Origin of the sequence: Methylobacterium sp. Leaf102 (assembly GCF_001422425.1) — a bacterium.
Lineage (GTDB): Bacteria > Pseudomonadota > Alphaproteobacteria > Rhizobiales > Beijerinckiaceae > Methylobacterium.
In genome coordinates this window covers 1-54,879 of sequence record NZ_LMMX01000037.1, presented here as the reverse complement: position 1 = coordinate 54,879, position 54,879 = coordinate 1, and the positions used below count along the sequence as shown (strand labels likewise).

General features: G+C 69.6%; 57 protein-coding genes (1 of these 57 only partly in view). 18 read left to right on the top strand and 39 right to left on the bottom strand.

The window, feature by feature from the left end; all coding sequences use genetic code 11:
- Positions 1-454, top strand: partial view of a flagellar motor protein MotB gene (locus ASF27_RS16375; protein WP_056173318.1) — the 3' portion only. Its footprint begins 377 nt before the window's first position; only the last 454 of its 831 coding nucleotides appear in the window; its start codon lies off the left edge, out of view; the stop codon is at positions 452-454.
- 8 nt (positions 455-462) lie between these two features.
- Here the strand turns inward: ASF27_RS16375 and ASF27_RS16370 are convergent, their stop codons facing one another.
- Together ASF27_RS16370 and ASF27_RS16365 are read right to left on the bottom strand one after the other, a co-directional pair.
- The gene (locus ASF27_RS16370) at positions 463-981 is read right to left on the bottom strand and encodes a CAP domain-containing protein (protein WP_244476647.1); all 519 of its coding nucleotides are present in this window, start codon (positions 979-981) and stop codon (positions 463-465) included.
- A 4-nt stretch (positions 982-985) separates the two neighbouring features.
- Positions 986-3,589 (bottom strand): DUF3772 domain-containing protein, encoded by a 2,604-nt coding sequence (locus tag ASF27_RS16365; protein ID WP_056260995.1) that lies wholly within the window; start codon positions 3,587-3,589, stop codon positions 986-988.
- Positions 3,590-4,245: 656 nt separating this feature from the next.
- Between ASF27_RS16365 and ASF27_RS16360 the strand changes: the two genes are divergently transcribed.
- Positions 4,246-4,794: an HNH endonuclease gene (locus tag ASF27_RS16360; protein ID WP_056173314.1), complete on the top strand. Its 549-nt coding sequence runs from the start codon at positions 4,246-4,248 to the stop codon at positions 4,792-4,794.
- On the opposite strand, the gene ASF27_RS16355 is transcribed toward ASF27_RS16360, so the two are convergent.
- From ASF27_RS16355 to ASF27_RS16340, 4 genes are all read right to left on the bottom strand, one after another.
- A complete protein-coding gene (locus ASF27_RS16355; RefSeq protein ID WP_156398881.1) occupies positions 4,795-5,019 on the bottom strand; it encodes a hypothetical protein in 225 nt (74 codons plus the stop codon).
- Positions 5,020-5,170: 151 nt separating this feature from the next.
- Positions 5,171-6,136, bottom strand: coding sequence for a porin family protein (locus ASF27_RS16350; protein WP_056361750.1), 966 nt, complete (start codon positions 6,134-6,136; stop codon positions 5,171-5,173).
- A 109-nt stretch (positions 6,137-6,245) separates the two neighbouring features.
- Positions 6,246-7,130 carry an outer membrane beta-barrel protein gene (locus ASF27_RS16345; RefSeq protein WP_056361747.1) on the bottom strand — a complete coding sequence of 295 codons (885 nt, stop codon included), beginning with the start codon at positions 7,128-7,130 and terminating at the stop codon, positions 6,246-6,248.
- Positions 7,131-7,345: 215 nt separating this feature from the next.
- A complete protein-coding gene (locus tag ASF27_RS16340) occupies positions 7,346-8,224 on the bottom strand; it encodes an outer membrane beta-barrel protein (RefSeq protein WP_056173301.1) in 879 nt (292 codons plus the stop codon).
- A gap of 222 nt (positions 8,225-8,446) precedes the next feature.
- On the opposite strand from ASF27_RS16340, the gene ASF27_RS16335 reads away from it, so the two are divergent.
- On the top strand, positions 8,447-8,773 hold the full coding sequence (locus tag ASF27_RS16335) for an MmcQ/YjbR family DNA-binding protein (protein ID WP_056173299.1): 327 nt from the start codon (positions 8,447-8,449) through the stop codon (positions 8,771-8,773).
- A gap of 6 nt (positions 8,774-8,779) precedes the next feature.
- On the opposite strand, the gene glmM is transcribed toward ASF27_RS16335, so the two are convergent.
- The 6 genes from glmM to ASF27_RS16305 all read right to left on the bottom strand — a co-directional run bounded on the left by glmM (position 8,780) and on the right by ASF27_RS16305 (position 15,740).
- Positions 8,780-10,123 carry a phosphoglucosamine mutase gene (gene glmM, locus ASF27_RS16330; RefSeq protein ID WP_056173296.1) on the bottom strand — a complete coding sequence of 448 codons (1,344 nt, stop codon included), beginning with the start codon at positions 10,121-10,123 and terminating at the stop codon, positions 8,780-8,782.
- A 142-nt stretch (positions 10,124-10,265) separates the two neighbouring features.
- Positions 10,266-12,188 carry an ATP-dependent zinc metalloprotease FtsH gene (ftsH, locus tag ASF27_RS16325; RefSeq protein ID WP_056173293.1) on the bottom strand — a complete coding sequence of 641 codons (1,923 nt, stop codon included), beginning with the start codon at positions 12,186-12,188 and terminating at the stop codon, positions 10,266-10,268.
- A 50-nt stretch (positions 12,189-12,238) separates the two neighbouring features.
- Positions 12,239-13,354 (bottom strand): tRNA lysidine(34) synthetase TilS, encoded by a 1,116-nt coding sequence (gene tilS, locus ASF27_RS16320; protein ID WP_244481025.1) that lies wholly within the window; start codon positions 13,352-13,354, stop codon positions 12,239-12,241.
- Entirely contained in the window at positions 13,351-14,328 is a 978-nt protein-coding gene (gene ybgF / locus ASF27_RS16315; protein WP_056174108.1) for a tol-pal system protein YbgF, read from the bottom strand. The genes tilS and ybgF overlap by 4 nt, the downstream gene beginning before the upstream one ends.
- A 125-nt stretch (positions 14,329-14,453) precedes the next feature.
- Complete coding sequence (pal, locus tag ASF27_RS16310; RefSeq protein WP_056306015.1) at positions 14,454-14,978, bottom strand: peptidoglycan-associated lipoprotein Pal; 525 nt, start codon at positions 14,976-14,978, stop codon at positions 14,454-14,456.
- Positions 14,979-15,296: 318 nt separating this feature from the next.
- The gene (locus ASF27_RS16305) at positions 15,297-15,740 is read right to left on the bottom strand and encodes an Hpt domain-containing protein (RefSeq protein ID WP_244473823.1); all 444 of its coding nucleotides are present in this window, start codon (positions 15,738-15,740) and stop codon (positions 15,297-15,299) included.
- Positions 15,741-15,832: 92 nt separating this feature from the next.
- Between ASF27_RS16305 and ASF27_RS16300 the strand changes: the two genes are divergently transcribed.
- Positions 15,833-16,219: a response regulator gene (locus ASF27_RS16300; protein WP_056173286.1), complete on the top strand. Its 387-nt coding sequence runs from the start codon at positions 15,833-15,835 to the stop codon at positions 16,217-16,219.
- Positions 16,220-16,234: 15 nt separating this feature from the next.
- Here ASF27_RS16300 and ASF27_RS16295 read toward each other — a convergent pair whose 3' ends face one another.
- Positions 16,235-17,131 carry a WcbI family polysaccharide biosynthesis putative acetyltransferase gene (locus ASF27_RS16295; RefSeq protein WP_056361744.1) on the bottom strand — a complete coding sequence of 299 codons (897 nt, stop codon included), beginning with the start codon at positions 17,129-17,131 and terminating at the stop codon, positions 16,235-16,237.
- A gap of 190 nt (positions 17,132-17,321) precedes the next feature.
- Here ASF27_RS16295 and ASF27_RS16290 point away from each other — a divergent pair, with 190 nt between their 5' ends.
- Positions 17,322-18,371, top strand: a complete 1,050-nt coding sequence (locus ASF27_RS16290; protein WP_056361741.1) for a GSCFA domain-containing protein — start codon at positions 17,322-17,324, stop codon at positions 18,369-18,371.
- 13 nt (positions 18,372-18,384) lie between these two features.
- Here the strand turns inward: ASF27_RS16290 and hemC are convergent, their stop codons facing one another.
- Positions 18,385-19,320: a hydroxymethylbilane synthase gene (hemC, locus tag ASF27_RS16285; RefSeq protein WP_082479229.1), complete on the bottom strand. Its 936-nt coding sequence runs from the start codon at positions 19,318-19,320 to the stop codon at positions 18,385-18,387.
- A gap of 249 nt (positions 19,321-19,569) precedes the next feature.
- Here hemC and ASF27_RS16280 point away from each other — a divergent pair, with 249 nt between their 5' ends.
- Positions 19,570-19,896 (top strand): hypothetical protein, encoded by a 327-nt coding sequence (locus ASF27_RS16280; protein WP_156467560.1) that lies wholly within the window; start codon positions 19,570-19,572, stop codon positions 19,894-19,896.
- 147 nt (positions 19,897-20,043) lie between these two features.
- Positions 20,044-20,412: a hypothetical protein gene (locus tag ASF27_RS16275; protein WP_156467559.1), complete on the top strand. Its 369-nt coding sequence runs from the start codon at positions 20,044-20,046 to the stop codon at positions 20,410-20,412.
- Between the two features lie 23 nt (positions 20,413-20,435).
- Here ASF27_RS16275 and ASF27_RS16270 read toward each other — a convergent pair whose 3' ends face one another.
- Positions 20,436-20,735: an antibiotic biosynthesis monooxygenase family protein gene (locus ASF27_RS16270; protein ID WP_056361734.1), complete on the bottom strand. Its 300-nt coding sequence runs from the start codon at positions 20,733-20,735 to the stop codon at positions 20,436-20,438.
- A 25-nt stretch (positions 20,736-20,760) separates the two neighbouring features.
- Entirely contained in the window at positions 20,761-21,627 is an 867-nt protein-coding gene (locus tag ASF27_RS16265) for a Kdo hydroxylase family protein (protein WP_056361730.1), read from the bottom strand.
- Positions 21,628-21,866: 239 nt separating this feature from the next.
- Between ASF27_RS16265 and ASF27_RS16260 the strand changes: the two genes are divergently transcribed.
- Positions 21,867-22,313 carry a hypothetical protein gene (locus ASF27_RS16260; RefSeq protein WP_056361728.1) on the top strand — a complete coding sequence of 149 codons (447 nt, stop codon included), beginning with the start codon at positions 21,867-21,869 and terminating at the stop codon, positions 22,311-22,313.
- A gap of 90 nt (positions 22,314-22,403) precedes the next feature.
- Positions 22,404-22,703 carry a hypothetical protein gene (locus ASF27_RS16255; protein ID WP_056173260.1) on the top strand — a complete coding sequence of 100 codons (300 nt, stop codon included), beginning with the start codon at positions 22,404-22,406 and terminating at the stop codon, positions 22,701-22,703.
- A 69-nt stretch (positions 22,704-22,772) separates the two neighbouring features.
- Here ASF27_RS16255 and ASF27_RS16250 read toward each other — a convergent pair whose 3' ends face one another.
- Positions 22,773-23,246: an Hsp20 family protein gene (locus ASF27_RS16250; protein ID WP_056261015.1), complete on the bottom strand. Its 474-nt coding sequence runs from the start codon at positions 23,244-23,246 to the stop codon at positions 22,773-22,775.
- Positions 23,247-23,488: 242 nt separating this feature from the next.
- Between ASF27_RS16250 and ASF27_RS16245 the strand changes: the two genes are divergently transcribed.
- Positions 23,489-24,472 carry an alpha/beta hydrolase gene (locus ASF27_RS16245; protein WP_056361726.1) on the top strand — a complete coding sequence of 328 codons (984 nt, stop codon included), beginning with the start codon at positions 23,489-23,491 and terminating at the stop codon, positions 24,470-24,472.
- A 3-nt stretch (positions 24,473-24,475) separates the two neighbouring features.
- Here the strand turns inward: ASF27_RS16245 and hisN are convergent, their stop codons facing one another.
- From hisN to ASF27_RS16230, 3 genes are all read right to left on the bottom strand, one after another.
- Positions 24,476-25,261, bottom strand: coding sequence for a histidinol-phosphatase (gene hisN, locus ASF27_RS16240; RefSeq protein WP_056361723.1), 786 nt, complete (start codon positions 25,259-25,261; stop codon positions 24,476-24,478).
- Between the two features lie 103 nt (positions 25,262-25,364).
- On the bottom strand, positions 25,365-27,308 hold the full coding sequence (locus ASF27_RS16235) for an AI-2E family transporter (RefSeq protein ID WP_056173247.1): 1,944 nt from the start codon (positions 27,306-27,308) through the stop codon (positions 25,365-25,367).
- Positions 27,309-27,424: 116 nt separating this feature from the next.
- Entirely contained in the window at positions 27,425-28,183 is a 759-nt protein-coding gene (locus ASF27_RS16230) for a 5-oxoprolinase subunit PxpA (RefSeq protein ID WP_056173239.1), read from the bottom strand.
- A 249-nt stretch (positions 28,184-28,432) separates the two neighbouring features.
- Here ASF27_RS16230 and ASF27_RS23440 point away from each other — a divergent pair, with 249 nt between their 5' ends.
- On the top strand, positions 28,433-29,512 hold the full coding sequence (locus ASF27_RS23440; RefSeq protein ID WP_082479227.1) for a methyl-accepting chemotaxis protein: 1,080 nt from the start codon (positions 28,433-28,435) through the stop codon (positions 29,510-29,512).
- Positions 29,513-29,519: 7 nt separating this feature from the next.
- Here ASF27_RS23440 and ASF27_RS16220 read toward each other — a convergent pair whose 3' ends face one another.
- Together ASF27_RS16220 and ASF27_RS16215 are read right to left on the bottom strand one after the other, a co-directional pair.
- A complete protein-coding gene (locus tag ASF27_RS16220; RefSeq protein WP_056173236.1) occupies positions 29,520-30,812 on the bottom strand; it encodes a nicotinate phosphoribosyltransferase in 1,293 nt (430 codons plus the stop codon).
- 158 nt (positions 30,813-30,970) lie between these two features.
- Positions 30,971-31,474: a pyridoxamine 5'-phosphate oxidase family protein gene (locus tag ASF27_RS16215; protein ID WP_056173233.1), complete on the bottom strand. Its 504-nt coding sequence runs from the start codon at positions 31,472-31,474 to the stop codon at positions 30,971-30,973.
- 339 nt (positions 31,475-31,813) lie between these two features.
- On the opposite strand from ASF27_RS16215, the gene ASF27_RS16210 reads away from it, so the two are divergent.
- A complete protein-coding gene (locus ASF27_RS16210) occupies positions 31,814-32,989 on the top strand; it encodes an Mrp/NBP35 family ATP-binding protein (protein WP_056361721.1) in 1,176 nt (391 codons plus the stop codon).
- The gene (gene mobA / locus ASF27_RS16205) at positions 32,986-33,645 is read left to right on the top strand and encodes a molybdenum cofactor guanylyltransferase MobA (RefSeq protein ID WP_056361717.1); all 660 of its coding nucleotides are present in this window, start codon (positions 32,986-32,988) and stop codon (positions 33,643-33,645) included. The genes ASF27_RS16210 and mobA overlap by 4 nt, the downstream gene beginning before the upstream one ends.
- Here mobA and ASF27_RS16200 read toward each other — a convergent pair.
- The 5 genes from ASF27_RS16200 to coaD form a co-directional block, all read right to left on the bottom strand.
- Positions 33,642-34,520 (bottom strand): EamA family transporter, encoded by an 879-nt coding sequence (locus ASF27_RS16200; protein WP_056361714.1) that lies wholly within the window; start codon positions 34,518-34,520, stop codon positions 33,642-33,644. The genes mobA and ASF27_RS16200 overlap by 4 nt on opposite strands.
- A gap of 113 nt (positions 34,521-34,633) precedes the next feature.
- Positions 34,634-35,092, bottom strand: a complete 459-nt coding sequence (locus ASF27_RS16195; RefSeq protein WP_056173222.1) for a peptidylprolyl isomerase — start codon at positions 35,090-35,092, stop codon at positions 34,634-34,636.
- Between the two features lie 4 nt (positions 35,093-35,096).
- On the bottom strand, positions 35,097-35,621 hold the full coding sequence (locus tag ASF27_RS23220; protein ID WP_244473071.1) for a hypothetical protein: 525 nt from the start codon (positions 35,619-35,621) through the stop codon (positions 35,097-35,099).
- Between the two features lie 17 nt (positions 35,622-35,638).
- The gene (locus ASF27_RS16185; RefSeq protein ID WP_056174096.1) at positions 35,639-36,184 is read right to left on the bottom strand and encodes a peptidylprolyl isomerase; all 546 of its coding nucleotides are present in this window, start codon (positions 36,182-36,184) and stop codon (positions 35,639-35,641) included.
- A gap of 44 nt (positions 36,185-36,228) precedes the next feature.
- A complete protein-coding gene (coaD, locus tag ASF27_RS16180; protein ID WP_056261033.1) occupies positions 36,229-36,729 on the bottom strand; it encodes a pantetheine-phosphate adenylyltransferase in 501 nt (166 codons plus the stop codon).
- A gap of 445 nt (positions 36,730-37,174) precedes the next feature.
- Between coaD and ASF27_RS16175 the strand changes: the two genes are divergently transcribed.
- A complete protein-coding gene (locus ASF27_RS16175) occupies positions 37,175-38,314 on the top strand; it encodes a GGDEF domain-containing protein (RefSeq protein WP_056261035.1) in 1,140 nt (379 codons plus the stop codon).
- Between the two features lie 109 nt (positions 38,315-38,423).
- Here the strand turns inward: ASF27_RS16175 and gyrA are convergent, their stop codons facing one another.
- The 3 genes from gyrA to ASF27_RS16160 all read right to left on the bottom strand — a co-directional run bounded on the left by gyrA (position 38,424) and on the right by ASF27_RS16160 (position 43,343).
- Entirely contained in the window at positions 38,424-41,174 is a 2,751-nt protein-coding gene (gene gyrA / locus ASF27_RS16170; RefSeq protein WP_056361712.1) for a DNA gyrase subunit A, read from the bottom strand.
- 335 nt (positions 41,175-41,509) lie between these two features.
- On the bottom strand, positions 41,510-42,088 hold the full coding sequence (gene ssb / locus ASF27_RS16165; protein ID WP_056361709.1) for a single-stranded DNA-binding protein: 579 nt from the start codon (positions 42,086-42,088) through the stop codon (positions 41,510-41,512).
- Between the two features lie 214 nt (positions 42,089-42,302).
- A complete protein-coding gene (locus ASF27_RS16160) occupies positions 42,303-43,343 on the bottom strand; it encodes an NADP-dependent oxidoreductase (RefSeq protein WP_056361706.1) in 1,041 nt (346 codons plus the stop codon).
- Positions 43,344-43,468: 125 nt separating this feature from the next.
- Here ASF27_RS16160 and ASF27_RS16155 point away from each other — a divergent pair, with 125 nt between their 5' ends.
- Entirely contained in the window at positions 43,469-43,861 is a 393-nt protein-coding gene (locus ASF27_RS16155) for a DUF4174 domain-containing protein (protein ID WP_056361703.1), read from the top strand.
- Between the two features lie 58 nt (positions 43,862-43,919).
- On the opposite strand, the gene ASF27_RS16150 is transcribed toward ASF27_RS16155, so the two are convergent.
- The gene (locus ASF27_RS16150) at positions 43,920-44,426 is read right to left on the bottom strand and encodes a hypothetical protein (RefSeq protein WP_056361700.1); all 507 of its coding nucleotides are present in this window, start codon (positions 44,424-44,426) and stop codon (positions 43,920-43,922) included.
- 209 nt (positions 44,427-44,635) lie between these two features.
- Between ASF27_RS16150 and ASF27_RS16145 the strand changes: the two genes are divergently transcribed.
- The gene (locus ASF27_RS16145; RefSeq protein WP_082479280.1) at positions 44,636-45,430 is read left to right on the top strand and encodes a phosphodiester glycosidase family protein; all 795 of its coding nucleotides are present in this window, start codon (positions 44,636-44,638) and stop codon (positions 45,428-45,430) included.
- A 22-nt stretch (positions 45,431-45,452) separates the two neighbouring features.
- Positions 45,453-46,349 carry an alpha/beta hydrolase fold domain-containing protein gene (locus ASF27_RS16140; protein WP_056361697.1) on the top strand — a complete coding sequence of 299 codons (897 nt, stop codon included), beginning with the start codon at positions 45,453-45,455 and terminating at the stop codon, positions 46,347-46,349.
- A gap of 23 nt (positions 46,350-46,372) precedes the next feature.
- Here the strand turns inward: ASF27_RS16140 and ASF27_RS16135 are convergent, their stop codons facing one another.
- The 7 genes from ASF27_RS16135 to ASF27_RS16105 form a co-directional block, all read right to left on the bottom strand.
- A complete protein-coding gene (locus tag ASF27_RS16135; protein WP_056361694.1) occupies positions 46,373-46,900 on the bottom strand; it encodes a hypothetical protein in 528 nt (175 codons plus the stop codon).
- A gap of 8 nt (positions 46,901-46,908) precedes the next feature.
- The gene (locus tag ASF27_RS16130) at positions 46,909-47,388 is read right to left on the bottom strand and encodes a hypothetical protein (protein ID WP_056361691.1); all 480 of its coding nucleotides are present in this window, start codon (positions 47,386-47,388) and stop codon (positions 46,909-46,911) included.
- Between the two features lie 76 nt (positions 47,389-47,464).
- Positions 47,465-48,850, bottom strand: coding sequence for a chromosome partitioning protein ParA (locus tag ASF27_RS16125; RefSeq protein WP_277996079.1), 1,386 nt, complete (start codon positions 48,848-48,850; stop codon positions 47,465-47,467).
- Positions 48,851-49,701: 851 nt separating this feature from the next.
- Positions 49,702-50,058 (bottom strand): hypothetical protein, encoded by a 357-nt coding sequence (locus ASF27_RS16120; protein ID WP_056173181.1) that lies wholly within the window; start codon positions 50,056-50,058, stop codon positions 49,702-49,704.
- A 2-nt stretch (positions 50,059-50,060) separates the two neighbouring features.
- The gene (locus tag ASF27_RS16115; protein ID WP_056361686.1) at positions 50,061-51,179 is read right to left on the bottom strand and encodes an NADH:flavin oxidoreductase/NADH oxidase; all 1,119 of its coding nucleotides are present in this window, start codon (positions 51,177-51,179) and stop codon (positions 50,061-50,063) included.
- Between the two features lie 102 nt (positions 51,180-51,281).
- A complete protein-coding gene (locus ASF27_RS16110; RefSeq protein WP_056361683.1) occupies positions 51,282-53,231 on the bottom strand; it encodes a propionyl-CoA synthetase in 1,950 nt (649 codons plus the stop codon).
- A gap of 147 nt (positions 53,232-53,378) precedes the next feature.
- On the bottom strand, positions 53,379-53,561 hold the full coding sequence (locus tag ASF27_RS16105; protein WP_056261054.1) for a DUF465 domain-containing protein: 183 nt from the start codon (positions 53,559-53,561) through the stop codon (positions 53,379-53,381).
- A gap of 226 nt (positions 53,562-53,787) precedes the next feature.
- Here ASF27_RS16105 and ASF27_RS16100 point away from each other — a divergent pair, with 226 nt between their 5' ends.
- Positions 53,788-54,006, top strand: coding sequence for a DUF465 domain-containing protein (locus ASF27_RS16100; RefSeq protein WP_056173172.1), 219 nt, complete (start codon positions 53,788-53,790; stop codon positions 54,004-54,006).
- A gap of 469 nt (positions 54,007-54,475) precedes the next feature.
- Here the strand turns inward: ASF27_RS16100 and ASF27_RS16095 are convergent, their stop codons facing one another.
- Positions 54,476-54,703, bottom strand: a complete 228-nt coding sequence (locus ASF27_RS16095; RefSeq protein ID WP_156467557.1) for a hypothetical protein — start codon at positions 54,701-54,703, stop codon at positions 54,476-54,478.
- Between the last annotated feature and the right edge of the window lie 176 nt (positions 54,704-54,879).

The following is a 54,879-nucleotide window of genomic DNA, read 5'->3' as shown; positions in this document are numbered from 1 at the left end:
GGACATGCCGGAGATCGCCGAGGCCTCGAAGAACATCATGGTCACGCCGACCGCCAAGGGCCTCGACATCGCCATCGTCGATCAGGACGGCGCCTCGATGTTTCCGGACGGGTCGAGTCGGCCGAACGACCGCACCCGGCGCCTGCTGGAACGTTTGGCGCCGACCTTGCGCAAGATGCCAAACCGCATCGCCATCGCGGGCTTCACCGCCTCGGAGCGTCCCGGCGCGCGGCCCGCCGCTCCGCCCTGGGAGCTCTCGGCCAACCGGGCCATCTCGGTGCGGGAGATCCTCGCCGGCAGCGGCGTGCCCGACGATCGCTTCGCCTCGGTGACGGGCAAGGCCGACACCGAGCCGCTGTTTCCCGACAACCCGTTTCTCGCGGCCAACCGCCGGGTGACGGTGACGCTCCTGTCCGAGGCGCCGGTGGTTTCGCGGAAGATGAAGTTCCCCTGACGGGGACGCTACTTCGACACCAGCAGCGCCCAGTAGACCCGATATTTCGAGTTCGGCGCGTAGGCCGTGGCGATGCCCATGCGGGTGGCGTCGGGCGCCAGCATCACGGCATTGTGGGCCGGGCTGTCGCGCCACCCCGAGAACGCCTCCGCCAGGGTGTGGTAGCCGGCCGACAGATTGGCGCCGGCCGACGGGTGGCCGAGGCGCTCCATGGCGACGCGCACGGTCTGGGCGCGGCTCGGCCGATCGGCGGCCGCCATGGCGGCGGCCTCGGCTTCGGCGAGCTTCTGCAGTTCGGGGTCGAGGCGCAGCGCCGTGCCGCCGGTGCGGGCGCGGTAGGCCGAGATCATGTCGCGGGCCGTGGCCGCGTCGACCTGCGCCGCGGCGGTGGTCATCGGCCAGTACAGGCTCGGCAGGGCCGTGGCGGTCTCGAGGGGCTGCTGCGTCGCGCACCCCGTGAGCGTCGCTCCGGCGACGAGGCAGGCTCCGAAACACACGCCCCGGACACCCGAAAATCCCTGGCCCACCTGCTCACCCCTTCGGCATCTCGGCCTCCCGCCGGCCCGCCGATCCGTTCGCGTCGCCCCTCGGCTCCGCGAACGAACTGGCGATCCGGCCCATGGCCTCCTGGAACGGTTCGAGCCCCTGCACGACGACGTTGCTGGAGCCCGGACCCATGGCCGGGATCATTCCGACCTCGGACAAGGACTTGAACACGGCAAAGTTCAAATCGTTCTGCACCTTCAGGCCGAAACTCACGTCGATGATCATGGCGATGAGCTCGAACTCGAGGAACGGGTCGCCGATCTTGCGGAAGACCACCCGGGGCGGAGGCTCCTTCAGCACGTCCGGGTGGGCGCTGGCGCAAGCGACCAGCATCTCGGCGGCGCGCACGGGGTCCTGGTTGCGCAGGACGTTGACCGTGATGGAGACCCGGCCTGTACGGTCGCCTCGGACCCGGTTCTTGACGATGCCGGAGATGAGGTTCGAGTTCGGCACGATGACGGCGGAGCGGTCGAAGGTCTGGATCTCCGTGGAGCGCACGGAAATGCGCTTCACGATGCCCTCGCTGTCGCCGATGAGCACCTGGTCGCCGACGCGGATCGGGCGCTCCCACAGGAGCAGCAGGCCCGAGACGAAGTTGTTGACGATGGATTGCAGGCCGAAACCGATACCGACCGACAGGGCGCCGGCCACGATGGTGAGTTTCTCGAGACTCAGGCCGAGATACGAGAACGCGAGCGCCAGGGTGAGCAGGAAGCCGCAATAGCCCGCGATGGTCGAGATCGAGTTGCGCAGGCCCGCATCGAGGTCGGTGGCCGGCAGGTAGGTGTTCTCGAGCCAGCGCTGGATCGCCCGGGTGACGGCCATGCCGAGCACGAGCAGGCCGACGGCCAGCGCGATGGTGGAGAGCGAGATGGTGACGTCGCCGACCTTGAATCCGAAGAAGGCGCTGCGCACGGAGGTGAACACGTCCGTCGAATCGAGGCCCCAGGGGGCGAGCGCCAGGAGGGCCGCGACCAGGATGAGGACGACGCGGGCGAAGCCCGTGGCCAGCACGGCGATCTGGTTCAGGGAGCGCTTGCGCAGGCCGGTGTTGGCCTGGAGCGCGGTCGCGATCTTGGTGTCGTCGCGCAGGGTCCCGCCGATGAAGGTGTCGGCGCTGCCGATGAACAGGAACAGCAGCACGAACAGGCTGGCGGTCCAGACGAGCTGGTCGATGAGGAAGGTCGAGAACGCGACGTAGCCGACGAGCGCGGCCGCGCCGATGACCGCCACCGCAGCCCAACCGAGGAGCCGGGCCGGGCCGCCGATGCCGGTGGCGGCCTCGGGCGCCACGTAGGGCCCGAAGCACGCCTCCTCCTTCTCCGCCGTGTCGGCGAAGCGGTGCAGGCCGATGGCGAGGATGAGGGCGGTGGCGATGGCGCCGAGGCCGCGCGTGGCGATGGAGATCGGCAGGGCCGCGGAGATCGCGGAGTTCAGGGCTTCGACGGATTTCACCACGGTGATCACCACCGCGATGCTCACCGCCAGGGTGGTGATCCGCGAGGCGGCCGCATCGGTCATCGTCGTGGTGCGCCAGGACGGCTTGTCGGGCGACAGCAGGGCGTCGGCCAGGGCCTCGACGAAGGCGATGAAGGCGAGCCCGATGAGGATCGCCCCGGCTACCGGCAGCAGCCGCATGGGCAGGAGGTTGGTGACGTCGAGGGCGTAGTAGACCGCATAGCTCCCGAGGACCGCCGGCACGGTGCCGAGGAGGAAGACCCGCCAGGCGGCCAGCAGCTTCTTGCGCTGTGACGGATCCGTGGCCTTGGCGTCGCGCCGACCGAGGCGCGGGGCGATGTTGCGGCGACCGAAATACAGGGCGATGGAGATGCCGAAGGCGATCCCGAGGAAGAGCAGATTGGTGAGGGTGCCGTTGCGCGCGAACAGGTCGGCGGTGTCCGAGACGGCGTTCTGAAGCGCGCGGACGTCGCGCGGGATGTCGGCGGCGATCCGCATCCACAGGTCCGGGGTGACCAGGGCGGTGGAGCGCTCGAACAGGCCGCGGGTGAAGGCCGCGCGGCGCTTGTTGGTGACCTGATCGACGATCTGGTCGCTCTGCACGAGGAGGGATTTCGCGAGGCGCTGGGTCTCGTCGATCTCGGCCACCGCCTGTTCGCGCTCCGTGCGCTCGCGGGCGACGTCCTCGCCCTCCGCCCCCTCTTTCGGCTTGGGGCCGAGTTGCGTCAGGCGTTCGCGGGCCGCTTCCAGACGCGGCGTTGTGAGATCGATCACGTGGCGGATGCGGTCGGCGATGGCGTCGACGCCGTCGCGCGCGCGGGTCAGGTCGCCGCTGCCGACTGTCTCGCCGGCGAGGATCTTTTCGCGGTGTTCGAGGTCGTCCTTCGCCTTGTCGAGGGTGTCGCGGACGGTCTTGATCTCCTCCGACACCACGGGCTTCGGGGCCGGAGGCTTGGCGGGTGCGGCCGGCTGGGCGACGGGTGGAGCAGCCGGCGCGGCCGGCTGGGCGGCGGGTGCCGCCGGCTGGGGCGCCTGTCCGAAGACCGCGCCGGGAACGAAGCTCGCGAGGCCGAGCCATCCCGCTGCCAGGACCGGGACGAGACGCAGCCTGCGCCCGGTCCCGCCGGGCATGCGACGCACCCTCCCCTCGGTGGGCCGATGAGCGGTCGGGGCGTTCGTCTCGTGCAAGGTGCCGTCCTTCGTGTCGGGGGCCCTGCCCGCTCGGAATGGCGCGGCGTGCCGGGGCGACGCTGCGGGATCGCACGAACGAGGCCAGGGCGATCAGGGTCGGGAGAGGCGGCAATCGCCGAGCAATGGGGCGAAAGGCTGACCGTGCCCCGCCCCGGCCGCATCGCTGGCGTGCGGATCGTGGGCAGACGACCTGTGGGGAAACGAGCTGCCGGCCCGGCGACCCGTGGGCATCGCTCCTTGTGGGCATGGCGTCGCGCGCATGCGGGGCGACCTTCACAAGCGTGTCATGCTGATATTAGACTAACCCGTGATGGACTTTGCCTTTTCGTATCGGTGCGAGGAGGTGGTGACGGTCGTCCGCGTCGAGGGACGTTGCCACCAGCCGGGCGCTTTCGCCCGATGCGACCGCTTTTGGCCTAAGCCTTTCGTGATTTCTGCCGCGCCTGCGCCGCTCCGACGGCGCCTTCTGCGCGCGCCCGTCCACCGGACGCACCGGTCCAAACTCCGAAAACGTTTGATCTTTCATCCGACAGGGGCAGCGCGCCGGGCGATTCCCGCGCGTTGTCCCCGTGTCGACCCGCCGAGAGGGGTGCGCCATGCTGGATCTCCAAACGCTCGTGCTGAACGCCGATTACCGGCCGCTGTCCTACAATCCGCTCTCGCTGTGGTCCTGGAAGGACGCCTTCACCGCCCTGTTCCTCGACCGCGTCACCCTGGTGGCGAGCTACGACGTCGAGGCGCGTAGCCCGAGCCGCTCCCTGCGGGTGCCGAGCGTCGTCGCCCTCAAGAGCTACGTGACCCTGGCGCGCAGCCCGGCCTTCACCCGCTACAACATCTACCTGCGCGACACGTTCTCGTGCCAGTATTGCGGCCTGCGCCTGCCGTCCGGCGGGCTCACCTTCGATCACGTGGTGCCGCGCTCGCGCGGCGGGCTGTCGAGCTGGGAAAACGTGGTCGCGGCCTGTTCGCCGTGCAACCTGCGCAAGGCCAACCGCACCCCGGCCGAGGCCGAGATGCCCCTCTTGCACGAGCCGCACCGCCCGACCCGGCACGAGCTGCACCGCCGCCAGCCGGAATTCGACCACCGGCAGTACCACCACACCTGGGTGGACTACCTCTACTGGGATTCCGAGCTGGAGAGCTGATCAGAACCGGCGCGGCGGCTCGTTGTAGAGGGGCAGATTGAGGGAGCGCGGCACCCGCACCACGGGCAGAGGCGGCGGCGGCGGCAGGTAGGCCGGATCGCGATAGGCGATCTCGGGCGGCGGCAACGGCCGGTGACGGAGTTCTCCCCCCGCCTGTGCCGGGCCGAGACCGGCGAGGACGAGGCTGGCCGAGGCCAGTCCGGCGCTGAGGACGAGGCGGATCATGGTTCGGGCGTTTCCGGCATCGGTGAAATCGATCGGGTGCGGCACCCCTATCCTACCCCGCCAAAAGCGAGTGCTGCCTTAACAAGCCCGCGCGTGTTCCGTCCCATTGCGTAGCGGCCGGCCATCCACCGGAGACGGTGTCGAGGCAAAATCAGAACTTCACGGCCGCACCGCCGCGCACGGTGTTGAGATTGACCTTGTGGCCGTCGAAATCGTTGAACAGCACGTACTGATATTCGCCGCGCAGAATGATGTTCGACGTCAAGGCGTATTCGATGCCGGCTCCCAGAGCGACGCCGGCGACGACCTTCGTCGATGCCCGCCCGACGATGCGTGGTGCCGCCACGACGCTGGCGTCGGGATTGTTTCGGTTGAACGCCGCGTAGCCGAAGTTGGCGACGTTCACCTGGGCTCCAGGTGCGGTGGTGGTCGTCGTCGTCACGCCGCCCGTCGTGGTCGTGGTGCTGCTGGTGGTAGCGGTTGCTACGTTGGCTCGATACGCCGCTTGATCGTAGCCATAATTGTTGATGGCGACGCTGTCGGTGATCTGCGCCCGACCGATGGCCACACCACCCGTCACGAAGGGCAGGAAGTTTCCGAACGCGAAGCCTGCGCGAGCACGGGCGGTTCCGAACTCCTGAATCTTGGTCGTCGAGACTCCGGACAGCGCGACGGTTTCGAAGAAGCCACCCGTGGTCGTACCGAAACGCGCGATCCGGTCCGATGTCAGGCCGGTCTTCTCGAACCGCGTGTAGTCGGCCTCGATACCGATGACGGTATCCTCGAACTGGTAGTTGAAGCCCGCATAGGCCCCGAAACTGGTGCCGTCGACGCGCTGCGACCGCGCCTGGAGCAACGTCGATGCGTTGAACTGCCCTTCGGCCGTTGTTGCGAGCAAGGCGCTCGCGACGAGCGGCTGAAACACATTCCTGTAGCCGAGCGCGGCCGACGTATAGCCGCCATGCCCACCGACATACACGCCGTTCCAATCGATGATCGGGGCCGCCGGCTCGTAGTCCGGGCCGCGCAGGACGCCGTAATCGAGGTCGGCGGCGCCGGCGGTGGAGCCGGCGCCGAGGGCGAGCGTCGTCAGGAGCGCGAGGGTCAGGGTCCGCATCGATGTCGTCCTCAAGGCGTCAGATCGACTGGGTTTTTACTGAGCCTGTTCTGGAATGTGTACTTGAGTAACCTTAACGGAGCGTTTCGATCTCCGAAGCCGGCCGGGCCTACTCGTAGGGGTTTCCGCTGCTCCACACCGTGGGCAGTCCCTGCAGGCTCGGAATGCCGTCGCGGAAGGCATAGCGCAGGCCGACGCGGACTTCGTTGGCGGCGAGGTCCTTGAGGCTGCTGCCGGACCGGAAGGCATCGAGGCCGGATTCGGCGCGCCCGAGATCGACGTAGCGGTAGCTCGCATCCAGGCTGAAGCCGGTGCCGAGCTCGTAGGCGACGCCGCCCGTGAGCGCCCAGGCGAGGTTGGTGACGGAGCGGTTGGGCCGGATCACCGCCGGGCGTGGGCCCGCGCCCGGCCCGCCGTCGCAGGCGTCGATGAGGCAGGTGGTCTGGGTGTAGCCCCGGCGAAAATCGTTTCGTGCGAAACCGACTCCGGCGCCGATATACGGGGTCAGGCCCCACCAGGTCCCGAGGTCGGCGTAGACGTTGACGAGGCCCGTGAGTGCGCCGAGGCGCCCGGCCTCGACGTTGTAGCCCGTGGCGAAGTTGGTGCGCGACGAGTACGCGCTGTAGGTCGAATCCTGGCGCTGGTCGAAGGTGGCGTCCACGCGCAGCCAGGGATTGATGCGGTAGCCGACGCCGCCGCCGTAGCCGGCCTCGCGGCTCAGGGTCCGCCGCACCAGGGGCGGCATGCCCGGATCGTTGGGATCGGGCAGCGTCGCGTCCGTCGGGCGCAGCGGAAAGCTCTCGGTGAAATCGGCGCGGAGATACCAGCCGCCGCCGATGGGCACGGGGGCGGCCTCCGGCGGCGGGGGCGGCAGCAGGTCGGCGCCCCACGCGGGCACGAGGGCTGCGAGCGACATCAGGGTCAAGGCCGATCCGGCGACCGCGGCGCGCGTCCGCCCATGGGCGCGATGCGAAGGGCGCGTCTGCTGTGTCATGCTGTCCCCGAACCGTTTGCACGCTGTCCCGGGCGGCACGCACCCGTAGGGACCGACCTGGCTGTCGTCATGTGCGCGAGTATCGGAGAGGAAGGTTAGGAGCGGATTAAGCTTAACGCGATTGCTGGCGAAGGTTTGCTGTCGCAAACCAAGACGGCGCGAACCGGAGGGTTCGCGCCGTCTTGGTCATGGGCGCTGTGACGCCCAAGGGTGTGTCAGTACTTGCGGATCAGCGGTACCGGCTCGGGCTGGTAATCGGCGATGACCGGAGCGGCGACGATACCGCCGAGCATCCAGCGCATGCCGATGCGCACATCATGGGAGGTGACTTCCTTGAGCTTGTAGGAGGCGCCGGCACAGCCCGGATCGTTGAAGCAGCTCACCGAGCCGGTGCCGACATGGCCGAGGTTCATGTAGCGGTAGCCGAGCTCGAGCTTGAGGTTCGGCGTGACGCTGTAGCCGAGGCCGGCCATGGCCGCCCAGGCGAGGTTGGTGGTGCGCTTGGTGGCGGCGATGCCGAAGCCGCCGGCGGCCGAACCGGCGCCGGTGTCGTTGAAGCCGTGCACTGTGTGGAAGGCCGAGCCGACGCCGCCGCCGATGAAGGGCGTCACGCCGTACCAGCTGCCGAGATCGACGTAGCCGTTGGCCATGGCGACCACGGTGGAAAGGTTGCCCTGGTCGTAGTCGATCCCCTTGGCCGGAACGCCGTTGCCGTAGGGCAGATCGAACTTCTCGACGAAGGAGAAGCGGCCGCCGCCCCGGTATTCACCGGTGATGTCGCCGCGCAGGAAGCCGTTGAACTGGTAGCCGACGCCGCCGCCGCCGAAGAACTGGTCGCCCATGCTCTTCTGATGGATCTCATAGTTCGGCGGCAGTGCCTTGCCCGGCACGGTGGTCACCACCTTCTCGTAGCTCGCGGCACCCACGCCGATATCGCCGCGCAGGTACCAGCCGCCGCCGATCTCGACGGGCGGGGGCAGCGGCTCGGGCGGCAGGGGGGGAAGCAGGTCGGCGGCGTATCCGAGGCTGGGCGCTCCCACGCTCGCAAGGAGCGTGAACGAGCGCACCAAGGCAGACAGCTTGGAGCGGCGCATGGAATTCAGTCCTTCACTCGACCGTTTGCCGGGAGCGACGAGGCGCCGGCTCGGATGACGAAGGCATGATTGGCGCAACGGGGTTAAATCAGGCTTAACGTTAAATCTTATCCTTGCCGGACTATGACGAGACAAGTGGAGACTCCGGGTCAAGTCAGGCGGGCAGGCCGGCGTCGATCCGGACCGGTGCATCCGAACCTGCACCTGTGTAGACACGCGGCGATGCGCCCCGAGGATGTCCGTGCCCTTGCCCTGTTGCTCCCCGGCGTGGTCGAGGCCGCGCATCAGGGGCATCCCGATTTTCGCATCGGCGGCCGGATCTTCGCGACCCTGTGGGTCGAGGAGGAGCGGGTCGTCCTGAAGCTCACGCCCGGCGACCAGGAACACCTGCTGGCCGAGGCGCCGGACCTGTTCGCGCCCGTGCCGGGGGCATGGGGGCGGCGCGGCTGGACCAACCTCGACCTGTGGGACGCCGACGAGGCGGTGCTGCGCGACGCCCTGCTGGCGGCGTGGCGCAACGTGGCGCCGGCGGCCCTCGACGGGGATTGAGGGCGATCAGGCCGCGGCTTTGGCCACGGCGTCCACGACGGTGTCGACCACCTCCGATACCAGGGCGCGGTCGTCGCCCTCGGCCATCACGCGGATCACCGGCTCCGTGCCCGAGGCGCGGATGACGAGGCGACCGTCGTTGCCGAGGCGCTCGCGGGCCTGCGCGATGGCGGTCACGACCGAATCCGCCCGCAACGGCTCGCCTGCGCGGTAGCGGACGTTGCGGAGGATCTGCGGCAGGGGATCGAAGCAGTGGCAGACCTCGCTGACCGGCCGGTCGGAGCGCTTGACCACGCTGAGGAGCTGCAGGGCGGCCACCAGACCGTCGCCGGTGGTGGCGTAGTCCGACATGATGATGTGTCCGGATTGCTCGCCGCCGAGGTTGTAGCCGTGCTCGCGCATGTGCTCGAGGACGTAGCGGTCGCCCACCGCCGTGCGCGCCAGGGACAGGCCTATGCCGCCGAGGTAGCGCTCGAGGCCGAGGTTCGACATGATCGTCGCGACCAGCCCCGGCTGGGTCAGGCGGTCGTCCTCCTTCCACGAGCGGGCGACGACGGCCATGAGCTGGTCCCCGTCCACGGACTGGCCCTTCTCGTCGACGATGAGAACCCGGTCGGCGTCGCCGTCCAGGGCGATGCCGATGTCGGCGCGGAGTTCCCGGACCTTGGCGGCCAGCGCCGCCGGCGCCGTCGAGCCGACATCCTGGTTGATGTTGAATCCGTCCGGCTCGACCCCGATGGCGATGACCTCGGCGCCGAGCTCCCACAGGGTCTCGGGCGCGACGCGGTAGGCCGCGCCGTTGGCGCAATCGACCACGATCCGCAGACCGTCGAGGGTGACGTTGCGGGGCAGCGAGCGCTTGGCGAACTCGATGTAGCGGGCATGCACGCTCTCGATGCGCTTTGCCCGGCCGAGATCGCGCGAGCCCGACAGCCGCTTGTGCATCTCGCCGTCGATGAGCGCCTCGATGGCGCGCTCCACGTCGTCGTTGAGCTTGAACCCGTCCGGACCGAACAGCTTGATGCCGTTGTCCTCGAACGGGTTGTGGGAAGCGGAGATCATCACGCCGAGGTCGGCCCGCATGGAGCGCGTCAGCATGGCGACCGCGGGCGTCGGCATCGGACCGAGCTGGAGCACATCCATGCCGACCGAAGTGAAACCGGCGATCAGGGCCGTCTCGATCATGTAGCCCGACAGGCGGGTATCCTTGCCGATCACCACCCGGTGACGATGGTCGCCGCGCTGGAACAGGAGCCCGGCGGCCTGGCCGACCTTGAGGGCGAGTTCGGGCGTGATCACGCCGTTGGCGCGCCCACGGATGCCGTCGGTGCCGAAATACTTGCGCGACATGGGTTCGCGATCCGTCTGCTGTCTGCTGCGGTGGGCCCGGAATCCGCCTCCGAGGCTATCCCGGCACGGTTAACGCGGCCCGGACATGCGTGAGCCCGCCGGGGGGCGGGCTCACGGGCTTATCCCAGGGGATTCGAAGCGTTCAGGCCTGGGGCTGCGGTTCCAGGCCGCCATCGGTCTCGCGCGGCCGGCCGCGACCGGCGGAGGGAACCGACGAGCCCCGGACGGTGCTTGAGGGACCATCGCCGGAATCGCGCACCGGCGGCTTGCCGGCGATGAGATTCTTGATCTCGTCGCCCGACAGGGTCTCGTATTCCAGCAGTCCCTGAGCGAGGGCTTCGAGGTCGTCCTTGTGCTCGCCGAGGATGCGGCGGGCCTCCTCCAGACCGGTCTCAACGAGGCGGCGGACCTCCGCGTCGATCTTCTGGGCGGTGGCTTCCGAGACCGTCTGCTGACGGCCCATGGACATGCCGAGGAACACTTCGTCGTTGTTCTCGCCGTACGCGACGGTGCCGAGTTCGGGGCTGAAGCCCCAGCGGGTCACCATCATGCGGGCGAGACGCGTCGCCTGCTCGATGTCGGACTGGGCGCCCGAGGTCACCTTGTCGGCACCGAAGGTCATCTCCTCGGCGATGCGGCCGCCCATCATGATGGCGAGACGCGAGGTCATCTGCTCGAAGCTCATGGACAGCTTGTCGCGCTCGGGCAGCTGCATGACCATGCCCAGCGCCCGGCCGCGCGGGATGATCGTCGCCTTGTGGACGGGGTCGGTGGCCGGCACGTTGAAGGCGACGATCGCGTGGCCGCCCTCGTGGTAGGCGGTGAGACGCTTCTCATCCTCGGTCATGACCAGGGTGCGCCGCTCGGCGCCCATCATCACCTTGTCCTTGGCGTCCTCGAACTCGTGCATCGTGACGATGCGTTTTCCGCGACGCGCCGCCAGGAGCGCCGACTCGTTGACGAGGTTCATGAGGTCGGCGCCCGAGAAGCCCGGGGTTCCGCGCGCGATGACCTTGAGGTCGACGTCCGGTGCCAGCGGCACCTTGCGGACGTGGACGCGCAGGATGCGCTCGCGGCCGACGACGTCGGGATTCGGCACCATGATCTGGCGATCGAACCGGCCCGGACGCAGGAGGGCGGGGTCGAGGACGTCGGGCCGGTTGGTGGCCGCGATGATGATCACGCCCTCGTTGGCCTCGAAGCCATCCATCTCCACGAGGAGCTGGTTCAGGGTCTGCTCTCGCTCGTCGTTGCCGCCCCCCAAGCCGGCGCCGCGATGGCGGCCCACCGCGTCGATCTCGTCGATGAAGATGATGCAGGGCGCATTCTTCTTCGCCTGCTCGAACATGTCGCGGACGCGGCTTGCGCCGACGCCGACGAACATCTCGACGAAGTCCGAACCCGAAATGGTGAAGAACGGCACGTTGGCCTCGCCCGCGACCGCCCGGGCGATCAGGGTCTTACCCGTGCCGGGGGGGCCGACGAGGAGAACGCCGCGCGGGATGCGGCCGCCGAGGCGCTGGAACTTCTGCGGGTCGCGCAGGAATTCCACGATCTCCTGCAGGTCCTCCTTGGCTTCCTCGACGCCGGCGACATCGTCGAAGCTCACGCGGCCCGAAGCCTCGGTAAGGAGCTTGGCCTTCGACTTGCCGAATCCCATGGCCCGGCCCGCGCCGGACTGCATCTGGCGGCTGAGGAAGATCCAGGCGCCGATGAACACGAGGATCGGCAGCCAGCTCACGAGCAACTGGATGAACCACGGCGTGTTGTCCGACGGCGGCCGCGCGGTGATCTGCACGCCCTTGCTCTGGAGCTTCGAGACCAGGCCGGGGTCGTTCGGCGCGTAGGAGGTGAAGTTGCCGCCGCCGACGTAGGAGCCGCTGACGTCCTGCCCGGAGATCACCACCGTCTGAATCTTGCCGGCATCGGCATCGTTCAAGAGCTGGCTGTAGGCGATCTCAGCGCCGCCGCCGCGATGTCCCGGATTCTGGAACAGCGTCACGAGGGCGAGCACGAGCAGGAAGATGACGACCCACAAGGCGAAATTGCGGAAGTTCGGGTTCATCGATCAATCCCTGGGGGGCATCCGGGCCCGCGGCGCGAATGGGGCGGATATCAGTCCGGACACTCCGAGCCAATGTAGGCAGCCCCGCCCCCCTTGCCAAGTAAATCGCGTACTCCTGCGGCAAGGCGGTCCCCAGCCCCGTCGCCGCCGGTCCTGGCCGGTGCCGGCGCGAGGGTGAACCCCCTCCCCCGCGTCAGGGAAACCAGCAGGCCCGCCAGGGTCCGGCGCAGGGGCGCCCGATCCCGAAGAGCCGGGCGCAGGGCGTCGAGCACGAGGGATTCGATTCGCTCCAGGCGCGGCCGTCCCGCCCCGGCCTCCGCGAGGGCCAGGGCGACGACGCGGATGAGGACCGCGTCCGGCAGGTTCGCCAGCCCCGATGGGTCGAGGCGGACCAGGGTGGGAGCATCGGCCGGACGGCGCGCGGTGACGTAGGCGGCGCGGGCGGCATCGGTGAGAGCCGCGTCGTCGCGGGCGCACCGCGCGGCAAGTCGCGTCAGGCGGGCGTCGCTCAACCCCTCCCGGGCGAGGTCCGGCAGGAGGCGGCGCAGCCGGGCGCGGGCGAAGCGGGGATCGGCGTTCGACGCATCTTGGATGGGGGTGAGGCCATGGGCGACGCAATACGCCACGAGGCCGGCCTTCGGCAGGTCGAGGAACGGTCGTCCGAGGCGGACCCGACCGACGAGGGGACGCACGGCCCGCATGCCGGCGAGACCCGCCGGGCCGCTCCCGGCCAGCAGGCGCATCAGCACGGTCTCGGCCTGGTCGTCGCGGGTGTGTCCGGTGAGCACCCAATCGAGACCGAGCCGTTGCGCGTGGGCGCCCAGCAAGGCGTAGCGCGCCCCGCGCGCCGCCGCCTGGAGGCCGTGGGCCGGCTTCGGGCCGGTCCAGGCGAGGATGCGGTGCGGCAGTCCGAAGTCCCGCGCCAGGGTGGCGACGCCCTCCGCCTCGACGGCTGAGGCGGCCCGCAACCCGTGATCGACGGTGGCGACGTGGAGCGGGATCGTGGGACCGACCCGCTTGAGGGCCTGCTTGGCGGCCCGCATCAGGGCCGTCGAATCGGGACCGCCCGAAACGGCGAGCAGCACGCCGCCATGCGGGATCGCGGGCGCGACGTAGGGAGCGAGCGCCGCCTCGATGGCGGCAGGGTCGAAGTCCGGCGCGGTCACGCCGCGCAGCGGGCGCGCTTCTGCTCGCGGGCCACACCCTGCCGCACGGAGGGGGCGGCACCGGGGAACTTGCGCTCGAGTTCGGCCAGCGTCGCGCAGGCCTGCTCACGGGCGCCGAGGGCGTTGAGCGAGGTCCCGAGCTTCAGCATCGCGTCCGGCGCCTGGGCCGAGCGGGCGTAATCCGTCGACACCTTCAGGAACTGCTCGGCCGCCTCGCGATTGCGATTGCGCTGGAGGTAGCTCTCCCCGAGCCAGTAGGTCGCCGCCGGCACCAACCCGTCGCGCGGGTGGGATTGGATGAACTGGCGCAGGCCCATCTCGGCCTGCTCGTACTGCCGCTGCAGGATGTAGGCGTAGGCCGATTCGTAATCGGCGCGGGCGTCACCCGTGGCGGTGGCGGCGACGCCCGGGCGGGCCGGCGCCGCGATGGCGCCCGTGGTCGGTACACGCGACGGCGGCGTGAGATCGACGGGGCCGCCGAAGCCGGGCGGCGACAGGCCGGGCTCCTCGTCGTCGGCCTCCACCACCGTCGGCGGCACCGTGCGGGCGCGGGGCGCCTCGGCCAAAGGCGCCGCGGACATGGCGTTCGACGACATGGCGTTTGACGACATGGCGTTCGAGGGCGTCGTGGTGCCGAGCTGCATCGGTGCGCCCGGTCGGCCGGGGTTCTGGTCGGGATCGAAGGCGTCGCTGCGTTTGGCCGGCTTCTGCGGCGCCGGATTGCCGCTCGGGGATGCCGCACCGCGACCGCCCTTGGCCTCCTGCAGGCGGAACTCGACATCCTCCTGGAACTTGCGAAGCTGTTCCTTGAGCTGGCGGTTCTCGTGTTGGAGCGTCTCGATCTGTCCCGCCTGCTGGCGCGACTGGTTCTCCAGCCGGTTCAGGCGCACGACGAAATCGGACCCGTCCTGGGCCGCCGCGGGCGACAGGGCCGCGAGCGCGAGGCAGGTGACGAGGAGGAGGCGACGGAGCATGGCGATCGGCACCGGTGAACGTGTCCCGCGAAGGCCATCGACTGGCCTCCCGCCCCATAACAGGTGTGCCGCATTGCGGCAAAACGCGGGCGCCCCGTTTCCGAAAGCGCCCGCCTCTCGCGTGATCAGGAACCGGCGCCGCGGTCGAGCACGGTGACGGCCCGCCGGTTCTGCGACCAGCACGAGATGTCGTTGCACACGGCGACCGGCCGCTCCTTGCCGTACGATACCGTGCGGATGCGGCCCGAGGCGATGCCGCGCGCGGCGAGGTAGTCGTTCACCGCCTGGGCGCGGCGGGCGCCGAGGGAGAAGTTGTACTCGCGGGTGCCGCGCTCGTCGGCATGGCCTTCGACGAGGAAGGTGTAGCGCGGGTAGCGCTGGAGCCAGGCCGCCTGTTTGTCGAGGGTGGCCGTCGCCGTGGACGTCAGGTCCGTCGAATCGGATTCGAAGAACACCCGGTCGCCGATGTTGACCACGAAGTCCTGGGCGCTGCCGGGCGTGCCCGCCCCGGCCCCGTAGGCCCCACCCGCGCCGGCGCCGAAGCCGGAGGCGTCGGCGAGATCCTTGTCGTTGCTGCAGGCGGCGACGCTGAGCGCGGCGCAGAGCGCCGCCGCGAGGCTGAACACGCGGGAGCGCGCGATCGTGGTCATGGTCCTGTTCTCCTCGAACGGCGCCGGCGCGCGGCGCGGCCCGATATCCGGGGCTGGTGCGGTGTCTTCAGCCCCGTTGTCTAAGCCGGGCAGGTTAAGCGAAGGTTCCGTCAACCTTGACGGAGCGTTTCCACCATCGATTCGCGGCAGATGACGTGCGAGCCCGCACGCCGATGCCGATGGGACTATCGTCATCCGACAATACGGCGGCGTCGGGACGGTTCGATCGAGCCCGATCTTTCGCGCATTCGTGTCGCTTCACCGCAACGGTCGGCCTCGCGGCCGTGCGATCGCCCGGTCCGGATCTGCCGCGTTCGGTCAGGCGGCGCAGGCCGCCAACGGGGTCTCGGGCCGCGCGCCGGCTTCCATCGCGCAGATGGCCGCGATCGCCCCTTCTGCCGCGGCGCGGGCCGCCTTCAGAGGAGCGGCCAGATCGGCTCCGAGGAGGCAGGCCTGCTCCATCTCAAGGCAGCACCGCGACAGGTCGAAGAACCCGAGCGAACCGCTGACCGAGAGCAGCGTGTGAGCATCGTGGCGCAGGGCCAGGCGGTCGGTATCGGGCCAGCCAAGCCGCTGCGAGATCTCGATCCTGAGATGGCCCAGGAGGTCCATCAGCCGCGCCTGGCCGAACACTCCTTCGAGCTCGGCCAGGGTCGCCGGATCGTAGACCGGCACCACGCCGGCGACCCGCGACGCGATGCCCGCTGCGAACGGAACATCGAGGGCCTGCGTGCTGTCGATCGGAGGCGCGGATGCGGGCACGGTCAAGCCACCGCTGGAGTTGAAAGAGGCTTAACCATTATCAGGATAGACGCGTCGTTGCAAAGAGTTGGGGCGAAGAGTTGGGACGGGTGATGGATTCCCACTGCCGGGTTCTGATCGTCGAGGATAACTACCTGCTGCTCGACATGCTCAGCCGTGTCTTCGATCAGGGTGGCCTGAGCGTCGTCGCGGTGTCGAGCGGCGAAGCGGCGCTGACATCCATCCGCGAGACCGGCCCGACCATCGACTGGCTGTTCACCGACATCAACCTGCCCGGCCTCGTCGACGGCTGGAGCGTGGCCGACGCGTTCCGGGCGCTGCATCCCCGCCGTCCCGTGGTCTATGCCTCCAGCGGCACGTATCCGCGCAATCGCGCCGTCAGCGACAGCCTGTTCGTCGCCAAGCCGTTCCGGATGCAGCCCATCGCCGAACTCGCCCGGGGCATCGCCGCCGCATCGGGTCTGCGCGCCGCCGGATAGCCCGGGGCCGGGGATTCAGGTGAACAGAGCCCGCACCGCCGGGTCTGCCCGCCAGGCCGCGACGCGCGGACATACGAGGCGGTCCGCCGGATGCCGGGCGTAGGCGGAAAAGCTGCCGGCGACGAAGGCGGAGCGATCGAACAGAATCGGGGCCGCGCCCCATTTCCGCTCCCTGGGCTTGTAGTGCGTGGTTCCCGGGAGGCCGTAGCGCCGCGCGATCTCCGGATAGAGCGGCCAGACCGCATCCGACACGAGGTCGTCGGCGAGATAGTCCTCCGCCGCGACGGACAGGGGCGCGAGACCCGCCTCGCGGGCGAGGCGGTGGGCGATGTCGGCGAGCACGAACAGCTTCGGATGGTTGAGGACGTGCATGAAGCAGCCCCGCCGCGACCAGCGCGCGAGTTCCGCGTCCAGGGGAAACGCGAGGTCGCGCGCGCTGCCGAGGAGGTAGGTGCTGGCGTGGTCCCAGGCGTCGTAGTAGCCGAGCCGCGCGTAGACGTCGTCGCGGAACAGGCGGACGGTCTCCGCCACGGTGCGCCCTTCGAGGTACGCGCAGAGGGCGATGGCCGAGTGATACGGCCCCATGGGCGAACGCACGAGGTGGGTCGCCGACAGCGCGTCGACATCGCCGACATGGACCATGTCCGGGTGGAAGGCCGGAAACAGGATCGTGGGGAACAGGCGTAGGCGTGCATCCCCCTGTGCCAGGGCGTGAACGTTGCCGCCCGTGACGAAGCCCTCCGGGAAGAACTGCGAGAACACGTGGTCGAAGGGCGCGAGGTGGTCGCGCAGGCGCGTCAGGGTGGCGTGGTCCCGCCGCAGGGTCGCCAGGGGGACGAGGCTGACGCGGGCCTCGGGCAGGAGCAGGCTGAGGGCGCGTGCGATGCCGTCGGCCTGGCAATTGCCCAGCACGGCGATGCGGCGACCCGTTCGGACCGGCTCTCCCGAAGCGACGGCCCGGCGCCATGGTCCCGCCCAGGATGGCGACCAAGAGCAGACGCGAGATCTGAACGATGAGACGGATCGCGTCAGGGTCTCGACCCGTGCGACGGCCCGGTGCGGCCAGCCTGTGAGCGAACGGATGAGAGGTGCCGCCGTGGTGATGAACCCTTACGCCGATCTACCGGCCGAGCGATTCTGGCGCAAGGCCGTGGTCGGGGTGCCGCCCTTCGCCCTGGCGCCGGGGCCCAGCGGAGTGTTTCTCATCCCGCCGGGGGCCCGGGTCGCCACCGCGGGAAGCTGCTTCGCGCAGCACGTGGCGCGGGCGCTCACGGAGGCCGGCTTGGGCCGCTACCTCGCCGAGCCGGCGCCCCCCGGCCTGTCCGAGGCGGAGGCGGAGGCGCGCCAGTACGGCACCTATTGCGCCCGCACTGGCAACGTCTACACCGCGCGCCAACTGCTCCAGCTCTTCGACCGGGCCTACGGAACCTATCGCCCCGAGGTGACCGCGTGGACCCGGCCGGACGGACGCCTCGTCGATCCGTTCCGCCCCGCCGTCGAGCCCGATGGCTTCGCTGACGAAGTGGCCCTCCTGGCGTCGCGCGAAACGCACCTCGCGGCCGTGCGAACCATGTTCGCGGACCTCGACGTGTTCGTGTTCACCCTCGGGCTGACGGAGGGCTGGGAGCATCGCGCCGACGGGGCGGCCCTGCCCGTGGCGCCGGGCGTGATCGGCGACGCCTTCGATCCGGCGCGCTATGCCTTCGTCAACGCCCGTGCGGGCGCCGTGCGGGACGACATGCTGGCGTTCCTCGACCGGCTGTTCGCGGTGAATCCGGGCGCCCGGGTGATCCTCACGGTCTCGCCGGTGCCGCTCATCGCGTCCTACGCCGACCGGCACGTGCTCGTGTCCAACGCCTACAGCAAGGCGGCCCTGCGAGTGGCGGCGGAGGAGGTGGTCGAGGCCGAGCCGCGCGCGGTGTACTTTCCCGCCTACGAGATCGTCACCAGCACGGCCAATGCCGGCCGGTACTACGCCGAGGATCTGCGCTCGGTGACGCCCGAGGCCGTCGCCCACGTCATGCGGGTGTTCCTCGGCGCCTTCACGGATGCGGCGCCCGTGGCCCGGGTGCCCCACCCGCTCGGCCTCGAATACGCCCGCGCGGCCGGCGTGATCTGTGACGAGGAAGCCATCGAACGCAGCCTCGCCTGAGGCCGTCCGGCCCCTACTGCAGGTGCTTGAAATAGGTGTCGCCGGCCGCGCGCTTCAGTTCGGCGCCGGCCTCGGCGCCGATACGGGCGGCATCGGCGACGGAGCCCGCGCGCTGGACCGCCCAGTGCGCGCTGCCGTCGGGCAGGAACAGCAGGCCGTCGAGGGACAGGCTGTCGCCGTCGATGCGGGCCAGCGCCGCGATGGGGGTGCGGCACGAGCCGTCGAGTTCGGCGAGCAGGCCGCGCTCGGCGGCGAGTTCGGCCGTCGCCCGTGCGCTGACGAGGGGGGCGAGGAGGGCCCGCACGTCGGAATCATCCGCGCGGCACTCGATGCCGAGCGCGCCCTGCGCCACCGCCGGCAGCATCTCCTCGACGGCGAGCACGGAGCGGGCCATGTCGGCCATGCCGAGGCGCTCCAGCCCGCACAGGGCCAGGAGGGTGGCGTCGCAAGTGCCCTCCTCCAGCTTGCGCATCCGGGTGTTGGCGTTGCCGCGCAGGGGGACGATGCGGAGATCCGGCCGCCGCATGAGCACCTGGGCGGCCCGGCGCAGGGACGAGGTGCCGATGCGGGCGCCGGACGGCAGGTCGGCGAAGCCGGATGCGCGTGGCGACAGGAACGCGTCGCGCGGGTCGTCGCGCTCGAGGATGCAGGCGATCACGAGCCCTTCGGGCAGCCAGGTCTCCACATCCTTCATGGAATGCACGGCGACGTCGACCACGTCGGCGAACAGCGCCTGTTCGAGTTCCTTGGTGAACAGTCCCTTCCCGCCGATCTCCGAGAGCGGCCGGTCGAGGATGCGGTCGGCCACGGTGTTGACCACCACGATCTCGGTCTCGAGCCCCGGATTGGCGGCCACGATCTTGTCCCGCACCATCCCGGTCTGAGCGAGGGCCATCGGGCTGCCGCGCGTGCCGATGCGGAGGGGGCGCTGGGTCTTGGGCGAAGTCATCGGCGCGGATCGCTCCGGGTGGGTGTCCTGACACCGTGGTACGCAGTCCGCACGGCCCTGTCACCGGGCATCCGGGGGCCGCACGGCGCATGCGAAGCGGGTTTCGCACAAGCGGCCCCGGTTCCGCCTCGAACCCCGCTGGGGCGCGCGTGAGCAGGTCCGCTCGCGACGAGTCGATCGGTTGCGTTATCGCAAACTTAGCGATTCATGACGCCTCCTGGTTGCAAAGCTTGGCGGGGATGCGGCCGGATGAGAGTGAGCAAGCTGGAGCGCTACTATCAGGCCGAGTTCGGCCCGCGCGACGATCCCGGCGCGCCGGAGCCGCCGCCCGTGCGATCCCGCGCGCCCGAGCGGATGCGCGGTCGCCGCCGCGGGCCCGGCCCGGTCAAGCTCGTGCTGCTCCTCGGCGGGGTCGGCTTCCTCGGGGCGTCCCTGCTGATGCCCTGCGGCTCCGGCGCCAAGCCGGTTTTCCTGCCGCAGGGCCTCATCGCCGCCGTCTGCGCCCGCCAGGCGGTCATGGGCCACATCCGCGGACTGGACGATCGTTTCCGCTCCATCGCCGGCGCCCTGCGCTAGGGCTGCGCCCGACCACATTGGGTCGGGACACATGGTTAGGTCTTTGTTTTGCTGCGTTCTTTTCTACCGAACCGGTATCGGATCCGGCGGTGAGCGCTCCTGGGCCGTTCCGGCCGCTTGCTCGAATTCCATCGCGAGATCCCGGCCATGACACCCACGTCCGACGCCTCACGCCCACCCGGGCTCGCCGACCCGGCCCCGTTGCGACGCACCGACCGCGACGGAGCCGCGGCCTTCGCCGTGGAGCGCCGGCGCCTGCGGGAGGCGCACGCGACGGAGCCGAAACGGGGCGGGATCGGCTGGAAGTTCGGCCTCGCCGTCGATCTCGCCCTGCTGTCCCTGCCGATTCCGGCGGTGATCGTGGTGCCCCCGCTCCTCGAATGCCGGCACCGGTCGGTCCATGTCGGCTTCTTCGCGGGCGATTCGTTCGAGGCCTGCGCCAAGCGCCGGATCGCCGCCCGTTGGAACCACCTCGATGCGCGCATCAAAATGATCGTCCGCAACTCCGGGCAGTGAGGTCTCGCGTCAGCGGTCTCGCGTCAGAAGGCCTGAAGCGTCAGTTCCGTGTGCTCAACGCTCGGCGGCGCCTCGAAGAACGGCGAGACCATGGCGCGGTAATCCTGCCAGGCCTGGGAGCCGGTGAAATCCTTGGTGTGGTTCTCCAGGGTGTCCCACTCGATGAGGAGGCGATAGCGCTGCGGCTTCTCGATGGAGCGGCGCACGGCGAAGCTGCGGCAGCCCGTGGCTTCGCGAAAAATCTCGGCGGCCCGGGCGATGCCGGCCTCGAAGTCGGATTCCGTGCCGGGCTTGAGGTCGATCTGCGCGATTTCGAGGATCATGGCGGGTCCTTTGTTCGGGGAGGGGTCAGCGCAGGGGGCGGCCGAGGGTGCGGGCGAGGATGCGCTGCGGGCTGCGCTCGGGGTCGGCCTGGTCGGCGACCCGGATGTAGGCGGTCTGTTCCAGCATGTAGCGGCCGCCCATGGCGCCGTGCATCACCAGGTCGGAGAACGTCACCCAGGTCTGGCCCGGCGCGAAGCGCACGTCGGCCTGCGGGGCATCGGCCTGATAGGCCATGTCCTGCTTCAAAGCGTCGTGCAGATGCAGCATCAGGTGGTCGTATTCCGAGCGCCTCGCCTTGGTGATCTTCAGAGCCGCGAGCAGCCGCGCCGAGAGCGGCGAATAACCCGGCAGCTTCGGCACGAACTTCTGGGCCATCGAGGCGAAGTCTTCGCCCACCCGCCACAGGCGCGGCTGACCTTCGGGGTTGATGTTGCGGAAGATCCGAAGAATGCGCTTCTCGCCGATGGGGTTCGACGGGAACGCATCGACGTGCAGGCGGGTGTCGTCGCGCCGCCAGCTCAGCTTGCGCTGGTCCACCTCGAACGGGCGGTAGGAGGTCCCCGCGAGGGCGATCTTGCCCGCATAGGTCGGGAGATACCGGGCGATGAGGGCGTCCGCGAAGGCGCGGTAGCGGATGAGAAGCTGGCGCAGTGCCTCCTGTTCCTCAGGGGTGCCGGCCGCGCCCCGCAGGCTCGCGGCCCCGCCCCGGATGTTCACGTTCTTCGCCTTGCCGTCGGCGAAGGGCCGTTCGACGAAGCGCTCCTCGAACGGGCTGAACGGAAAGTCGAGATCGGGGAACATCAGGACCGCCCCGCCCTCCAGGGCATCGACCAGGGATGGCGCACCGGGGGCCGAACCTTCTCGGGAGACGGAAACGATCGGGCTGATCATCGCGGGCGGCGTCCTGGGTTTCCGGCGGGTGGAGACGGGGTTTATCCGAAGGTGACGCCCGAAACCAACCCGGCCGTCGGGCGCGCGAATACCGGTGGATGACGGCTCTGGCCGGTTGTCAGGGTGCGGCGGGAGGCTCAACCATGCGGTTCCCGTTGCGCGCAACTTCACGGCGCGCGGCACGTTTGTATGGCGGTCCGGGATCCGAGCGCGGATCCGGCACCGGCAAGGAAGCCAGCATGGCGACGTTGAAGGAATTCGAGGAGTCGCTGCGCGAGCACGGGATGCTCATGGCGCTCGCCCTGCTGGAGCGCCTGCGCGAGCGTGACCGCGCCACCCGCACCATCAAGCCGGCGCGCCGCCTCACGGGGCAGAAGATGACGCCCGAACTCGCCCGCGCCATCCTCGACCTTCACGCCTCCACGGGCATGACCCAACAGGAGATCGCCTTCAAGGTCGGGGTCAACCAGGGCCGGGTCAACGAGGTGATCAAGCGCGGCAAGTGGCTCGATGACGATCCGAACGCCCCAGAGGCCATCGCCCGCGACAAGGCCAAGGCCCGCCTGCGGGCCGAGCCCGTGGCGAAACGTCCGCCAATCAAGCGCAGCGTGAAGCCTGCCGCGCGGCCGGGAGCCCCGGCGCGGCGTCCGAGCCCCCAGGGCCAGCTCATCTTCGGGGATCTCTAGGACGGCGCGGTGTCCCGCCGCAGGATCACGGGGCACGGCGAAGCGTTTTCCCATGTGCCGTGGACGGGTCCACGGCGTGAGGGATCGATCATGACGCGCATACTTCTCGCGCTGATCTGCGTCGGCGCGGTCAGCCCGGCTTTCGCACAGCGGCCGTCCACCACCACCATGAGCTGCGCCCAGGCGAAAGGCATCGTCGGGCGGGAGGGCGGCATCGTCCTTGGCACCGGCGGCCCGACCTACGACCGCTTCGTCCGAGACCGCAGCTTCTGCGAGATCACCGAGATCACGATTCCGGCTTTCGTCCCTGCGGGCGACACGCCGCGCTGTTTCGTCGGCTATCGCTGCAAGGAGCCGGGCCGCGGCGACCGCTTCGACGACGAATCCTGACGGTTCGAAATGAAAGCGCCCCGGCCTTTCGGCCGGGGCGCCCCGCTGGTTTTAAGAGCGGAGCGGCGTTTACGCCGCCTGCTGTACCGAACCCTCGATGGTCGGGGTCGCGGACGCGCGACCCGTGGCGATCTGGATCTGGCGCGGCTTCTTCGCCTCCGGGATCTCGCGGACGAGATCGATGTGAAGGAGGCCGTTCTCCAGCACCGCACCCGTCACCTGTACGTAGTCGGCGAGCTGGAAGCGGCGCTCGAAGGCGCGCGCGGCGATGCCCTGGTGCAGGAACGTAACCGGCTTGTCGGGATCGGTCGCACGCTCGCCCTTCAGCGTCAGCGCGTTCTCCTTGACCTCGATGGCGAGATCGGAGTCCGTGAACCCTGCGACCGCCACCGTGATCCGGTAGGCGTTCTCGCCGGTGCGCTCGATGTTGTAGGGCGGATAGGTCGGGGCCGGATCGGCGGCGACGTACTGGTCGAGGGCCGAGAACAGGCGGTCGAAGCCGACGGTGGAGCGGTAGAGGGGAGCAAGATCGAACTGGCGCATGACATATTCTCCATAAGAAGCAACATGCTTAGATCGGGTCCGCCCGAGGGCCGGACCTGTCGCACCGCCGTAACGGCCGGTGCCCCCGTGATATTGGCGGAGTCGTTTGTCTTCGCAAGAGCCTGAAACCCGCGCGTCGCGGTGTTTTTCGCAATTTTTTCGATGTGGTGACAGGCCGGAAGGGATGGCATGGCACAAGAGGCGCACCGGTGGGGTAAGGCCTGCCGCACGAGGATCGGCCGATGCTGACGCTGGGTTCCACACCCGACAATCCTGTCCCGCCCGGCGGCGCCCTGAAGGCGGTCCGCACCGAGGACGGCGTCGAGCTGCGGGTCGCGCATTGGCGCCCCACCACCCGTCTCGTGAAGGGCACCGTGTGCCTGCTGCAGGGCCGGGCCGAGTTCATCGAGAAATACTACGAGACGGTCGGTGATCTGCGCGGACGCGGCTTCGCCGTCGTGGCGTTCGACTGGCGCGGCCAGGGCGAATCGCAGCGCCAGGTCGCCGACGCGCACAAGGGCCACGTCGCCCGGTTCGATGATTATCGACGCGACCTCAAGGCCGTCGAGGAGGCGGTCCTGCGGCCCCTGATGCCGTATCCGCATATCGGTCTCGCGCATTCCATGGGCGGCGCCGTGGCCTTTACCGGGGCCTACGAGGGCTGGCTACCGTTCAGCCGGATCGTCACCGTGGCGCCGATGGTCGCCCTGCGCATGGTGCGCTGGCCGGCCGGCGCCTCGGCGCTCGCGCGCATCCTCCACCGCCTCGGCCTCGGCCGGCGCTACATCCCGTTCGGAACGCCGACCTCCATCGCCACGAAGCCGTTCGCCCGCAACCGCCTCTCGAGCGACCCGGTGCGCTATGCCCGCAACGCCGCGGCGGCGCGGGCCGTCGGGGCCGGGGCCGTAGGCGATCCGACCATCGCGTGGCTCGCGGGCGCCTTCCGCACAATGCGGCGCCTGCGCGACCGTCGGGTGGCCGCATCCATCGCGATCCCGGCCCTCGTCGTCGGCGCGGGGGCGGACCCTGTCTGCGAGACGCGGGCGACGGAGCGGTTCGCCCGGCTGGTGCGCGGGGCGCACATCCTGGTCCTGCCCGGCGCCCGCCACGAGATCCTGTCGGAAACCGACGCGATCCGGGACGATTTCTGGGCGGCGTTCGACGCGTTCGTGCCCGGCACCGTCGTCGAGTCGACCAGGACCGCCGGGGCCTACACCGATGCCTGAGCCCTACGGGTTGAGGAGACGAAGGGCCTCGGCGTGCAGTGCCCGGTCGCCAGCGGCGACGATGCGGCCGCCGGCGGCGGCCGGTCCGCCGTCCCAGGCGGTGATGACGCCGCCCGCCCCCTCGACGATGGGGATGAGGGCGACGATGTCGTAGGGCTTGAGCCCGGCTTCCACCACGAGATCGACCTGGCCCGCCGCCAGCATGCAATAGGCATAGCAATCCGTGCCGTAGCGCGACATCCGCACGGCCGCCTCGATGGCTGTGAAGCCGTCGCGCTCGGGGCCGTCGGCGAACAGGCGCGGATCGGTGGTGGCCAGCAGCGCGTGCTTCAGGACCGTACCGCGCCGGGCGCGCAGGATCCGCTCGCCCCGGGAAGAGCGCATCCGCGCCGTGGCGCCGTCGCCGGAGAAGCGTTCCCCGAGGAACGGCTGGTGCATCAGGCCGCGGACCGGCACGCCGTGCCGGGTGAGGCCGATGAGGGTGCCCCAGGTCGGCAGGCCGGCGATGAACGCGCGGGTGCCGTCGATGGGGTCGAGCACCCAGACGCATTCGGCGTCGAGGTTCTCCGAACCGAACTCCTCCCCCAGGATGCCGTGGGTCGGGAAGCTGCGGCGGATCAGGCCGCGCAGGATCACCTCCGCCCCGCGGTCAGCCTCCGTCACGGGGTCGAAGGTCCCGCCATGGCCCTTGTCGTCCATGCCGAAGGCGGCGCGGAAGAACGGCAGGATCGCCTGCCCGGACTCGGTGGCGAGATCGTCCATGAACCGCGCGAGATCGACGACGCTCATCGAAACTTCCTGTCCGGGACCCTGACGGCAGCGAAGCGGACGCGACGCCTCGCCGTCAAGTCCCGACGGACACGCGACCCGCGATCGGACGGGCGCCCGGCCCCTAGACGGGCACGGGCGCACCGACGGGATGCGCGGCCGGCCGCTCCGCCGCCACGGGATCCGGGGTGGCCGGATCGGCGGCGGCCACGATGGCGTCGATGGCGCCGCGCAGGGAGGTGACGTGCATGTCCGCCGGGATCGCCCGGCGCTGGGCCGCCTCGTCGAGACCGTTCTCGTCCGCCTGCCACAGGCCGACGACCAGGCGGGCCCGGGGCAGCTTGCGCCGCAGGCGTTCGGCCAGCCGCCGGAGGTGGGTCGGCTCGCCGCTGATCGCCGTCGAGACGATGCAGGCGAGGCGCGCCGGGCCTGGATCGAAGGTGTCGATCCGCGCCCGCGCCAGCTCGGCGAACGGCACCGTGCGGGCGCCGATCCCGCGCGTCCGCAGGAGCTGGGCCAGGATCGCGCAGGCGGATTCGTCGACGAAGCTGCGCCCCGACACGCACAGGACGGTTCCGGGTTCGGCCCAGGCCTCGGTGACGCCGGTCCGCGCCTCCTCGGCGTCAGGAGGCTCGGCCCCCTCGTCCTCGCGCTCCGCGAGATCCTCCACGAGGCCGGCCAGACTCTGGCGGATGTCGGCTTTCTGCTCGGTGGTGAGCACGCCGCGCGCCGCGTCGCGGGCGGCGAGTTCGAGGCCCCGGATCACCACCTCGTCGTAATAGGCCGCGAGCGAGCAGGACTTGAGGATGAGTTCGGCGTGCTCCTGCACCTCGTCGGCATCGCCCGCGAGGATGCGCTGGTAGAAGTTCTCCACCGGCGTCAGGGCGGGCCGGTCGCCGAACAGCACGTCGAGGAATTCGAGCTTGTCGACGTGGCGCCCCAGCACCACGAGGCAGACGGTGAGCGGCGTCGACAGCAGCAGGCCGACGGGCCCCCACAGCCATGTCCAGAACAGGGCCGAGACGAGGACGGCGAACGGCGACATGCCGGTGGAGTGGCCGTACAGCATCGGCTCGATGAAGTGGCCGACGAGGGGCTCGAGGATCGCGAACAGGATCAGCGTCTCGACCACCATGGTCCAGCCCGGATCGACGGCCGCGGCCAGGGCCAGGGGAAACACCGCCGACAGCACGGCGCCGATATAGGGCACGAACCGCATCAGGGCCGAGAAGATGCCCCACAGCACCGGGCTCGGCACGCCGATGACGTAGAGGCCGACGCCGACCACGAGGCCGAACGAGGCGTTGAGGGCGAGCTGCACGAGGAAGTAGCGGCTGAGCCGCTTGGCGGCGTCGTCCATGGCGACGGTGGTGCGGTGCAGGTCGCTCGATCCGGCGAGGCGGATCATGCGGTCGCGCAGGTCCTCGCGTTGCATCAGCAGGAACAGCAGCACAACGAAGACGATGCCGATGGTGGCGAGGGGATGCAGGATCGGCGACAGCAGGGTGCCCGCCATGGTCAGCGCGTCGGGCGCGCGGTCCTTCACCTCGACGAGGATCGCCTTCTCGGGCGGCGGGGCGGCCGGGGCCGCGTCGGGCTTCGGTTCGGGTTTCGGCTCCGGCTTCGGGCCGTCCTGGTGCATGGTCCGGCCGATGCCGGCGACATACTCGGCCATGCGGCCGGCCGGGGTGTCCTTGAGGCCCTCGACCTTGCGCTCGATGGTGGTGCGGTAGCGCGGGACATCGCCGGCGATGTCGGCGAGCTGGACCCCGATGAGGGCGCCGAGGGCACCCACGACGCTGAGCGTCATCAGTACCGAGGCGGCCACCGACAGGAAGCGCCCGAGGTGCCAGCGCCGGAGCAGGTTCACCAGGGGGCCGAGGACGAAGGACAGCAGGATCGCGATGGCGATGGGAATCAGCACGTCGCGGCCGAGATAGAGGCCGGTGACGATGAGTGCGGCGACGATGAGGGGCGAGCTCATGGTCGGGGCCGGCGTCTCGGCGGCGGCGATCCGGGTCGGGCGCGGCGGAATCAGCGGGGGTTTCGTGGTGGGTCTCGTCGCCATGCCGGTTCCGTCTCGACGCTACGCCGGCCGCCCTCGGATCGGGCGCCGCATCGGGGGAACGGTGCGGCGCCGCAAAACGATCCCTCCGCGGGATGCTCCGGATCGCGGCTCCGTGATCAGGCGACGAACGGTGCCAGGGTGAAGCCGGCCTCCTCCAGGGACCGGCGTACGGCGCCGGCGGTCGCCACCGCATGCGGATCGTCGCCGTGGACGCAGACCGTGTCGATGGCGACGGGGATTCGGCGGCCGGACAGGGTGAGGAGCGCGCCCTCCTCCACCATGCGGCGGGTTCGCTCGGCCACCTCGACCGCGTCGGTGATGACGGCGCCGGCCTGGCTGCGGGGCGCGAGCTGCCCGTCCTCCGCATAGGCGCGGTCGGCGTAGATCTCGCGCACGACGGCCAAGCCCGCCGCCTCGGCCGCCCGTTCGGCTTCGAGGCCCGGCATCACCATCACGACGAGGCCGGGATCGACGCCGCGCACCGCCCGGACGATGGCTCGCGCGACGCCGGCTTCGGCGTTGGACAGGTTGGCGAGCGCCCCGTGCGCCTTCACGTGGGTGACGCGGTGGCCGGCGAGCGCGGCGCAGGCCTGCAGCGCACCGATCTGGTAGGCAACATCCGCTTCGATCTCGCCGGGCGTGGCGCGGATCACCCGCCGTCCGAAGCCGCGCAGGTCGTCGAAGCCCGGATGGGCGCCGAGCGCCACCCCGCGCGCCTTCGCGGCCCGGGCGGTGGCGACCATGATGGACGGATCGCCGGCGTGGAAGCCGCAGGCGACATTGGCCGAGGTGACGATGTCGAGGAGCGCGGCATCGTCGCCCAGGGTGTAGGCGCCGTAACCCTCGCCGAGATCCGCGTTGAGATCGATCCGCATGCAGGTCTCCGTTCGAGGGCTGCCCTGGAATGCTCGGGGCGACGCGGGGTTGCGGATGCCCGAACCCTCATTCGCATCGGCGCTCGCGAGACTCTGTCTTCGGGATTCTTCACGGAAGTATCGTCCCGTTCTATAAGACCTTCGGACGCCGAGAATACAAATACAAGTCGCCGCGAGCGGCGGATTTAACACGATCTTAGGCGTTTTCCCGCAACCTGACGCTGCGTGTCGAAGACCAGCGAGAGATGGATGTCGGGTTTGAGCCTCCTGCACGGAGCCGTGGCGTCCCCCTCCGGGACCGGGCTGCGCGGCGTCGCGGCGGAGATCGCGGAACTCAAGCGCATTTCGTCGGAGAAGAGCCGCCGCATCCAGGGCATCACCGGCCAGGTCAAGATCCTGGCCCTCAACGCCCTCATCGAGGCGGCGCGGGCGGGCGAGATGGGACGCGGGTTCGCCGTGGTCGCCCAGGAAGTCCGGGCCATCGGCGGCGAGGTCGAGGGCATCGCCCAAGCACTCGAGGCCGAGCTGTCCGACCGGATCGCCGGGCTGCAGGCCCAGGTCGAGGATCTGTCGACCCGCACCCGCGACGACCGCCTCATCGATCTCGCCCTGAACGCCGTCGAACTCATCGACCGCAACCTCTACGAGCGCACCTGCGACGTGCGCTGGTGGGCCACCGATGCGGCCATGGTGGCGTGCGCCACTGCCCCGACGCCCGACAGGGTGGCGCACGCGACGGCGCGCCTCGGCGTGATCCTCGACGCCTACACGGTCTACCTCGACCTTTGGCTGTGCTCGCCGGAGGGCATCGTGCTCGCCCATGGCCGCCCGGAGCGGTTCCACGACGTGGTCGGCCGGGACTGCTCGGCCGAGTCGTGGTTCCGCGAGGCCGCCGGCCTGCGGGACTGCGATTCCTACGTCGCCGCCGATGTCGCGCGGCAGCCGCGTCTCGGCAACGCCCAGGTGGCGACCTACTGCGCCGGCATTCGGGCGGGCGGCGTGAGCGATGGGCGGCCCGTCGGCGTGCTGGCCATCCATTTCGACTGGGAGACGCAGGCGCGCGCCATCGTCGAGGGCGTGCGGGTGGCGCCGGAGGATCGGGGCCGGACCCGGGTGCTCCTCGTCGATGCGCGGTGCCGGGTGCTGGCGGCCTCCGACGGGCGCGGCGTCCTCGAAGAAGTCCTGCCCCTCCAGAAGGCGGGTCGTGCGAGCGGCGCGGACCGTGATCCGCGCTCGGGCGCCGTCACGGCGTTTCACCGGACGCCCGGCTACGAGACCTATGCTGGCCTCGGCTGGTACGGCGTCATCGTCCAGGGGGCGGAGCCGTGACCCCGGCTCATACGAGAACCGGCATCGCCGGCCCGTCCGCGACCGCGAACACTCGGCGATAGCGCGCGATCTGGTCCGCCGGCCCGATGGCCTTCGATGGGTTGTCGGAGATCTTCACCGTGGGCCGCCCATCCGCCGTGATGACCTTGCAGACGATGGAGATCGGATCGAGGCGCCCATCCGGTACGAGGCCGCGGAAGTCGTTGGTCAGCAGGGTGCCCCAGCCGTAGCCGATGCGCATCCGCCCGTGGAAATGCGCGTGGATGGCCTCGATGGTCTCGACGTCGAGGCCGTCGGAGAAGATCGCCAGCTTCTCGCGGGGGTCGCAGCCCCGCGACCGCCACCACGCGATGGCCTCCTCTCCGCCCGCGATGGGCTCCTTCGAATCGATGCGGATGCCCGTCCAGGCGTTCATCCATTCGGGGGCGTGCGCGAGGAAGCCGCTGGTGCCGTAGGTGTCCGGCAACATGACCAGGAGATTGCCGGCGTAATCCTGCTGCCAGTCCGCCAGCACGTCGTAGGGGGCCCGCGCCAGGGCCTCGTCGCCGTCGGCCAGCGCCGAATACACCATGGGCAGTTCGTGGGCGTTGGTGCCCACGGCCTCGACCTCGCGGCGAAGCGCGATGAGGCAGTTCGAGGTTCCGAGGAACCGGTCGCCGAGGCCGGCCCGCATGGCCTCGACGCACCAGTCCTGCCACAGGAAGCCGTGGCGGCGGCGCGTGCCGAAATCGGCGATGGACAGGTCCGGCAGGGCGCGGAGGCGCTCGATCTTCTCCCACACCCGGGTCATCGCCCGGGCGTAGAGCACCTGGAGTTCGAGCTTGCCCATGTGGCGTACGACGCCCCGGCTCCGCAGCTCGTTGAGGATGGAGAGGGCCGGCACCTCCCACATCGACGTTTCGATCCACGGGCCGTGGAAGGTAAGCACGTACTGCCCGTCGCGGGCCTCGAGTTCGTATTCTGGCAGCCGGAACGTCTCGAGCCAGTCCATGAAGTCGGGGGCGAACATCTGGCGCTGGCCGTAGAAGGTGTTGCCGCGCAGCCAGGTCGATTCCCCCCGGCTCAGCGTGAGGGTGCGGGCGTGATCGAGCTGCTCGCGCAGTTCCCCGGCATCGACGAAGTCGGCGAGCCGCACGCTCTTCGACCGGTTCTGGATGCCGAAGGTGACCCGGGCGTCGCGACGGCGGCGGAAGATCGATTGCGCCATCAGCAGCTTGTAGAAATCGGTGTCGAGCAGCGACCGGACGATGGGATCGATCTGGAAGTTGTGGTTGTACACCCGCGTCGCGAGGTCGATCATGGTCGGGCACCGTCCGGCGCGGGACCGAGACGCCCGCTCAGCCGCGAAAGGCGCATAGGCCTCGCCTCCGAGTCAATCGGCCGACCGGATGCCGGAACGCGAAAGGGCGGCCCACCCTCCGGTAAGCTGCCCCTCGCAAAACGCGACGTGTGAGACAATCAGGCCAGATCGACCTTCTTGGTCTCGGTCTTGGGCGACTCGCCGGTCAACGCGGCCTTCACGTAGCCGTAGATGTGCAGGGCGGTGGCGTTGGGGCTGTCCCAGTACTCGCCCTTCTCCGGGTGGACGCGGATCAGCGCGACCTCGGGGTCGTCCTTGCCGTTGGGGAACCAGGTCTTCAGGCTCTCGGTCCACTTGTCGTCGATGACCTTCTGGTCGGTCACGATCTCGGCCTTGCCCGCCACGGACACATAGGTCTGGCTCGACGGGTCGGAATAGGCGAGGTTGATCTGGTTGTCCTTGCTGATCTCGGCGGTCTTGGGCGAGTGCAGCTTGGAGAAGAACCACAGGTCGCCGTTCTCGTCCGCCTCCTGGCACCACATCGGGCGGCTGTAGAGCTTCCCGTCGGGGTCCGCGGTGGTCATCATCGCGACCTTGATGTCCTTGATGAGGGCGAAGAGCTTCTTGGCGCCCTCGTGATCGCGGTGGTTGCCCTGGTGCATGGGGTTGAAATCTCCGACTCGGTCTCGACGCATCCGGACGCCGCACCTCGAAGGGCGCCGGCGATCGGTTCGAGGGCACAACGGGCGAGCTTCGCTTTTGTTTCGGCCCTTCACCGTTTCGCCAAGCCTCGTTTCCGGCGGTCGTCCGCGTCCCGATTCGAGCCCGCGATTCACGGATTCGCGATAAAGGGCCGCGCGGCCCGGGGTTGCGCTCGCCGCGTCCCCATGCTGTCCCCTTGCGGGCATCCGCGCGCGAAACCCCAGTCCGGGGCGGAGGGCGCCGCCCGTTTCTGCGTCCGGCCCGGGCCCGCCCGCCCGTAGCGCCAAGGAGCCCGAGTGTTGGCGATCACCCGCGACGATGTCCTGAAGATCCTGTCGGCCGTCACCATCGACGCCGGGGGCACCACCCTGCCCGCGTCCGGGCGCCTGTCGCAGGTGGTCGTCGATCCGACGGGCCGGGTAATGTTCTCGATCCTCATCGATCCGAGCGAGGCCGAGCGCTTCGAACCGATCCGCCGCCAGGCCGAGGGCGCGATCCTGGCGACGCCGGGCGTCTCTGGCGTGTTCGCCAGCCTGACCTCGGAGCGCGGCCCCAATCACTCGGCGCAAGGCCCGCACCCGGCGCAAGGCTCGCATCCGGCGCAAGGTCAGGCCGCGCCGCAGCCGCCCGCCCCCGGTCGGCCCCCCGCCCCGCAGCCGCCCCGCACCGGGCCGGCCCTGCCGGGGGTCCGCCACATCGTCGCCGTGGCCTCGGGCAAGGGCGGCGTCGGCAAGTCCACCACCGCCTGCAACCTCGCCCTCGCGCTCTCCGCCCAGGGCCTCAAGGTCGGGCTGCTCGATGCCGACATTTACGGCCCATCGGTGCCGAAGCTGTTCGGCCTGTCGGGCAAGCCCAAGGTGATCGAGGAGCGTCTGCTCGCTCCCATGGAGGGCTACGGCATCAAGGTGATGTCCATCGGCTTCCTCATCGAGGCCGAGACGGCGATGATCTGGCGCGGACCCATGGTCCAGTCGGCCATCACCCAGATGCTGCGCGAGGTCGCCTGGGGCGATCTCGACATCCTCGTGGTCGACATGCCCCCCGGCACCGGCGACGCCCAGCTGACCATGGCGCAGGCGACACCGCTGTCCGGCGCCGTCATCGTCTCGACCCCGCAGGATCTCGCCCTCATCGATGCCCGGCGCGGCGTCACCATGTTCCGCAAGGTCGCCGTGCCGATCCTCGGCGTCATCGAAAACATGGCGACCTTCGTCTGCCCGAATTGCGGCCACGCCTCGCACATCTTCGGCCATGGCGGCGCCCGCGACGAGGCCGCCCGCCTCGACGTGCCGTTCCTCGGCGAGGTGCCCCTGGACATGACGATCCGCGAGAGCTCGGATGCCGGGCGGCCCGTGGTGGCCGTCGATCCCGACGGGCCGCACGCCAAGGTCTATCGCGCCATCGCCGCCAAGCTTTGGGCGAACCTCAACGGCGCCTCGGCCCCCCGCGCGGCCCCCCGCATCGTCATCGAATGAGGCCCGATCCCGGCGCCGTGCTGGGCGTCGTCCTGGCCGGCGGCCTGTCCCGGCGCATGGGCGGGGGCGACAAGGCCCTGCGCACCCTTTGCGGCCGAACCCTCCTCGACCGGGTGGTGGAGCGGTTCGCGCCCCAATGCGCGGCCGGGCTCATCCTCAACGCCAACGGCGATCCCGCCCGGTTTTCGGAGTTCCCCGGTCCGGTCGTGCCCGACGGCGTGCCGGGCAACCCCGGCCCCCTGGCGGGAATCCTCGCCGCCCTCGATCACGCCGCCCGCCTGCACCCGGGGGTGGGTCACGTGGCGAGCGTCACCGGCGACGCGCCGTTCCTGCCGGTCGATCTCGTCGCCCGCCTGTCGGCGGCCTTGGGCGACGCGTCCGTCGCCAGCGCCCCGATCGCCGGTTCCCCCATCGCGATGGCGGCCTCGACCGGGCGGGAGCATTTCACCGTGGCGCTCTGGCCCGTCGCCCTGCGGGCGGCGCTTCACGACGCCCTCGTGGTCCGGGAGGAACGCCGGGTCGGCGCCTTTCTGCGCGCCCACGGCGCCGTCCCGGTGGACTGGCCGGCCGAGCCCCTCGATCCGTTCTGGAACATCAACACGCCCGAGGATCTGGCGGCGGCGGAGGCGCGCTTGTCGGATCCGCCGTCGATCTAGGGCCGCCAGCGCGGATACAGCACGCCGATGGCAAGCCCCGTCATGACGAGGGCGGCGGCGCCGATCTTCCAGGCCGGCAGGGGCTCGCCGAGCCAGAGGGCGGAGGCGCCCATGCCGAAGATCGGGACCAGCAGGGCCATGGGGGTGATCAGGGCGGCGGGGTGCCGCGCCAGGAGCCAGCCCCACACGGCGTAGCCGAACAGGGCGTTGCCGACGGATTGCCACAGCACGGCGGCCCAGGTGGCGGCATCGGCCCGCACAAGGCCGTCCCGGATGGCGTCCCAGCCTTCGAGGACGAGGGAGAGGGCAAGCAGCGGCGGCGCCGAGAACAGGCCGCCCCAGATCACGTAGGGCAGCATGTTGCGCACCCCGCTCGCCCGCGCCACCATGTTGCCGCCGGCCCAGCTCAGGCCCGCGAGGATCACGAGGCCGAGGCCCAGCGGCGTAGTGGTGGCGTCGGTGTGGCCGGCGATGACCCCGATGCCGGCGACGGCGAGGGCCAGGGCGGCCCATTGGTAGCCGCGCACCCGCTCGTCGGTCAGCCAGATGGACAGGCCGATGGTGAAGAACACCTGCACCTGCACCACCAGGGAGGCGAGACCCGGCGCGATCTCGCTCCGCAGGGCGATGAACAGCAGGCCGAATTGCCCGGCGCCGATGAGCAGGCCGTAGGCGGCGAGATTCTTCCAGGACGCCGCGGGCCGGGCCACGAGGAACACGCCCGGCAGGGCGGCGAGCACGAAGCGCAGGCCGGCGAACAGCAGGGGCGGCAGGTGATCGAGCCCGATGCGGATGACCACGAAGTTCGTGCCCCACACCGCCACGACGGCGATGGCCAGCAGCAGGTCGCGCGGGGGAAGCGTGGCGGCGTGCATGATCGACTCGCTTCCGACGCGCCGGAATACCCGGACGGCGCGCGACTCCGAAACGCGAAGGAGGGCCCGCACGCCTGGCGCGCGGACCCTCCCCGATGCGGAACCCGTCGGGTTCAGGCGGCCGAGACGGTCGCCTTGACGATCTTGTCGGGGGAGCGCGGCGGCTCGCCCTTGTTGAGGGTGTCGACGATGTCCATGCCCTCCGTCACCTTGCCCCAGACGGTGTACTGCTTGTCGAGGAAGCGGGCGTCGCCGAAGCAGATGAAGAATTGCGAATTGGCCGAGTGCGGGAAGTTGGTGCGGGCCATGGAGCAGGTGCCGCGCACGTGCGGCTCGGCGTTGAACTCGGCATTGAGGTCCGGGAGGTCCGAGCCGCCCGAGCCCGTGCCCGTGGGATCGCCGGTCTGGGCCATGAAGCCGTCGATGACGCGGTGGAACGGCACGCCGTCGTAGAAGCCCTGGGCCGCGAGGGTCTTGAGGCGCTCGACGTGGTTGGGGGCGAGGTCGGGGCGGAGCCCGATGACGACGCGGCCCTTGGTGGTCTCGAGGGTGAGGGTCTCGGTGTCTGCCATGGGTCTAGATTCCTTGTCCTCTGGGTCCGTGATGGATGAAGCGGAGCGCGATGGGACGCCCCGCGATGGCCGCCCCGAGGGCGGCCGTGACCCGCGCGGGCGTGCAGCGCCGGATCGCCGAAACGGCGGCCTCCGCCAGCAGGGCACGCGCCCGCCCGTCGCCAGCTTCCGTCGCGAAGGTGACGCGCGGGGTTCCGATGACCGATCCGTCCCGGCGAAGGGCGAACCGGGCGGTGATCTCCGTGCGCTCGAAGCGGGCGAGGCCTTCCGGCACGATCCAGCAGGCGGCGAGCGCGGGATAGAGATCCTTGAGGGTGTCGAGGCGCTTGCCGTCGGGGGCCTGCGCCATTCCGTTTTCGGTCGTGCCCGTCTCGGTCGTGCCGTTCCGGGACGGGACTTGCACGGTGCCCCGCAGGGTCTCGGGCAGGGTGAGCGGGCCCGTCGAGGGCGCCGACTCCGCCCCGACAGTGCCGAGCGGCAGCGCGAACGCGAGGCTACAGAACCCCCAGGCCCGGCCGACGCCCGCCATGCCCCGCGCCCCCCGGATTACTTCGCGCCCTGGGCCAACTGCATCTTCACGATCTTGTCGGGATCCTGCACGGCGCCGCCGGCGGCACCGGGGGCCGCCTTCTTGATCTTGTCGACGGCGTCCATGCCGGACGAGACGAGGCCCACGACGGTGTACTGGCCGTTGAGGAACGGCGCATCGCCGAGGCAGATGAAGAACTGCGAATTGGCCGAATTCGGCTCGGACGAACGCGCCATGCCGAGGGTGCCGCGGCGGAACGGGGTCTGCGAGAACTCGGCCGGGATGTTGGGCAGGCTCGAACCGCCGGTGCCGTTGCCCTTCGGGTCGCCGGTCTGGGCCATGAAGCCGTCCATGACGCGGTGGAACTTGAGGCCGTTGTAGAAGCCCTGCTTGATCAGGGTCTTGATCTGCGCGACGTGTTTCGGCGCCAGATCCGGGCGCAGCTCGATGGTGACGCGACCGTCCTTGGTGTCGAGGAACACGGTGTTCTCGTCCGCCGCCAGCGCCGCGGGCGCCGTGCCGAGGAGGGCGGCGACGGCCAGGAGGGCGATCCGGCGATTGATTCCGAAGTTCATGAGCGGGTGTTCTCTCTTCAGGCGAAACAGGATCAGGATCCGGCGAAACGTCGTGCCAGGCGCTCGGCCACCAGGGCCGGCACGAAGGGCGAGACGTCGCCGCCCATGGCGGCGATCTGGCGGACCAGGGTCGCGGTGATGGGGCGGACGCCGGTGGAGGCCGGCAGGAACACCGTCTGGACTTCCGGCGCCATCGCGCCGTTCATGCCGGCGAGCTGCATCTCGTAGTCGAGGTCGGTGCCGTCGCGCAGGCCCCGGATGAACAGGGTGGCGCCGTGGCGCCGGGCGGCGGTGACGGCGAGGTCGTCGAAGGCGACGATCTCCAGGCGCGCATTCTCCGCCTCCGCCAGCGGCGTGCAGGTGTCGCGCAGGAGGTCGGCCCGCTCTTCGGCGGTGAACATCGGGGCCTTGCCCGGATGCACCCCGATGGCGATGACGAGGTGCTGCACGAGCCGGCACGCCTGACGAATCACGTCGAGGTGTCCGTTGGTGACCGGGTCGAAGGAGCCGGCGTAGAGCGCGGTGCGGATCATCGCGGCCCGGGGTAGAGCATTTTTCGCCCGAACGGAACCGGGGCCCGGTCGATCGGTGGGCGAGGCCGTCCAAGCGGGTGCGGTTCAACCGGATCGGCCGTGACCAAGACCTCGTCGGATGTTCGCGAACCGCCGATGGATGTCGGATGGCTATCGGGTGCGACCCGGTCGCGGATCAGCTTATTGCCCCATGCCGGTGCGCCGGTCTCGCATGCGAACGGCATGATCAGGCCGCCGCATTCGTCTTCGCAGACGTTCCGACGCGCGGGATCGACTGCCGAGGGTGCGAATCCGCACGATCGTCTATACCTCGTGGTGTGAATGTTAACCCAACGCATGCGAGCGGTCGAAGGGCGGCCAGCACCCGGTGAGCCGCAGGAGAGTCGTGGACGGCGAACCCCGGTTTCGCCGCCCGCGGGCCGTCCCACCGCCGCCGAGTCGCTCCATGCGCAACGATCTCCTGCTGTTCAGCCTGCCCCGTTGGCGCGTCACGCGGTGGCTCACCGATGCGGGGCGCGACGTTCCGGACGAGATCCGCGCCGCCCTCATCGCGAGCCTGTTCGGCACGCTTCCGATCTTCGCCGGGGGCGTCCTGAACACCCTGACGGTGTCGATGCTGGTCGCCGTCCGGATCCCGCAGCCGCACTTCGTGGTCTGGTGCGTTCTCGAATGCGTCATCTGCCTCGTGCGGCTCGTCGTGTTGGTTCAGGCCCGGCGGGCGGCGGCCAGGGGGGGCGAAACCCCCACGGACCTCTACATCCTCCTCGGCCTCGCCTGGGCGGCGAGCGTCGGCTACGGCACCCTGATCAGCCTCACCAGCGGGGATTGGGTGGTGGCGACCCTCGCGTGCCTCTCGGCCGCCGCCATGGTCGGCGGCATCTCGTTCCGCAACTTCGGCGCGCCCCGCCTCGCCGGCGCGATGATCGTGCTGACCCTCGGCTCGTGCTGCCTCGGCGCGCCGTTCACCGGCGAGCCGGTCCTGCTGATCACCTTCCTGCAGATTCCGTTCTATCTCGCCAGCATGAGTGCGGCCGGCTTCCGGCTCAACAAGATGCTGGTCGCCACCATGCGGGCCGAACGCGAGAACGCGTTCCGGGCGCAGCACGACAGCCTGACGGGGTTGGCGAACCGGTTCGGCCTCGCGGACGCCATGGCGGGGCGGCAGGATCGCCCGACGGCCCTGTTCTACCTCGACCTCGACGGGTTCAAGGCCGTCAACGACACCTACGGCCACGGCATGGGCGACCAGCTCCTGCAAGCCGTCGCCGATCGCCTGCGACAAGCGGTGGGACCGCACGACGTCATCGCGCGGCTCGGCGGCGACGAGTTCGTGGTCCTCGCCGATGCGCTCGCCCCGGAGGCGCTGATCACGTTCGGCGAGCGGCTCGCGGCGCGCATCTCGGTGCCGTACGGCCTCGGGCGCGACCGCACGGCGACCATCGGGGTCAGCATTGGCATCGCCGCGTCGCCCCAGGACGGCGCCGGTCTCGCGAGCCTGGTCTCCGCCGCCGACGCGGCGCTCTACGAGGCGAAGGCGCGGGGCAAGGCCCGCTGCACCCTCGCCTCCCCGCGCAGGGCGGCTTGAACCGGCGCGGATGACGGCTCTCCCGCAAGCGAGGCCGCATCCCCGCCATCCCGACGGGGCCCGAACCCGTCCCGGACCCCCGTCGCCGTGACGACGGGGGTCCGGGCGATCACAGTGCGGCTTCGCCCGTGATCTCGCCGGGGGCGTCGCCCGCCTCGTCCTCGCCCTCGATGTGCTCCACCGAGACCACGCGCTCGGTCTTCTCGGTGTTGAACACCGTGACGCCCTGCGAGGCGCGCCCGACGATGCGGATGTCGTCCACGGGCACGCGGATGAGCTGGCCCGCATCGGTGACCAGCATGATCTGGTCCGAGGGCTGCACCGGGAAGGAGGCCACCAGGGTGCCGTTGCGGGCGTTGACCCGCATGGCCGTGATGCCTTTGCCGCCGCGTCCGGAGGTACGGTACTCGAACGACGAGCTACGCTTGCCGAAGCCGCGCTCGGACAGTGTCAGCACGAACTGCTCGTGGGCGCCCATCTCGTTGTAGCGCTCGAGGGAGATCGCACTCGCCTCCTGGACGCCTTCTTCTGCCTCCGTGCTCGCCTCTTCCCCTTCCGTGCCGTCGCCGATGACGGCCCGGCGCATCTTGAGGTAGCCGGCTCGCTCCTCGGGGCTGGCCTCGAAGGAGTTGAGGATCGTCATGGAGATGACGCGATCGTCCTTGGCGAGGCTGATGCCGCGCACGCCGGTGGAATCGCGCCCCTTGAACACCCGCACGTCCTCCACGGGGAAGCGGATGCACTGCCCGTCCTTGGAGGTGAGGAGCACGTTCTGGTCGGCCCGGCAGATCTCCACGTGGACGATGTGGTCGCCCTCATCGAGCTTCATGGCGATCTTGCCGGCGCGGTTCACCTGCACGAAGTCCGAAAGCTTGTTGCGCCGCACCCCGCCGCTGGCGGTGGCGAACATCACGTCGAGGGTCTCCCACGACGCCTCGTCCTCGGGCAGCGGCATGATGGTGGTGATGCGCTCGGTGCCCGCATCCATCGCGAGGATGTTGACGAGGGCCTTGCCGCGGGCGTTCGGCGCCGCCATGGGCAGGCGCCAGACCTTTTCCTTGTACACCTGACCCATGTTCGAGAAGAACAGGATCGGCGTGTGGGTGTTGGCGACGAACAGGCGGGTGACGAAATCCTCGTCGCGTGTCGCCATCCCTGAGCGTCCCTTGCCGCCCCGGCGCTGGGCCCGGTAGGTCGAGAGCGGCACGCGCTTGACGTAGCCCGCATGGGACACGGTCACCACCATGTCCTCGCGCTGGATCAGGTCCTCGTCCTCGACGTTGGAATCCCAGTCGAGGATCACCGTCCGGCGCGGCGTGGCGAAGGATTCGCGGACTTCCGCCAGCTCGTCCTTGACGATGCCCATGATGCGCGGGCGCGAGCGCAGGATGTCGAGGTAGTCGGCGATCTCGTCGGCGAGCTTCTGCAACTCGTCGCCGATCTCGTCGCGGCCGAGCGCCGTGAGGCGCTGCAGGCGCAGGTCGAGGATGGCGCGGGCCTGCACGTCGGACAGGCGGTAGCTGTCGTCGTCGTTGATGCGATGGCGCGGGTCGTCCACCAGCGCGATGAGGGGCGCGATGTCCTTGGCCGGCCAGTCGCGGCCCATGAGGGCCTCGCGGGCGGAGTTCGGATCGGGCGAGGTCCGAATGAGGCGGATCACCTCGTCGATGTTGGCGACCGCGATGGCGAGGCCGCACAACACATGGGCGCGCTCGCGGGCCTTGTTGAGCAGGAACTTGGTCCGTCGGGACACCACCTCTTCGCGAAAGTCCACGAAGGCCTGGAGCAGGTCCTTGAGGTTCATCAACTCGGGGCGGCCGCCGTTGAGGGCGACCATGTTGCAGCCGAACGACGATTGCAGGGGCGTGAACCGGTAGAGCTGGTTCAGCACCACGTCCGCCATGGCATCGCGCTTGATCTCGACGACGATGCGCATGCCGTCGCGGTCGGACTCGTCGCGCAGATCCGAGATGCCCTCGACGCGCTTCTCCTTCACCAGCTCGGCGATTTTCTCCATGAGCGTCGCCTTGTTCACCTGATACGGGATCTCGGTGAAGATCAGGGCCTCGCGCTCCTTGCGCAGTTCCTCCACGTGGGACTTGGCCCGCATGATGATGGAGCCGCGCCCCGTGGCGTAGGCCTGGCGCGTGCCGGCCCGGCCGAGGATCGAGCCGCCGGTGGGAAAGTCGGGGCCGGGGACGATCTCGGTCAGTCCCTCGATGGACATGCCCGGATCGTCGATGAGCGCGACGCAGGCGTCGATGAGTTCCCCGAGGTTGTGCGGCGGGATGTTGGTGGCCATGCCCACCGCGATGCCGCCGGCGCCGTTGGCGAGCAGGTTCGGGAAGCGGGCGGGAAGGACCGTCGGCTCTTCACGCGACTCGTCGTAGTTCGGCTGGAAATCGACGGTGTTCTTGTCGATATCGGCCAGGAGCGCGTTGGCGGGCTTGGCGAGGCGCGATTCGGTGTAGCGCATGGCCGCCGGCGGATCGCCGTCGACGGAGCCGAAATTGCCCTGCCCGTCGATGAGCATGAGCCGCATCGAGAAGTCCTGCGCCATGCGCACCAGGGCGTCGTAGATCGATTGGTCGCCGTGCGGGTGATAGAGACCGATGACGTCGCCGACGATGCGGGCCGACTTGACGTACTTGCGCTCGGGCAGGTGCCCGCTCTCGTAGGCCGAGTACAGGATGCGCCGGTGCACGGGCTTGAGCCCGTCGCGGGCATCGGGCAGCGCCCGGCTCACGATCACGCTCATGGCGTAGTCGAGATAGGACCGGCGCATTTCGTCGACGATGGATACGGGCTTGATGTCGGAGGCGGGGGGCGCTCCGGCGCCAGGAATGTCGTTCTCTGCCAAGGCTCTGGATCTCTGCCGGGTGGGCGCCCGAAGCGCGGGGCGTCGATGGACGACGACCCCTCACGGGGAACTTTTGGGGTGCCGGATCGTCGTCTCGGCTCGCCTGGGCGAACCGGCCTCGACCGGCCTCACCGCCCCGTATACCCGATCCATCCGGCCCTCGCCACAGAGCGTCGCCTTGCGCGCACGGGAAAGCCGTGGACCCGCAACGGCTTGTGTGCACGGGCGCGGCCTCGTCCCGGGCCCCGACGGTGTCGCCCGGGCGAAGGGGTTTCCACCCGTGGAATCGAAGACAGCGCGGCCCCGTCCGGAGCCGCGCCCTCTTCGTAAAAGACCTAGAACGGGATGTCGTCGTCGAGGTCGTAGTTCGGCTTGGAGCCGCCACCGCCGCTCGACGGGGCCGGGCGGCGGTCGCCGCCGCCGGAGGGACGACCGCCACCGGACGAGCGGCCACCGCCGCCACCGCCGCCGAAATCCCCGCCGCCGCCGCCGTAATCGCCGCCGCGGCTGATCTGGCCGCCGCCCTCCTCGTCGGCGCCCATCTCGCCGCCGGCGCCGCCGGAGCGGCCGTCCAGCAGGGTGAGTTCACCGCGGAAGCGCTGCAGCACCACCTCGGTGGTGTACTTCTCGACGCCGGACTGGTCGGCCCACTTGCGGGTCTGGAGCTGGCCCTCGATGTAGACCTTGGAGCCCTTGCGCAGGTACTGCTCGGCGACGCGGGCGAGGTTCTCGTTGTAGATCACCACCGCGTGCCACTCGGTCTTTTCCTTGCGCTCGCCCGACATCTTGTCCTTCCAGGACTCCGATGTGGCGATGCGCAGGTTGACTACGGGATCGCCGGAAGCGAGGCGTCGCGTCTCGGGATCGCGCCCGAGATTGCCCACCAGAATCACCTTGTTCACGCTGCCGGCCATGCCGCTCTCTCCTCTCGATCGATCTCACCGCGTGCCGAAGCAATGCCCGGCCCGGTGACGGGCCGAACCGCACTCGACAGCGCCTGTCATGGGCCGTCCCGAAGGCCCCGGCAATCATCGCGGGCGGGTTGTCCCCGTGACTCACGGGGGTTCCGCCGCGTCACCGGTGTTCTACATTCGTTCTCAAGCGTCGGCAAGATTCGGAGGGACCGACTCAGGCGATTCGCACCAGCAGCTTACCGAAGTTGCGGCCCTTCAGAAGCCCCGCGAAGGCGGTCGGGGCGTTCTCCAGGCCATCGACGATGTCCTCCCGGTGGACGATGCTCCCCTCGCGGAGCCAGCCTCCGACCTCGCGCAGGAACTCGGCCTCCTGATCGGCGAAGTCCCAGACGATGAAGCCCTGGAGGTGCAGCCGCTTCGACAGCACCGCCCGCATAAGGAGCGGGATGCGGTCGGGGCCGGGCGGCAGGTCCGTGGCGCTGTAGCCCGAGACGAGGCCGCAGACGGGAATGCGCGCGAAGGTGTTGAGCAAGGGCAGCACCGCGTCGAACACCGCGCCGCCGACATTCTCGAAATAAACGTCGATGCCGTCCGGGCAGGCCGCCGCGAGGGCGTCGGGAAAGTCATCGGCGCGGTGGTCGAGGGCCGCGTCGAAGCCGAGAACGTCGCGCAGGTAGGCGCATTTCTCGGGACCTCCGGCGATGCCGACGGCGCGCGCGCCCTTGCGCTTGGCGATCTGTCCGACGAGGGAGCCGACGGGCCCCGTGGCGGCGGCCACCACAACGGTCTCGCCGGGCTTCGGGGCGCCGATGTTGAGGAGGCCCGTATAGGCGGTCATGCCCGGCATGCCGAGAACGCCGAGCGCGGTGCTCACGGGCGCCGCGGCGGGGTCGAGCTTGCGCAGGCCCCTGCCGTCCGAGGTGGTGAAATCCTGCCAGCCGCCGAAGCCCACCACGGTCTCGCCGACGGAAAAATCGGGATGGTGCGAGGCGACCACCTCCGCCACCGTGGCGCCCACCATGGTGTCGCCGATGGCCACCGGCTCGGCGTAGGATTTGGCCGCGCTCATGCGCCCGCGCATGTACGGATCGAGGGACAGAATGCGGTTGGCAAGCAGCACCTCGCCGTCGCGCGGCGTCGGCACCCGGCCCTCCTCCAGGCGGAAATGGCTCTCGTTCGGCTCGCCGTGCGGACGGGCGGCCAGGACGATGCGGCGGTTGACGGTGCCGGCGGTCGGGTTCGTCGCTTCGGTCATGGGCAATCTCCGATCGTGAACGCTGTCCCGAGGTTCAGCAGATGGGGCCCCGGGCGGGGAAGGCAAATCGGGTCCTCGCGCGTTGACGGACGTGCAGGTACGGACGTGAAGGCGAGGAACGCGCGATGGTTCGGGGGCTGTTGCTGATGGGGATGGTGCTGGCGAGCGGAACGATGGCGGCCGAGAATCCCCTGGCGGCCCATCGCTGGAAGGCCCGCGTGGTGGTGATGTCGGCCCCCGGGCTGGACGATCCGCACCTGATGCGCCAGCGCGCGCTCCTGGCGGCGGTACCGGACGGGGTGCGCGACCGCGATCTCGTAGTGCTGGAGGCGGTCGGCACCACCGCCGAAGCGCGGGGCCTGCGCGCGCGCCTCGGCCTTCCCGATGCCTCGTTCCGGGTGGTGCTCGTCGGCAAGGACGGGGGGACGAAGCTCGACAGCGCGACGCCGCTGCCCGCCGAGACCTTGTTCTCCACCATCGACGCCATGCCGATGCGGCGGGACGAGATGGGGCGCTGAAACGAAGAAGGGGACTGCCCGCAGGCAGCCCCCCTGAGTCGCGACCGGGTCTCTGTGGTCAGTAGCAGCGTTCGACCAGCACCCGGCGGTAGCCGTAGGGCGTCCAGCGCACGCGCGGGACCGTGTAACAGCCGCCGCCGTAGCCGACGTCGTAGGCACCGTAGCCCACCGGGGCGTATCCGCCACCGTAGCCGTAGCCGTAACCCGGGCCGTAGCCGCCGTAGAGACCGCCCGCCGCGAGGCCGAGGCCCACACCGAGGCCGAGGCCCCCGAGTCCGTAGCCGTAGCCGCGTCCGAACCCACGACCGCCGTCGAAGCCGCCGCGATGCCCGTAGAACCCGCCGCGATAACCGCCGAAGCCACCGCGGTAGCCGCCGAAACCGACGCCGCGATACCCACCGAACCCGCCCCGGAAGCCACCGCCTCCGAAACCGCCGCGGAAGCCACCGCCGCCGAAACCGCCACCGTGGAACCCGCCGCCGTGGAAACCGCGGGCCTCCGCCGTCGCCGGGATCATCGCGAGGGCGCCGATCATCGCCGCCGAGGCCAGAACAACTCGTTTCATCTCACACTCTCCGAGAGATACCGTTGCGTCCCCCAACGGCACAGGAACGCGGAACGCCCTGCAACGGTTCAGCGAGCGATCCGTTTTGCCGCAATCGTGAAGGCGCACGCCCCGCCCGGCCAATCGGCGCGCCGGGCGACTTGAAAACCGTGCCGCTTTCGGGCGAGGAAGCGCGTCCCGGCTCTCCTCCCGGCCGCAAGGGTTTCGCGATGCACGGTCTCGCCCTTCAGGATGCCGCCGTCCGGACGCGGCGATGGCTCGCTCCAGCCCTCGCCGCATTCCTGGCCTGCACGGCTCCGGGCTCCGCCGCCCCTGCCCCCGCTTCGACCCCCGCCGCCGCACCGTGCAGGCCGGTCCAGGCCGAGGGCGAGACCTACACGGTCTGCACCGTCGATCTGCGCCGCGAGAAGGTTCGGCTGTTCTGGCGCGGCGCCGACGGCCAGCCCTACTCGTCGCTCTCGACCCTCGGCGACAGGCAGGGCCCGTCCCTGCGCTTTGCCATGAATGCCGGCATGTACGACAAGGATCAGGCCCCGGTCGGCCTCTACGTCGAGGAGGGGCGCGAGCTGAAGGGCGTGTCCACCGCCAACGGCCCGGGCAACTTCCACCTCAAGCCCAACGGCATCTTCTACGTGAAGGGCGACCGCGCCGGCGTCCTCGACACCACCCGCTATCTGCGCGTCAACCCGAAGCCCGATTTCGCCACGCAATCGGGGCCGATGTTGGTGGTGGACGGCCACATCCACCCCAAGATCTCCAGCGACGGGCCGAGTCAGAAGATCCGCAACGGCGTCGGCGTGCGCGACGACGGCCGCACTGCCGTGTTCGCCATCTCCGAGCGCCCCGTGAGCTTCGGCGCTTTCGCGCGCCTGTTCAAGGATGCGCTCGGCTGCCGCAACGCCCTGTTCCTCGACGGCAGCGTGTCGAGCCTCTACGCGCCGTCCATGAACCGCTCCGACCTTAGTCGGCCCCTCGGGCCGATGGTCGGTGCCGTGACGCGGTAGGCGGGCGGAGACGCGATCCGTCGTGCCGAGCCTCGCCGCCCACGCCCTCGCGCTGCTCATTCGCCTCACGGGCGGTCGGCGCAAGTTCGCCCGTGCCGACGTGACGCCGCGGGAATTCCTCGGTTCCGATCCGAAGCCCGCCCTCCCCCCGCGCACCCTGCGCCGCCGCCTCGACGTCGGGCAGACGCTGCAGGACGGCCACGCCGTCTACACCGTCATGCCGCGCGGGCGGGCGCCGTCCTGCACGGTGATCTACTTCCACGGCGGCGCCTACGCCGCGCCGATCACCCGAATTCATTGGTGGTTCGTCGCCCGCCTCGCCGAGCGCCTCGGAGTGCGGGTGGTGGTGCCGCTCTATCCCCTCGCGCCCGCCCACACCTGCGCCGAGACGATCCCGTTCGCCCTCGCACTCTACCGAAACCTGGTCGCCGGTGACCCTATGGGCCGGGTGATCGTCATGGGGGATTCGGCCGGCGGCGGCCTGGCCCTGGCGCTAGCCCAGCAGGCGGTGGCGGCGGGCCTGCCCGCGCCGGGCGGCCTCGTCCTCATCTCACCCTGGCTCGACGTCACCCTGAGCGATCCGGAGCAGGCCGCGATCGAACCCCGCGACGTGATGCTGATGCGCCCCGGCGCCCGCGCGGCCGGCCGCTGGTACGCCGGCGCCCTGCCCGTCACCGACCCCCGCGTCAGCCCGCTCTTCGGCTCCTTTGCGGGCGTGCCGCCGATCCTGATGTTCTGCGGCGGTCACGACATCCTCGTCACCGACGCCCGCCGCCTCGCCGCACGCACGGGCTGCGAGGTGATCTATCACGAGGAGCCGGGGTTGATGCACGTGTACCCGATCCTCAGCGTTCTGCCGGAGGCGCGGGCGGCGCAGGATTGGATCGCCGGCTTCGTCGAGCGGGTGCTGTGGGATTGAGCGACGGCCGGGTCCAGTCGGCCTCAGGCTTCTCTCTCGGCCACGGCGAGCCGCACCTGGAGGAACGCGCTGATCTTCTTCAGGTAGGAGGCGAGCCCCTGCTCCCGAAGTTCGGCGTCGACGGCCCGGGCTTCGGCGTCGACGGCCCGGGTCTCGGCCTCCCGCGCCGCCACCTGGGCTTCCCGCCGCCCGAGTTCGGCTTCCCGCAGGCGCAGGTTCGCCCGCGCCAGGGCCTGCTCGGCGTCCCGCATCTGCCGCTCGACGGCCGCCTTGTCCTCGCGAACCTTGCGCAACTCGGCCTCGACCTGTGCCCGTTCGAGGTTCGTCAGCCGGATCAGATCGTGGGCCTGGGCCGTGATGTAGTCCGCCCGCTCACGCAGGGCCTGCATGGATTCGACGGCCTGCTCGACCAGGCGCAGGGTTCTGGCCCCGTCGCACTCGGCCTCTTGCGCGGGCTCGTAGAGGACCAGCGCATGGGACACACGTCGGCCGCCCACGGGGAACGGCTGGGAATGCGGTGCGGGTTCGATCAGCCGCGAGGAGGACGCCATGGCACGGGCTACGCGACGGACGAGCGTTGGACATCGGGCTGCGCGGGTTCCGACGACGCCCGGGTGAATCCGCTGACCACCGCCTCGTGAAGCCGGTTCAGCCACTCCTCGGCCTCTTTCGCCCGACCTTCGGCGAGCTCGGCGCGCGCCTCCGTGGCGGCGATCTTCTGCTCGAGGAAGCGCTCGCGCTCGATGGCCTGCGTCACGGTGCGCTGCAGTTCGAGTTCCAGCTCCGTCGCACGCTCCTCGCTGATGCGGATCGCCGTGGTCGCCTCGTGGATGAGGTCGAGGGTCGACGACCAGTTGCGCTTGTCCGGCTTCGCCACCTCGTCCATCGGTACTGCCTCGTGGGTCGGATGCGACGGGATGAAGTTCTGCGGGACCACGTCCTGAACCAGGACGGGAATGCTCTCCGCCCGTCCCCGCATGAGCCATGCGGCGGCAGCGGCGGACGAGGTCTCTCGGTCGCGCAGGGCGTTCTCGGTCATCGTCCGCTTTCCACCGAATGTCGTGTCGTTGTCCGCCGCACGGTGACGGCACCGATCGTTCCGATTCGCAGGGGGGTCAGGTCGACTTCTCGACCGGCATGAACGGCCGGACGTTGTTCGCTTCCTGCGGTGCCGCCGGCGCCGTCTCGGCCCGTGATCCCGTTCCGTCCGCCCCATACGAACGCGTCGCGCGCTTCAGCATGTCGTGCTGTTTCTGAAGGGAGACGCGGCTTTCGCGAGCGATGTCGAGGGCCCCCTGCGCCATCTTGCGCTCGGAGCGCTCGTGCTGGAGTTCCTCGACGAGGCGGTGATTGACGGTCTCGAAATCCGCACGCTCGGCTTCCTGGCGATGCACGAGCTGCTCGATGCGCTCCATGAGGCTGGCGACCCGACCGGTCGCCTGATCGAGGGCCGCGTCCTTCGCCGCGATGGCCTTGGCGAACATCTCGCACCGGTGATCGAGTTCGGAGCGCAGGCGCTGCATCTCCAGGAAGCGCTCGGTCTGTCGCGCGAGGTCGGCCTGCGTACTCTCCAGGCGGCGCTCCAGGGTCAGCCGCTCGATGGACGATTCCTTGAGACCCCGCTCCGCCACCCGGCCGGCCTCGTCACGGTCGCGCAATTGATTGCGGACCTGCTGAAGCATCTGGTCCGTGGTTCCGAGGCGGCTCGTGGCGGCTTCGAGCCGCATCGCCAGGGTGGTGCGCTCGGTCCGGTGGGCGGCGATCTCGGTCTCGTACTGGACATCGGCCTTCTGCGCCGCCGCGACGGCATTCGACAGCTGCTGTTCGAGGTTTCGAAGCCCCATCCGGGACAGTTCGAGCTGCGTTTCGGACTCCTGGGCGCGAACCGCGAGCTCCTCGATGCGAACGACTTGGTTCTCGCTCAGGGCCTGCAGGCGCTGATTGTCCTGCTCCAGCAGGCTGCGCGTCTCGCGGATATCCTGGAGTTCGCTCTCGGAACGGGCCAGTGCCTGATCGAGAGCCTTCGCCTCGCTCCGCAGGGCCTTGCTTTCACCCTGGAGCGCCCGGGTCTGCTCGGTTTCTGCATGGAGTTGCCGCTCGAGATTCTCGGCGACGAGCGTCTTGTCGCGCAAGCCGACGCGCAATTCCTCGCCCGTCGTATCCCGGTCCCGCAGGCTGGCCTCGAGGTGCTGCAACTGGATGGTGGCCGCGGAGAAGTTGTTGGTGACATCGACGAGCCGTTCCGCCCTGTCGGCCAACTCGCGCCGCATCCCGGAGGTGTTCGCCTGTTCGAGGGCGAGAAGCGCTTCGATCTCGGAGATTCGAATCTTCGCCTTGGGCAGTTCATCCGTGATCTCGATGATCGGCTCGAGGATCGAGGCGAAATCGTCCTTCAGGGACCGGAGATCTTCGAGGCGGTCCGACATCTCGGAAATCCGGAACCGAATGATTTCCGATTTCTGTCCGACGGAGTCGATGGAAAAATCTTTATCGTTCTTCATCAGAAAAGGGATGGGCTGAGCCGATCGCTGCGAAGTCTCGTGCGAGGCGTCCTCGACATCCTCTATCTCGGAATCGCTGGCGCTACGAAAATCGATGCTTCTGCCATCGTTCTTCAAAGCTTTGGATTTTCCAAAGAGCGACCAGTTCATTTTCGATGGTCCGTCGTCATGTCTGTGTGCAGATGCATACAACTCGAAGGTGCCGTCAACGTGATATCGGCGTTCGAATTAACGAAATTTTTAGGTGTGTCCTCAGAGCCGACAGCTCACTTCGCGCGTGTCCCTCATCACGGAACATCACGAAAAATTGTTGGCGATACTTCCGACCGGCGATGAACTGTTTCGACTCAGCGCGCCACGGATCTGTCGAGGGGGGAGCTCGCGAGGTGAAAGCTCGGCGTCGGGTGCGTGGCCGGAGCGGGGCGCCCACGACGAAGGCATAGTGCCACCCTCACATGGCTGGCTGCAGGGCGCGGGAGGACTGGTCTGCCACGCGCGAACGCCTTTCGTTCCGAACGTATGACGAACGCTTCCCAGGAATTCGGTTTGGTCGCGGCAACGGACGCCCGTTGCCTGCGCGTTTCAAAATCGCTTGCCGTCGTTCCAATCCTCGATCCTGACGGCGGACCACCCAAATTCGGTCGGTCGCTTGCGGACTGCGCCCCCGAGGACGTACCAGAGGAGACGCGGGCCTCGGCTCGAACGCCCCGCCTGTGCGCCGGCGCGCGGTTTTCTGCCTACGACGAGGACGGTCTCTTCACGCGACCGACGAGCGCGGCCCGGTCCCTGACCGGTGCCATCGCGTTTCTCCTGCGCGGCCGTCTTGCAAAACCGATCCGCCGAAACCCGGCTCACGCCCGCTTGGCGCGCTTGCCGAACGCCACCGCCAACCGCGTCCGCGCCCGTTCGGGAATCTCGGTCTGCGACTCGATACGCACCATCGGCATCTCCGCACCGATGAGGCTTTTCGGGTCGAAGGTGAACTGCAGGGAGCGCAGGCCGATTTCCAAGGCTTCGACGCCGTCCGCCTGGGTCAGGTCCTCGCCGAAGATCTCGATGAGGGGACCGTCGGGGTCGCCCTTCTCGATCTGGATGATGAAGTAGCCCGCCGGCTCCTCCTCGTCGTCGGCGCCGGAGATGAGGCAGATGCCGTTCTCCTCGTCGTAGCGGACGCGCTGGACCGAGAAGGTTGTGATGTCGTCGTCCATGCTCAGCGTTGTCCGTGACGGGTCTCGTGGAACAGGTCTTTGTACTGGCGCGGCTGGGAGCGCCAATATTGCTTGGGCGCCCGCACCTTCGCGCCGAGTTCGGCCGCCGCGTGCCAGGGCCAGCGCGGGTTGTAGAGCAACGCGCGGGCGAGCGAGACGGCGTCGGCCTGGCCCGCGGCGAGGATCGATTCGGCGTGGGCCGCCTCGGTGATCAGGCCGACCGCGATGGTGGTCAGCCCGGTCTCGGCCTTGATCCGCTCGGCGAACGGCACCTGATAGCCAGCCGACAGGGGGATCTTCTGCTCCGTCGAGAGGCCGCCCGTGGAGACGTGGATGGCGGCCGCACCCCGGCGCTTGAGGGCGTGGGTGAGTTCCACGGTCTCCTCCACGGTCCAGCCGCCCTCGACCCAGTCGGTGGCCGAGACGCGCATCCACACGGGTTTGCCCGCCGGCACGGCGTCGCGCACGGCCTCGAAGCATTCCAGTGGAAACCGCATCCGGTTGGCCAGATCGCCGCCGTACTGGTCGGTCCGCCGGTTCGACAGGGGCGAGAGGAACTGGTGCAGCAGGTAGCCGTGCGCCCCGTGCAGCTCGAACCCGTCGATCCCGAGCCTGAGCGCGCGCCGCGCGGTGGCGACGAAGCCGTCGCGGATGCGCTTCATCCCCTCCGCATCAAGGGCGTGTGGCGGCACCTCGTCGGCGCCGTGGGCCACCGCCGAGGGTGCTTCCGTACGCCAGCCGTCGGGGGCGTCCGGTGCGATCTGGGCGCCGCCCTCCCAGGGGGCGTGGCTCGAGGCCTTGCGGCCGGCGTGGTTGATCTGGATCGCCAGGGGGATCGGCGCGGAGGCCCGGATGGAATCGAGGACGCGTCCCAGCGCCAGTTCCGTCGCATCGGAGTAGAGGCCGAGGTCGGTCGGCGAGATCCTCGCCTCGGGGGAGATTGCCGTCGCCTCCAGGGTCAGGAGCCCGGCGCCGGACTGCGCCATCTGCCCCAGATGCATGAGGTGCCAGTCGCCCGCCTGACCGGCATGGGCCGAGTACTGGCACATGGGCGCCACGATGATGCGGTTCTCGATTTCTAGGTCATCGAGGCGCAGGGGCTCGAACAGGCGGACGGTCATGTGTGGCTCTCCCGGGCGGTCCCGTGCTTTTGGCCGAACCCCGCGGCGCCCGCTAGGGTTCCGCGCCCGGGAGGGCTCCGTCTCCCCCGGGGCATCTGCCCGTCAGGGTGTCTGCCCGTCGGACACCAAGCCACGCTCCCGGAGGCTCGCGCCGATCTCGTCGAGGGTGCCGGGGTCGTCGATGGTCGGCGGCAGGGTCCAGGGTTCGCCGTCGGCGATGCGCTTCATGGTGCCGCGCAGGATCTTTCCGGAGCGCGTCTTGGGGAGGCGCGCGACCGTCAGAGCCAGCTTGAAGGCGGCGACGGGGCCTATGCGCTCGCGCACCAGGGCGACGAGCTCCGTCTCGATGACACCGGGGTCGCGGTCGACGCCGGATTTCAGCACCACGAAGCCGCAGGGCTGCTCGCCCTTCAGGGCGTCGCGGATGCCGATGACGGCGCATTCGGCCACATCGGGGTGCGCGGCCAGCACCGCCTCCATCCCGCCCGTGGAAAGGCGGTGGCCGGCGACGTTGATGATGTCGTCCGTGCGCCCCAGCACCGTGACGTAGCCGTCGGCATCGGCCACGCCCGCGTCCGAGGTGTCGTACCAGCCCGGATAGGTGGTGAGGTAGCTCGTGCGGAAGCGGTCGTCCGCTCCCCACAGGGTCGGCAGGCAGCCGGGCGGCAGGGGGAGCTTCAGCGCGATGGTGCCCATGGTGCCCTCCGGCACCGGACGTCCCGCCTCGTCAAGCACGGCGAGGTCGTAGCCCGGCATCGGCACGCAGGCGCTGCCGTGCTTGACCGGCAGCAGGCCGACACCCAGCGGATTGCCCGCGATGGCCCAGCCCGTCTCCGTCTGCCACCAATGGTCGATGACGGGGCGATCGAGCGCCCGCTCGGCCCAGGCGACGGAATCCGGGTCGGCCCGCTCGCCGGCGAGGAACAGGCTGCGGAAGCGGGAGAGGTCGTGGTCCCGCACGCGCTCGGCCCGCGGATCGTCCTTCTTGATCGCCCGGAGGGCCGTGGGCGCCGTGAACAGGCAGGCGGCGCCGTATTCCGACACCACCCGCCACAGGGCGCCCGCATCGGGGGTGCCGACGGGCTTGCCCTCGTACAGGATCGTGGTGCAGCCGTGCAGCAGCGGCCCGTAGACGATGTAGGAGTGCCCCACCACCCAGCCGATGTCGGAGGCGCAGAAGTAGGTCTCGCCGGGCGCCACGTCGTAGAGATTGGGCATGGTCCAGGCCAGCGCCGTGCAGTAGCCGCCGGTGTCCCGGACCACGCCCTTCGGCTTGCCCGTCGTGCCCGAGGTGTAGAGGATGTATAGCGGGTCCGTGGCCGCCACCGGCGTGCAGGCCGCCCGGAGACCCGCCGCCCTGGCGGTCGCGACGGCCTCGGCCCAGTCCCGGTCGCGCCCCGGCACCAGGGTCGCCTCCGCTTGCGGGCGCTGCAGGATCAGGCAGGCATGCGGCGTGTGCGACGACGCCGCGATGGCGGCATCGAGCAGCGGCTTGTAGGCGACGACGCGGTTCGGCTCGATCCCACACGAGGCCGCGAGCACCACCTTGGGCGTGGCGTCGGTGATGCGGATGGCGAGTTCGTTGGCGGCGAATCCCCCGAACACCACGGAATGGACGGCCCCGAGGCGGGCGCAGGCGAGCATACCGAACAGCGCTTCGGGCACCATCGGCATGTAGATCACCACACGGTCGCCGGGGCCCACCCCGCACGTGGCCAGGAGCCCGGCGAGGGTCGCCACCTCGTCGAGCAAGTCCGCGTACGTAATGGTGCGGCGGGTGCCGGTGACGGGCGAGTCGTACCGGATCGCCGCCTGCGTGCCGCGACCGGCCGCGACGTGGCGGTCCACGGCGTTGTGGCAGGCGTTGAGGCGTCCGTCGGGGAACCAGCGGCCGCAGGCCCCGGCCGATGCGTCGAAGGCACGGGTCGGCGGGCTCGCCCAGTCGAGGGCCTGCGCCGCAGCGAGCCAGAACGCCTCGGGGTCGGCGAGGGAGGCGGCGTGGATCTCGGAATAGGCGGCGTTGCCGGGCCGGGCGTTGGCGGGGGCGTCCATCGAATCCTCCGGTCGTCGGACCGGTCGTGGTCGCCGGCTTGAGCCGGACCTTATGCGGGACGGCGGGCTTCCCGCAAACGAGAACCGCCGCCCTGGAGACCAGGGGCGGCGGCGAACGCTCAGAGAAAAATTTGGGCCTGTACGGGCTCAGTGCAGCGAATCGGTGTCGCTTCGAAGCCGGTTCATCTCGTCCTTGAGAAGGAGTTTCTTTCTCTTGAGTTCTGCGATGCGCAGGTCGTTCGCCGAGGGACTGTGCTTGGCGTCGTGGATCTCCCGCTCGAGGGCTTCGTGCTTCCGGGCGAGCTGGGTGAGGTGCGTCTGCAGTGACATGAGTGTCTTCTCCTGTCTCGTTTCGACGAATCGGAGACTGACATATGTGAAGCGGGCTGTCGAAGGCTATTGGCGGCCAGGCTTGCGGGTTTTTCCGGACCGGCCTCGGGCGTGGTTAACCGGCTCCTGTGAGACCTTGCCTGTGCAGGCCGCGCCGGGGGTTCTTGCCGTCGGCGGAGCGGTGCCGCATGGTCGGAGCACGGGGATCCCGGGGCTACAGGGTGCGATGGCGAGTGCGTTGAACGACGACGAACCGACGGCGTTCGCCGACGAGCTGGAGCGGCTCAAGCAGGAGCACCGCGACCTCGACGGCGCCATCGACGCCCTCGAACTGAGCGTCGCCGGCGACCAGCTCCAGATCCAGCGCCTCAAGAAGCGCAAGCTCTCCTTGCGCGACCGGATCTCCTACATCGAAGACCAGATCACGCCGGACATCATCGCCTGACCCAGGCCGGCCAGTTTCGCCGAACCGGGATGACGCGAGGGCTATGCGGGGCCCGCGAGATCCACGCGCGGAGAACGGGAAGGCCAAGCGTCGCCGGTAGGACGTGCGCCTCGACCGGCTGCCTCGCAGGCTGTCGGTCCCAGAGCGTCGAAGTTTGGAAGCGGACGATCCAAGAAGGCGACGCTGCGGACCGAATTTCTCCTGACCGTCCTCTCAACGCAACTGACGATCGCCATCCCCCCGGGCACCCATGGGTGGGTTTCTGGGGACGGACGATCCTAAGACCCGAGGGTTCGCGTGGTCGCCCGAGACGCCGACGCCGAGCTTCGCGATTTCCCAGCAGGGGGACGCACTCTAAACGGATCGCGTTCTCACGACGCTCGCTGATCCGGCCTGAAAGGGCCTCGGATCATCGATCACCCATGCCGCAGACCGAGGGTGGGATCGCAGTGCGTTCGCGAGCACCCTGTCACGCTATCTCGCCCGCGTTGTACGCTACCAACGCCAGATACGATTTGTCCGATTGCAAAGGATGATCAGGATCGTCTCGCGCAAGCATCCAGGCACCCTCAAAGCACAGCAACCATTCCCCGACCTCGAAGAAGCGTTCCATATTGGAAGTGATCAGTTCTAGTTCCCGCAATCTCTGCATGACCGCCTCAAGCTCGGCGATCAGTTCGTTGTCGGTTCGGATCATAGCCGCCACCACTTAGTAATTACCCACCCCTGTGACGGCTGTGTTCAGGCTCCGACGTGGCCTGCCCCCTGGAAAGTGGCTCTTCGCCAAGTTTAGTGGATCAGGCTGCGAGGAGGAACCGTCGTCGTAAGAGGTCGAGATTGGCGCGACCGTACATGGCGCGCTTCAAGAGCTTG

Coding starts and splice junctions, on each gene's coding strand:
- ASF27_RS16105 (WP_056261054.1), bottom strand. CDS start 53,561: ATGTCACTGCAGACGCACCTCACCCAGCTCGCCCGGAAGCACGAAGCC.
- ASF27_RS16115 (WP_056361686.1), bottom strand. CDS start 51,179: ATGACCGTCCGCCTGTTCGAGCCCCTGCGCCTCGATGACCTAGAAATC.
- ASF27_RS16235 (WP_056173247.1), bottom strand. CDS start 27,308: ATGGCGACGAGACCCACCACGAAACCCCCGCTGATTCCGCCGCGCCCG.
- coaD (WP_056261033.1), bottom strand. CDS start 36,729: ATGATCCGCACCGCGCTCTACGCCGGCTCCTTCGACCCGGTCACCAAC.
- ASF27_RS16290 (WP_056361741.1), top strand. CDS start 17,322: ATGAACCCTTACGCCGATCTACCGGCCGAGCGATTCTGGCGCAAGGCC.
- ASF27_RS16125 (WP_277996079.1), bottom strand. CDS start 48,850: ATGAAGAACGATAAAGATTTTTCCATCGACTCCGTCGGACAGAAATCG.
- ASF27_RS16350 (WP_056361750.1), bottom strand. CDS start 6,136: ATGCGGACCCTGACCCTCGCGCTCCTGACGACGCTCGCCCTCGGCGCC.
- ASF27_RS16355 (WP_156398881.1), bottom strand. CDS start 5,019: ATGATCCGCCTCGTCCTCAGCGCCGGACTGGCCTCGGCCAGCCTCGTC.
- ftsH (WP_056173293.1), bottom strand. CDS start 12,188: ATGAACCCGAACTTCCGCAATTTCGCCTTGTGGGTCGTCATCTTCCTG.
- ASF27_RS16340 (WP_056173301.1), bottom strand. CDS start 8,224: ATGCGCCGCTCCAAGCTGTCTGCCTTGGTGCGCTCGTTCACGCTCCTT.
- ASF27_RS16195 (WP_056173222.1), bottom strand. CDS start 35,092: ATGGCAGACACCGAGACCCTCACCCTCGAGACCACCAAGGGCCGCGTC.
- ASF27_RS16150 (WP_056361700.1), bottom strand. CDS start 44,426: ATGAAACGAGTTGTTCTGGCCTCGGCGGCGATGATCGGCGCCCTCGCG.
- ASF27_RS16160 (WP_056361706.1), bottom strand. CDS start 43,343: ATGACCGAAGCGACGAACCCGACCGCCGGCACCGTCAACCGCCGCATC.
- ASF27_RS16245 (WP_056361726.1), top strand. CDS start 23,489: ATGCTGACGCTGGGTTCCACACCCGACAATCCTGTCCCGCCCGGCGGC.
- ASF27_RS23440 (WP_082479227.1), top strand. CDS start 28,433: ATGTCGGGTTTGAGCCTCCTGCACGGAGCCGTGGCGTCCCCCTCCGGG.
- ASF27_RS16300 (WP_056173286.1), top strand. CDS start 15,833: ATGGATTCCCACTGCCGGGTTCTGATCGTCGAGGATAACTACCTGCTG.
- ASF27_RS16145 (WP_082479280.1), top strand. CDS start 44,636: ATGCACGGTCTCGCCCTTCAGGATGCCGCCGTCCGGACGCGGCGATGG.
- ASF27_RS16260 (WP_056361728.1), top strand. CDS start 21,867: ATGGCGACGTTGAAGGAATTCGAGGAGTCGCTGCGCGAGCACGGGATG.
- ssb (WP_056361709.1), bottom strand. CDS start 42,088: ATGGCCGGCAGCGTGAACAAGGTGATTCTGGTGGGCAATCTCGGGCGC.
- ASF27_RS16130 (WP_056361691.1), bottom strand. CDS start 47,388: ATGACCGAGAACGCCCTGCGCGACCGAGAGACCTCGTCCGCCGCTGCC.
- mobA (WP_056361717.1), top strand. CDS start 32,986: ATGAGGCCCGATCCCGGCGCCGTGCTGGGCGTCGTCCTGGCCGGCGGC.
- ASF27_RS16200 (WP_056361714.1), bottom strand. CDS start 34,520: ATGCACGCCGCCACGCTTCCCCCGCGCGACCTGCTGCTGGCCATCGCC.
- ASF27_RS16255 (WP_056173260.1), top strand. CDS start 22,404: ATGACGCGCATACTTCTCGCGCTGATCTGCGTCGGCGCGGTCAGCCCG.
- ASF27_RS16365 (WP_056260995.1), bottom strand. CDS start 3,589: ATGCCCGGCGGGACCGGGCGCAGGCTGCGTCTCGTCCCGGTCCTGGCA.
- ASF27_RS16120 (WP_056173181.1), bottom strand. CDS start 50,058: ATGGACGACGACATCACAACCTTCTCGGTCCAGCGCGTCCGCTACGAC.
- hisN (WP_056361723.1), bottom strand. CDS start 25,261: ATGAGCGTCGTCGATCTCGCGCGGTTCATGGACGATCTCGCCACCGAG.
- ASF27_RS16280 (WP_156467560.1), top strand. CDS start 19,570: ATGAGAGTGAGCAAGCTGGAGCGCTACTATCAGGCCGAGTTCGGCCCG.
- ASF27_RS16270 (WP_056361734.1), bottom strand. CDS start 20,735: ATGATCCTCGAAATCGCGCAGATCGACCTCAAGCCCGGCACGGAATCC.
- ASF27_RS16230 (WP_056173239.1), bottom strand. CDS start 28,183: ATGCGGATCGATCTCAACGCGGATCTCGGCGAGGGTTACGGCGCCTAC.
- ASF27_RS16100 (WP_056173172.1), top strand. CDS start 53,788: ATGGCGAGTGCGTTGAACGACGACGAACCGACGGCGTTCGCCGACGAG.
- ASF27_RS23220 (WP_244473071.1), bottom strand. CDS start 35,621: ATGGCGGGCGTCGGCCGGGCCTGGGGGTTCTGTAGCCTCGCGTTCGCG.
- ybgF (WP_056174108.1), bottom strand. CDS start 14,328: ATGCTCCGTCGCCTCCTCCTCGTCACCTGCCTCGCGCTCGCGGCCCTG.
- ASF27_RS16135 (WP_056361694.1), bottom strand. CDS start 46,900: ATGGCGTCCTCCTCGCGGCTGATCGAACCCGCACCGCATTCCCAGCCG.
- ASF27_RS16110 (WP_056361683.1), bottom strand. CDS start 53,231: ATGGACGCCCCCGCCAACGCCCGGCCCGGCAACGCCGCCTATTCCGAG.
- ASF27_RS16360 (WP_056173314.1), top strand. CDS start 4,246: ATGCTGGATCTCCAAACGCTCGTGCTGAACGCCGATTACCGGCCGCTG.
- ASF27_RS16095 (WP_156467557.1), bottom strand. CDS start 54,703: ATGATCCGAACCGACAACGAACTGATCGCCGAGCTTGAGGCGGTCATG.
- ASF27_RS16155 (WP_056361703.1), top strand. CDS start 43,469: ATGGTTCGGGGGCTGTTGCTGATGGGGATGGTGCTGGCGAGCGGAACG.
- ASF27_RS16275 (WP_156467559.1), top strand. CDS start 20,044: ATGACACCCACGTCCGACGCCTCACGCCCACCCGGGCTCGCCGACCCG.
- ASF27_RS16250 (WP_056261015.1), bottom strand. CDS start 23,246: ATGCGCCAGTTCGATCTTGCTCCCCTCTACCGCTCCACCGTCGGCTTC.
- ASF27_RS16265 (WP_056361730.1), bottom strand. CDS start 21,627: ATGATCAGCCCGATCGTTTCCGTCTCCCGAGAAGGTTCGGCCCCCGGT.
- ASF27_RS16220 (WP_056173236.1), bottom strand. CDS start 30,812: ATGATCGACCTCGCGACGCGGGTGTACAACCACAACTTCCAGATCGAT.
- pal (WP_056306015.1), bottom strand. CDS start 14,978: ATGACCACGATCGCGCGCTCCCGCGTGTTCAGCCTCGCGGCGGCGCTC.
- ASF27_RS16335 (WP_056173299.1), top strand. CDS start 8,447: ATGCGCCCCGAGGATGTCCGTGCCCTTGCCCTGTTGCTCCCCGGCGTG.
- ASF27_RS16175 (WP_056261035.1), top strand. CDS start 37,175: ATGCGCAACGATCTCCTGCTGTTCAGCCTGCCCCGTTGGCGCGTCACG.
- ASF27_RS16215 (WP_056173233.1), bottom strand. CDS start 31,474: ATGCACCAGGGCAACCACCGCGATCACGAGGGCGCCAAGAAGCTCTTC.
- ASF27_RS16345 (WP_056361747.1), bottom strand. CDS start 7,130: ATGACACAGCAGACGCGCCCTTCGCATCGCGCCCATGGGCGGACGCGC.
- hemC (WP_082479229.1), bottom strand. CDS start 19,320: ATGACTTCGCCCAAGACCCAGCGCCCCCTCCGCATCGGCACGCGCGGC.
- glmM (WP_056173296.1), bottom strand. CDS start 10,123: ATGTCGCGCAAGTATTTCGGCACCGACGGCATCCGTGGGCGCGCCAAC.